41 protein-coding genes and 1 tRNA gene are annotated in these 45,563 nt (G+C 72.2%); 27 read left to right on the top strand and 15 right to left on the bottom strand.

From position 1 onward, the window contains the following. Positions 1-72: 72 nt before the first annotated feature. Positions 73-1,362, bottom strand: coding sequence for a cytochrome P450 (locus AB0D45_RS25890; protein ID WP_362463126.1), 1,290 nt, complete (start codon positions 1,360-1,362; stop codon positions 73-75). 76 nt (positions 1,363-1,438) lie between these two features. Next, the gene (locus tag AB0D45_RS25885) at positions 1,439-2,611 is read right to left on the bottom strand and encodes a low temperature requirement protein A (RefSeq protein ID WP_362463123.1); all 1,173 of its coding nucleotides are present in this window, start codon (positions 2,609-2,611) and stop codon (positions 1,439-1,441) included. Between the two features lie 329 nt (positions 2,612-2,940). Here AB0D45_RS25885 and AB0D45_RS25880 point away from each other — a divergent pair, with 329 nt between their 5' ends. The 7 genes from AB0D45_RS25880 to AB0D45_RS25850 all read left to right on the top strand — a co-directional run bounded on the left by AB0D45_RS25880 (position 2,941) and on the right by AB0D45_RS25850 (position 9,724). Beyond that, entirely contained in the window at positions 2,941-4,035 is a 1,095-nt protein-coding gene (locus AB0D45_RS25880; protein ID WP_362463120.1) for an MFS transporter, read from the top strand. Next, complete coding sequence (locus tag AB0D45_RS25875) at positions 4,032-6,362, top strand: molybdopterin oxidoreductase family protein (RefSeq protein WP_362463117.1); 2,331 nt, start codon at positions 4,032-4,034, stop codon at positions 6,360-6,362. The genes AB0D45_RS25880 and AB0D45_RS25875 overlap by 4 nt, the downstream gene beginning before the upstream one ends. 7 nt (positions 6,363-6,369) lie before the next feature. Then, entirely contained in the window at positions 6,370-6,969 is a 600-nt protein-coding gene (locus AB0D45_RS25870) for a 4Fe-4S dicluster domain-containing protein (RefSeq protein WP_362463114.1), read from the top strand. Beyond that, positions 6,966-7,625: a Rieske 2Fe-2S domain-containing protein gene (locus tag AB0D45_RS25865; RefSeq protein WP_362463111.1), complete on the top strand. Its 660-nt coding sequence runs from the start codon at positions 6,966-6,968 to the stop codon at positions 7,623-7,625. The genes AB0D45_RS25870 and AB0D45_RS25865 overlap by 4 nt, the downstream gene beginning before the upstream one ends. Then, positions 7,622-7,990 (top strand): hypothetical protein, encoded by a 369-nt coding sequence (locus tag AB0D45_RS25860; RefSeq protein WP_362463109.1) that lies wholly within the window; start codon positions 7,622-7,624, stop codon positions 7,988-7,990. The genes AB0D45_RS25865 and AB0D45_RS25860 overlap by 4 nt, the downstream gene beginning before the upstream one ends. A 2-nt stretch (positions 7,991-7,992) precedes the next feature. Continuing rightward, positions 7,993-9,426, top strand: a complete 1,434-nt coding sequence (locus AB0D45_RS25855) for a NarK family nitrate/nitrite MFS transporter (RefSeq protein ID WP_362463106.1) — start codon at positions 7,993-7,995, stop codon at positions 9,424-9,426. Positions 9,427-9,493: 67 nt separating this feature from the next. Further along, entirely contained in the window at positions 9,494-9,724 is a 231-nt protein-coding gene (locus tag AB0D45_RS25850; protein ID WP_362463103.1) for a hypothetical protein, read from the top strand. Positions 9,725-9,737: 13 nt separating this feature from the next. Here the strand turns inward: AB0D45_RS25850 and mscL are convergent, their stop codons facing one another. From mscL to AB0D45_RS25815, 7 genes are all read right to left on the bottom strand, one after another. Then, positions 9,738-10,256, bottom strand: coding sequence for a large conductance mechanosensitive channel protein MscL (mscL, locus tag AB0D45_RS25845; RefSeq protein WP_362463100.1), 519 nt, complete (start codon positions 10,254-10,256; stop codon positions 9,738-9,740). 123 nt (positions 10,257-10,379) lie between these two features. Continuing rightward, a complete protein-coding gene (locus tag AB0D45_RS25840) occupies positions 10,380-10,928 on the bottom strand; it encodes a hypothetical protein (RefSeq protein WP_362463097.1) in 549 nt (182 codons plus the stop codon). Between the two features lie 138 nt (positions 10,929-11,066). Beyond that, entirely contained in the window at positions 11,067-11,624 is a 558-nt protein-coding gene (locus AB0D45_RS25835; RefSeq protein WP_362463094.1) for a carboxymuconolactone decarboxylase family protein, read from the bottom strand. 194 nt (positions 11,625-11,818) lie between these two features. Further along, positions 11,819-12,652 (bottom strand): S-methyl-5'-thioadenosine phosphorylase, encoded by an 834-nt coding sequence (locus tag AB0D45_RS25830; RefSeq protein WP_361597443.1) that lies wholly within the window; start codon positions 12,650-12,652, stop codon positions 11,819-11,821. Positions 12,653-12,739: 87 nt separating this feature from the next. Next, the gene (locus tag AB0D45_RS25825; protein WP_361597440.1) at positions 12,740-13,039 is read right to left on the bottom strand and encodes an FmdB family zinc ribbon protein; all 300 of its coding nucleotides are present in this window, start codon (positions 13,037-13,039) and stop codon (positions 12,740-12,742) included. Between the two features lie 67 nt (positions 13,040-13,106). Continuing rightward, positions 13,107-14,417, bottom strand: coding sequence for an MFS transporter (locus tag AB0D45_RS25820; protein WP_362463091.1), 1,311 nt, complete (start codon positions 14,415-14,417; stop codon positions 13,107-13,109). Between the two features lie 417 nt (positions 14,418-14,834). Further along, the gene (locus AB0D45_RS25815; RefSeq protein ID WP_361597434.1) at positions 14,835-16,295 is read right to left on the bottom strand and encodes a potassium/proton antiporter; all 1,461 of its coding nucleotides are present in this window, start codon (positions 16,293-16,295) and stop codon (positions 14,835-14,837) included. 281 nt (positions 16,296-16,576) lie between these two features. Here AB0D45_RS25815 and AB0D45_RS25810 point away from each other — a divergent pair, with 281 nt between their 5' ends. Beyond that, positions 16,577-19,510: a penicillin acylase family protein gene (locus tag AB0D45_RS25810; RefSeq protein ID WP_362463088.1), complete on the top strand. Its 2,934-nt coding sequence runs from the start codon at positions 16,577-16,579 to the stop codon at positions 19,508-19,510. A gap of 24 nt (positions 19,511-19,534) precedes the next feature. Here the strand turns inward: AB0D45_RS25810 and AB0D45_RS25805 are convergent, their stop codons facing one another. Beyond that, positions 19,535-20,161, bottom strand: a complete 627-nt coding sequence (locus tag AB0D45_RS25805) for a 5-formyltetrahydrofolate cyclo-ligase (RefSeq protein WP_362463085.1) — start codon at positions 20,159-20,161, stop codon at positions 19,535-19,537. A 94-nt stretch (positions 20,162-20,255) separates the two neighbouring features. Here AB0D45_RS25805 and galU point away from each other — a divergent pair, with 94 nt between their 5' ends. The 7 genes from galU to AB0D45_RS25770 all read left to right on the top strand — a co-directional run bounded on the left by galU (position 20,256) and on the right by AB0D45_RS25770 (position 25,627). Continuing rightward, positions 20,256-21,158: a UTP--glucose-1-phosphate uridylyltransferase GalU gene (gene galU / locus AB0D45_RS25800; protein ID WP_361597425.1), complete on the top strand. Its 903-nt coding sequence runs from the start codon at positions 20,256-20,258 to the stop codon at positions 21,156-21,158. A 4-nt stretch (positions 21,159-21,162) separates the two neighbouring features. Beyond that, positions 21,163-22,503 (top strand): gephyrin-like molybdotransferase Glp, encoded by a 1,341-nt coding sequence (glp, locus tag AB0D45_RS25795; RefSeq protein ID WP_362463082.1) that lies wholly within the window; start codon positions 21,163-21,165, stop codon positions 22,501-22,503. 81 nt (positions 22,504-22,584) lie between these two features. Further along, positions 22,585-23,064 (top strand): cyclic pyranopterin monophosphate synthase MoaC, encoded by a 480-nt coding sequence (moaC, locus tag AB0D45_RS25790; protein ID WP_361597419.1) that lies wholly within the window; start codon positions 22,585-22,587, stop codon positions 23,062-23,064. An 86-nt stretch (positions 23,065-23,150) separates the two neighbouring features. Continuing rightward, the gene (locus tag AB0D45_RS25785) at positions 23,151-23,657 is read left to right on the top strand and encodes a MogA/MoaB family molybdenum cofactor biosynthesis protein (protein WP_362463129.1); all 507 of its coding nucleotides are present in this window, start codon (positions 23,151-23,153) and stop codon (positions 23,655-23,657) included. A 17-nt stretch (positions 23,658-23,674) separates the two neighbouring features. Further along, complete coding sequence (locus tag AB0D45_RS25780) at positions 23,675-24,292, top strand: GNAT family protein (RefSeq protein WP_362463079.1); 618 nt, start codon at positions 23,675-23,677, stop codon at positions 24,290-24,292. Positions 24,293-24,446: 154 nt separating this feature from the next. Further along, the gene (locus tag AB0D45_RS25775; protein ID WP_362463076.1) at positions 24,447-25,475 is read left to right on the top strand and encodes a hypothetical protein; all 1,029 of its coding nucleotides are present in this window, start codon (positions 24,447-24,449) and stop codon (positions 25,473-25,475) included. A 78-nt stretch (positions 25,476-25,553) separates the two neighbouring features. Next, positions 25,554-25,627 (top strand) — tRNA-Ala (locus tag AB0D45_RS25770). 218 nt (positions 25,628-25,845) lie between these two features. Here the strand turns inward: AB0D45_RS25770 and AB0D45_RS25765 are convergent. After that, entirely contained in the window at positions 25,846-26,157 is a 312-nt protein-coding gene (locus AB0D45_RS25765) for a hypothetical protein (RefSeq protein WP_362463074.1), read from the bottom strand. A 324-nt stretch (positions 26,158-26,481) separates the two neighbouring features. On the opposite strand from AB0D45_RS25765, the gene AB0D45_RS25760 reads away from it, so the two are divergent. Then, complete coding sequence (locus tag AB0D45_RS25760) at positions 26,482-27,798, top strand: CoA transferase (protein ID WP_362463071.1); 1,317 nt, start codon at positions 26,482-26,484, stop codon at positions 27,796-27,798. Positions 27,799-28,007: 209 nt separating this feature from the next. On the opposite strand, the gene AB0D45_RS25755 is transcribed toward AB0D45_RS25760, so the two are convergent. Beyond that, positions 28,008-28,511 carry a GNAT family N-acetyltransferase gene (locus tag AB0D45_RS25755; protein ID WP_362463068.1) on the bottom strand — a complete coding sequence of 168 codons (504 nt, stop codon included), beginning with the start codon at positions 28,509-28,511 and terminating at the stop codon, positions 28,008-28,010. 38 nt (positions 28,512-28,549) lie between these two features. Here AB0D45_RS25755 and AB0D45_RS25750 point away from each other — a divergent pair, with 38 nt between their 5' ends. Next, positions 28,550-29,353 carry an exodeoxyribonuclease III gene (locus AB0D45_RS25750; RefSeq protein ID WP_362463065.1) on the top strand — a complete coding sequence of 268 codons (804 nt, stop codon included), beginning with the start codon at positions 28,550-28,552 and terminating at the stop codon, positions 29,351-29,353. Here the strand turns inward: AB0D45_RS25750 and AB0D45_RS25745 are convergent. Continuing rightward, positions 29,335-30,156: a MerR family transcriptional regulator gene (locus AB0D45_RS25745; protein WP_362463062.1), complete on the bottom strand. Its 822-nt coding sequence runs from the start codon at positions 30,154-30,156 to the stop codon at positions 29,335-29,337. The two genes, AB0D45_RS25750 and AB0D45_RS25745, sit on opposite strands and share 19 nt — an antisense overlap. Before the next feature lie 188 nt (positions 30,157-30,344). On the opposite strand from AB0D45_RS25745, the gene AB0D45_RS25740 reads away from it, so the two are divergent. The 4 genes from AB0D45_RS25740 (at position 30,345) to AB0D45_RS25725 (ending at position 34,237) form a co-directional block, all read left to right on the top strand. After that, positions 30,345-32,027 carry an NAD(P)/FAD-dependent oxidoreductase gene (locus AB0D45_RS25740; protein WP_362463060.1) on the top strand — a complete coding sequence of 561 codons (1,683 nt, stop codon included), beginning with the start codon at positions 30,345-30,347 and terminating at the stop codon, positions 32,025-32,027. Further along, positions 32,024-33,103, top strand: a complete 1,080-nt coding sequence (locus tag AB0D45_RS25735) for an alpha/beta hydrolase (RefSeq protein WP_362463057.1) — start codon at positions 32,024-32,026, stop codon at positions 33,101-33,103. Before AB0D45_RS25740 ends, AB0D45_RS25735 begins: the two co-directional genes overlap by 4 nt. After that, complete coding sequence (locus AB0D45_RS25730; protein ID WP_362463054.1) at positions 33,100-33,984, top strand: SDR family oxidoreductase; 885 nt, start codon at positions 33,100-33,102, stop codon at positions 33,982-33,984. Before AB0D45_RS25735 ends, AB0D45_RS25730 begins: the two co-directional genes overlap by 4 nt. 76 nt (positions 33,985-34,060) lie before the next feature. Next, the gene (locus AB0D45_RS25725) at positions 34,061-34,237 is read left to right on the top strand and encodes a hypothetical protein (protein WP_362463051.1); all 177 of its coding nucleotides are present in this window, start codon (positions 34,061-34,063) and stop codon (positions 34,235-34,237) included. Between the two features lie 121 nt (positions 34,238-34,358). Here AB0D45_RS25725 and AB0D45_RS25720 read toward each other — a convergent pair whose 3' ends face one another. Then, on the bottom strand, positions 34,359-37,622 hold the full coding sequence (locus AB0D45_RS25720; protein WP_362463048.1) for a S41 family peptidase: 3,264 nt from the start codon (positions 37,620-37,622) through the stop codon (positions 34,359-34,361). 216 nt (positions 37,623-37,838) lie between these two features. On the opposite strand from AB0D45_RS25720, the gene AB0D45_RS25715 reads away from it, so the two are divergent. Then, positions 37,839-38,417 (top strand): TetR/AcrR family transcriptional regulator, encoded by a 579-nt coding sequence (locus AB0D45_RS25715; RefSeq protein ID WP_361597509.1) that lies wholly within the window; start codon positions 37,839-37,841, stop codon positions 38,415-38,417. Positions 38,418-38,554: 137 nt separating this feature from the next. Then, a complete protein-coding gene (locus AB0D45_RS25710; protein ID WP_362463045.1) occupies positions 38,555-40,759 on the top strand; it encodes an MMPL family transporter in 2,205 nt (734 codons plus the stop codon). 186 nt (positions 40,760-40,945) lie between these two features. Here the strand turns inward: AB0D45_RS25710 and AB0D45_RS25705 are convergent, their stop codons facing one another. Beyond that, complete coding sequence (locus AB0D45_RS25705; RefSeq protein WP_361597377.1) at positions 40,946-41,407, bottom strand: SsgA family sporulation/cell division regulator; 462 nt, start codon at positions 41,405-41,407, stop codon at positions 40,946-40,948. 179 nt (positions 41,408-41,586) lie between these two features. On the opposite strand from AB0D45_RS25705, the gene AB0D45_RS25700 reads away from it, so the two are divergent. The 4 genes from AB0D45_RS25700 (at position 41,587) to AB0D45_RS25685 (ending at position 45,421) form a co-directional block, all read left to right on the top strand. Next, positions 41,587-42,648: an energy-coupling factor ABC transporter permease gene (locus AB0D45_RS25700; protein ID WP_362463042.1), complete on the top strand. Its 1,062-nt coding sequence runs from the start codon at positions 41,587-41,589 to the stop codon at positions 42,646-42,648. Between the two features lies 1 nt (position 42,649). Next, positions 42,650-43,411 carry a cobalt ECF transporter T component CbiQ gene (gene cbiQ / locus AB0D45_RS25695; protein WP_362463039.1) on the top strand — a complete coding sequence of 254 codons (762 nt, stop codon included), beginning with the start codon at positions 42,650-42,652 and terminating at the stop codon, positions 43,409-43,411. After that, entirely contained in the window at positions 43,399-44,190 is a 792-nt protein-coding gene (locus tag AB0D45_RS25690; RefSeq protein ID WP_361597368.1) for an ABC transporter ATP-binding protein, read from the top strand. The genes cbiQ and AB0D45_RS25690 overlap by 13 nt, the downstream gene beginning before the upstream one ends. A 67-nt stretch (positions 44,191-44,257) precedes the next feature. After that, positions 44,258-45,421, top strand: coding sequence for a serine hydrolase domain-containing protein (locus AB0D45_RS25685; protein WP_362463036.1), 1,164 nt, complete (start codon positions 44,258-44,260; stop codon positions 45,419-45,421). Positions 45,422-45,563 lie beyond the last annotated feature (142 nt).

Below are 45,563 nucleotides of genomic sequence, written 5' to 3'. Positions count from 1 at the left end.
GGTGTGCGCCTCGATCAGCGGGTGGTGGCGGCGCACCTCGTTCCAGGCGATCCCCACCGCCGCGGCCGGCCGTCAGGGGCGTTCGAAGGCGAACCGCAGGGAACGGACCCGGTTGTCGAAGTTGGACCCCGCCAGATCGGGCAGGCCCACCGCGCGCAGGCCCACCGGCCGGGTGAGCAGCTCCCGGAACAGGGCCTTCATCTCCACCCGCGCCAGGTGCGCGCCCAGGCAGTAGTGCGGTCCGCCGCCGCCGAAACCCAGGTGCGGGTTGGGGGAGCGGGTGATGTCGAAGGCGTCCGGGTCGGGGAAGACCGCCTCGTCGCGGTTGGCGGAGGCGTAGTAGAGCACCACCTTGTCGCCGGGGCGGAACAGGCGCCCGCCCAGCACGTGTTCGGTGGTGACCGTCCGGCGGAACTGGATGATCGGCGTCGAGTGCCGGATCATCTCGTCCACCGCGCCGTCCGCGTACTTCTCGAAGTCCGAGAGCAGCAGGTCCCGTTGCTCGGGGAAGTCGGTCAGCAGGGTCAGCCCGTGGCTGATCGCGTTGCGGGTGGTCTCCACGCCCGCCACCATCAGCAGGCTGAAGAACGCGCCCAGCTGGCGGGCGCCGAGCGCCTGCCCGTCCACGTTCGCGCACACCAGGGCCGAGATCAGGTCGTCGGCCGGGTTCCTGCGCCGCTCCCGCCCGATGCCCGCGACCATCCGCTGCATCCGGGCCAGCGCCCGCAGCCCGCGCCCGGGCATCCGCAGCCGGGCCGCCAGGCCGCGCTCCACACCGATGTTCTCGGAGGCGTGGTTGACCCGGTCGGCGATCTCCGCGCGGTAGTGCTCCGGGATCCCCATCATGTTGCAGATGACCTCCAGGGGCAGCCGGGAGGACACCGCCGAGACGAACTCCTCGGGGTGCTCGGCGAGGACGTCGTCCACGATCCGGGCCGCGACCGCGTGGATGTCCGCCTCAGCCGCCGCCAGCAGCCGCGGCGTGAACGCCCGCTGCACGATCTTCCGCAGCTGCGCGTGGTCCGGGCCGTCCAGGTTGACCATGGAATCCCCGAACAGCGCCCGCACCCAGCGGGCCGGCTCCGGCGTCGTCACCCCGGGCGCGCTCGCGAACACCTTGGGCAGGCGGCTCGCCTCCTGCACGTCCGCGTGGCGTACGAGGGCCCAGTGGCCGCCGCCCTCGGGGACGAACACCGGGGCGTCCAGCGCCCGCAGCCGGGCGAACGCCGCGAGACGCTGGTCGGGGGGCCGCTGCCAGAAGCCCGGCTCGGCCAGCTCCGCGCCGGGGCCGGGGCCGGGGTTGCCGCCGTCGCCGTCCGTGTCGTCCGATCCGGTGCCGTGCCGTTGTGGGGGGAGTGTCATGGGGGCTGTCCCTTCCTGTCGCCGTTTCGCTGAGCTGCTGAACGGGTTCGGGGGCGCGGGAGTGACGGGCGCGGGCTCAGGCTTCGGCCCCGGCGCGGGCGGGATGCCCGCCGCGCACGGCGAGGGTCGTGCCGGCCGCCACGGTGGCCGTCGCCACCAGCCCCGCGTAGAGGACCGCGTACGAGCCCGCCCAGGTGCAGGCGAGGAGTGCCAGGGAGGCGAGCGGCAGCACCATCTGCTGTGCGGCGCCCCGCTTGAAGTGGCGGGAGTGCAGCAGCCACACCATCAGCAGGAACAGCGCCGCCGGGACCGTCACCGCGGCGTTCGCGGCGAACTGCGAGATGTGCGCCTTGCCCACCGCGTGCTCCACGGCGACCTCGATGCCCGCGCCGATCGCCGCACCCGAGGCGAAGATCAGCAGGTGGCCGTAACCCCACGGGATCGCCTCCCGGTTGGAGGTCAGCCGCTCGTGCATCGGCACCGCGAAGTAGATCCACCAGGCGGCGAAGACGATCAGCAGCCCGCCCGCGGCGATGGGCAGCAGCTCACCCAGTGCCTCGTGCTCGTCGAGGGCCGACTTCACCGCGACCGTGCTCGCCGCGATGGTCTCGCCCAGCACGATGATGGTGAACAGCCCGTACCGCTCCACGATGTGGTGCGCGTGCCAGGGCGTCTGGTGCCCGCGCTCGGCCAGCACCGGCACCGACAGCTCGGCCACGACCATCACCAGGAACAGCCACTGCTTCGACCCGTCCGGGGCGAACAGCAGCCCGACCCAGCCCGCCTGACAGATCACCAGGCCCGCCGCGTACTTCAGCGCCGCCGCACGCGCCTCACCGCTCTCCCCGGCCGCCGCGCGCAGCCACTGCGCCGTCAGCGCCACCCGCATGATCAGGTAGCCGATGACGGCCACCGTCCAGTCGCTCGCGTCGAACGCCCGGCTCACCCCGGCCGCGTAGACGAGGACGCCCGCGATCTGCACCAGCGTCGCGATCCGGTACGGCACGTCGTCGCAGTCGTAGGCGGAGGCGAACCACGTGAAGTTCATCCAGGCCCACCACACGCCGAAGAACACGAAGGCGTAGCCGATCACCCCGGTCCCCGGATGGCCCTCCGCCAGCGCGTGCACCAGCCGTGCCCCCGCCTGGGCGATCGCGACGACGAAGCAGAGGTCGAAGAACAGCTCCAGCGAGGTCGCCGTCCGGTGGCCCTCGTCACGGCTGCGGGCGGTCATCGGTACGTACGTCATACCGCCCAGCACACCAGGGCCCGGCCGACCGGCCCGCGAGGCGCGCGGCCCGCGGCGCCCGGGTAGCCCGGGCGGACTCGCCCCGCCGCCCCACCGCCCCGGCCCGACCAGGGGCGGGCGGCCGGCAGCCGGGACCTCTCCCCGCCCGCGGATGCCACCCCGGGCCTCCACGACACCCCGACGCCCACTGCCGGGCAGGCGGCCGACGCCAGGGCGGTCTTCGCGGCGCACGGGCTGCACGCCGTATGACCCGGCCAGCCCACCCGTTCGGACCAGCCGCAAGCGGTGCAAAACGGGCTGAATCGGCCTAGACCACCTAGCGTGGGGCTGTGTCCGAGCCCGCAGAAGTACTCGCCGCAGCCCCACCCCCCGGGCCGACCGAGACCCCGCCACCGGCCGGGCGGTCCGTCACCGCCCGGGCCACCGCGGCCGGCGCCGCCGTCTCCCTCCTGCTCATCGCCGCGATCGTGCTGGGCAGCCGCCTGCTGCGGGACTTCGACTCCGCCCTGCTGCCGTACGCCGTCGCCACCGTCTTCCTGGCCTTCGGCGTCGCCTACCGGTACACGACGTGGGTCTCCGCACCCGGCGCGCGCCGCCTCTTCACCAAGGGCTTCGACAGCTTCTTCTCGGCCGCCAACTTCAAGAAGGCACCCACCGCCCTGCCGAGGATGGCCGCCACCTACCTCGGCTTCCAGAAGTTCCTCGGAGCCCGCTCACGCGCCCGCTGGGCCGCGCACCAGCTCATCTTCTGGGGATGCCTGCTGGCCGCCGCCATCACCTTCCCGCTGACCTGGGGCTGGTTCACCTTCACCTCTGCCAGCGGCTCCGGCCCCGGCTACGAGATGCGGATCTGGGGCTTCAAGATCCTCGGCTTCGACTCGCTCGACGCCGTGGGCTGGCTGATGTTCCACGGCCTGGACATCGCCGCGGTCCTCGTCATCCCCGGAGCGTCGTACTTCCTGTGGCGCCGGATGAAGGACCGCGGCGCCATCACCGGCCAGCGCTTCGCCTACGACCTGCTCCCGCTGATCTGCCTCATCGTGATCTCGGTGACGGGGCTGCTGCTCACCTTCTCGTCGATCTTCCTGCACGGCGGCGGCTACGAGTTCCTGGCGATCCTGCACATGGTGTCGGTGGTCTTCACCCTCATCTACATCCCCTTCGGGAAGTTCTTCCACATCGTCCAGCGGCCGGCGGCGGTCGGCATGCAGCTGTTCAAGTACACCGCCCGCCAGGACGAGGAGATCTTCACCTGCAAGCGCTGCGGCGAACCCATCGACACCTCCCCGTACGTGGAGAACCTGCGCGGCACCATGCAGGACCTGCGACTCGACTTCGACGCCTTCGCCGAATACTGCCCCCGCTGCAAGCGGGTCCTGCGCGGCAACGCCTACCTGACCCACGTCAAGAAGGGCTTCAAGTGACCGCGACGGACCCCGCCAAGCCCGCGCCCCGGCCCCGACCCCTGCCCCTCGACCCGGCCATCGCCCCGCCCGGCACCCGCACCTTCCGCGACGCCGGCGGCATCCCCGCCGACCGGTGGCACGCCGACCAGAACGGCGAGACCCTGGTCCCCACCCACTGCTGCTTCTGCGGCGTGCAGTGCGGGATGTACCTGCGGGTCGACAGGGCAGGGAAGGTCTTCGGCGTCGAACCGCGCAACCACGACATCAACCGCATGCGGCTGTGCCCCAAGGGCATCAACGCCTACCAGCAGGTGAACCACCCCGACCGGCTCACCTCACCCTTGCTGCGCCGCTCCCGCGACGAGGAGTTCAAGGAGGCCTCCTGGGACGAGGCCCTGGACTTCACCGTCTCCGAGATCCGGCGCATCCAGAGCAGCCACGGCAATGACGCCGTCGGACTGCTCGGCGGCGCCAGCCTGTTCTCCGAGAAGACGTACCTCGTCGGCAAGTTCGGCCGGGTCGCGCTCAAGACCAGGCACGTCGACTACAACGGCCGCCTGTGCATGGTCAGCGCGGCCGGCGCCAACAAGCTCGCCTTCGGCATCGACCGCGCAGCCAGCCCCTTCGCCGACATCCTCCTCACCGACTGCCTGCTGATCGCCGGGTCGAACGTGGGGGAGTGCTTCCCGGTGATGACCCAGTACCTCTGGGGCGCCCGCGACCGGGGAGCGTCACTGATCGTCGTCGACCCGCGCGAGACGGCCGTCGCCCGCACCGCCGACGTCCACGTCGCCCTCAAGCCGGGCACCGACTCCGCCTTCTTCAACGCCGTGCTGCACGTGATCGTCGCCGAGGGCCTGACCGACGAGGCGTACCTCGCCGCCCACACCACCGGCTGGGACGAGGTCAAGCAGACCGTCCAGGCCTACCCGCCCGCCCGGTCCGCGGACATCTGTGGCATCCCCGCCGCACAGATCGTCCAGGTGGCCCGGATGTTCGGCGGCGCGGACAAGGCGATGGCCTTCCACGCGCGCGGGATCGAACACCACTCGCAGGGCGTCGAGAACTGCCTGTCCGTGATCAATCTGTGCGTCGCCACCGGAAACCTCGGCAGACCCGGAGCCGGCTACGGCACCATCACCGGTCAGGGCAACGGCCAGGGCGGACGCGAGCACGGCCAGAAGGCCGATCTCCTGCCCGGCGGCCGGTCCATCATGAACGAGGAGCACCGCCGCCAGATCTGCCGGATCTGGGGCATCGACGAGGCCGACCTCCCGCCCGCCGGCACCTCCATGATGGAGATGGTCTGGCAGATGCAGCGGCACGAGATCCGCGGCCTGATCGGCATCTGCAACAACCCGTTCGTCTCCCTCCCCAACTACGGCGAGGTCAGGCTCGGCTACGACGCCCTCGAGTTCCACGCACAGTTCGACTTCTTCCTCTCCGAGACCGCGGCCAACGCGCACGTGGTCTTCCCCGTCACCGTCTGGGCGGAGGACGAGGGAGTCATGGCCAACACCGAGGCGCGCGTCGTCAAGCACAACAAGGCCCAGGAGCCCCCCGCCGGGGTGCGCACCGACACCTGGGTGATGTGCGAACTCGCCCGGCGCCTCGGGGCGGGCGACAAGTTCGACTTCGCCGGCTCGCGCGAGGTGTTCGAGGAACTGCGCGTCGCCTCCGCCGGGACCGTCAACGACTACTACGGCATCACCTACGAGCGGCTCGAGACGACCGGCGGCATCGCCTGGCCCTGCCCCTCCACCGAACACCCCGGCACCCCGCGGCTGTTCGAGAACGGCCGGACGTACCACCCCGACGGCAAGGTCCACCTGCAGGCCGTGGAATGGCATCCGCCCATGGACGCCTACAGCGACGAGTTCCCCCTGTCCCTCACCACCGGCCGCACCGTCGCGCACTTCCTGTCCGGCAACCAGACCCGCCGCCTGGGCGCCCTCGTCGAACAGACCCCGCGCCCCTGGGTCGAGGTCCACCCCTCCCACGGCTTCCGCGACGGCGACCCCGTCCGGGTGGTCACCCGCCGCGGCAGTGAGGTCTTCCCGGCCCTGGTCACGGAGGCCATCAGGCCCGACACCGTCTTCATCCCCTACCACTGGCCCGTCCCGACGGCCGCGAACGCCCTCACCATCGACGCCCTCGACCCCCGCTCGAAGATCCCCGAGTACAAGGTCTGCGCCGCGCGGATCGAGGCGGCCGAGCGGATCGACGAGGTGCCCGCGCCGCCCACGGCCCCCGGCCGCGAGGCCTACCCGGAGACCCAGGTCTCCCGCACCGACCCCCTGCCGCCCACGGCCCCGCAGGGCCGCGGCACGGCGGAGAGGAGCTGACGCCGCCATGATGGGCCGCACCATCTTCATCGACCCCGGCCGCTGCATCGGCTGTCAGGCCTGCGTCTCCGCCTGCCGCGAATGCGACTCGCACCGCGGCAAGTCGATGATCCACCTGGACTACACCGACGCCGGCCGGTCCGTCGCCTCCCTGCCCACCGTCTGCATGCACTGCGAGGACCCCGTGGCGCCCTGCGCCGAGGTCTGCCCCGCCGACGCCATCCTGGTCACCGCCGACGGCGTGGTCCAGCAAGCCGACACCACCCGCTGCATCGGCTGCGCCAACTGCGTCAACGCCTGCCCCTTCGGCGTCCCGAAGATCGACCTCCAGGCGAAGCTCCAGATGAAGTGCAACCTCTGCTACGACCGCACCGCCTACGGCCTGGCCCCCATGTGCGCCACGGTCTGCCCGACCGGTGCCCTCTTCTACGGGACCCTCGAAGAACTCCAGGCCGAACGCCCCGGCGTCCAGGTCGCAGACTCCTTCGCCTTCGGCGACGTGGTCGTCTCCACCGGCGTCGCCATGGTCGTCCCCGCGGACAAGGTGCAGTGGCCCGTCCCCGGCGGCCTGCCCGTCGTGGAAGTGAACGGGGTGGATGTCCGATGAGCGTGACCCAGCAGCCCGCACCCGGGTCCGCACCGGGCCCGGACGCCGGCCGTGACGCCGCCGCCGAGCAGCTGCGCGACCGGATCAGCGCCGACTCCCTCACCACCCGGCGCGACTACCTGCGGATCGTGGCGACCGTCTCCGGCGGACTGGCCATCGGCGGAGCCGGCGTCGCCTCCGGCATCCTCCACCGGCACGGGGACAGCGAGACGCTGCCCGAGGCGAAGAAGGTCACCGACCAGCTCGCACCGGGTGAGTCCGTGGCCTTCCGGTTCCCCGGTGCGGAAGACCGCGCCCTCGCCGTCCGCCTCGGCGACGGCAGCCTCGTCGGCTACTCCGCCGTCTGCACCCACCTGGCCTGCGCCGTGCTGTGGCGCGAGGACCGCGGCCCCGAAGGGGAGCTGTACTGCCCCTGCCACGAAGGCGTCTTCGACGCCCGCACCGGCGAAGTGACCGCGGGCCCGCCACCCCGACCGCTCCCGAGGATCTTCCTGACCGAACAGGCCGACGGCAGCGTCTGGGCCATCGCCACCGCCCGCTCCGGCGAGCCCGCCAAGGAAGCCCTGTGCCGGCAGTTCGGCGACTCCCGCCCCGCGATGGCGCAGCGGCTCGACTGCCCCGGAGCGGCCCGCGCCGAAGAAACCGGACGCACATGAGCGACGCGCAGCTTCCTCCCCGCCCCGCCTACCACCCGGGGAGCGCCCAGCCCCGGCTGAACCGGCCGGTCCACGAGCGGTACCCGCAGATCCGCTCCACCAGCGGCTACGGCGACCCGCGCATCCGGCACACCGGCCCCGGCCCGGGAGCCGGCACCGAACAGGAACCCGAGCGCTCCTCCAAGCTCAACGCCCGGCTCGCCCTCGCCCTCACGGTCGTGATCGGGCAGCTCTGGGCGCTGACCGTGACCGTCAACGAGTGGATGAAGGGCCACACCGCCACGGCCTGGTGGGGAGCTGGATTCCTGGTCCTGTCCTTCCTCGTCGTGATCGCCCTGTGGCTCCTTGACCCGAAGGACCGGTGACCATGTCCACACCCACACCCACGCCCACCCCGTCCGCGGTGCGCTCGCACCGCGCGGAGACCTACAAGCCCGGCGCTGTCATCGGTGACTGGCGTCCCGAGGACGAGAGCTTCTGGCAGGCCACCGGCCGCCGGGTCGCGCAGCGCAACCTCTGGATCTCCATCCCGGCGCTGATGCTCGGCTTCGTGGTGTGGCAGGTCTGGTCGGTCACCGTCGTCAAGCTGAACGACGTCGGCTTCGGCTTCTCCAAGTCGCAGCTGTTCTGGCTGACCGCCATTCCCGGTATCACCGGCGGCACCTTCCGCATCCTGTACACCTTCATCGGCCCGATGTCGGGCGAGCGGAAGTTCACCGCCTTCAGCACGATCATCCTGGTCGGGCCGATGCTGTGGCTCGGCTTCGCGCTCCAGGACACGGGCACCCCGTACTGGGAGCTGGTGCTCATCGCGGCCGCCTGCGGCATCGGCGGCGCCAACTTCGCCTCCTCGATGGCCAACATCGGCTTCTTCTTCCCCAAGAGGGAGAAGGGCAGTGCCAACGGCCTCAACGGCGGCCTCGGCAACCTCGGGGTGAGCGTGGTCCAACTGGTCGCCCCGCTGGTGGTCACCGCCGCCGTGCTGGGCGCCCCGGCTGGCGGCCCGCAGCACGACGCGAAGGAGAACACGGACATCTGGCTCCAGAACGGCGCCTTCCTCTGGGTGCCGCTGCTGGTGATCATGTCGCTGCTCGCCTGGTTCCTGATGAACGACCTCAAGGTCGCCGCGGCCCCCTTCAGCCAGCAGAAGGTCATCTTCAAGCGCAAGCACAACTGGCTGATGACCTGGCTCTACGTCGGCACCTTCGGTTCCTTCATCGGGTTCGCCGCCGGCCTGCCGCTGCTGATCAAGAACAACTTCGAGACGCAGGGCTACCAGGCCACCACCTACGCCTGGATCGGCCCCTTCGTCGGCGCGCTCATGCGCTGGGCCGGAGGCTGGCTCTCCGACAGGATCGGCGGCGCGAAAGTGACCATGCTGTCCTTCGTCGGCATGGCGGTGGCCCTGGTGGGCGTGATCTTCGCGCTGCCCACCAGCGGCGACCTGGGCAGCTTCTGGGCCTTCTTCTCCGGCTTCCTGGCGGCCTTCGCCTTCTCCGGCCTGGGCAACGGATCCACCTTCCGGCAGATCCCGGTGATCTTCCGGGATCAGCACATGCGCCAGGCGGAGGGCCAAGGCCCCCAGGCGCAGGCGGCCGCGCTCAAGCAGTCGGAGATGGAGGCGGGCGCCGTCACCGGTTTCTCCTCCGCCATCGCCGCCTACGGGTTCTTCTTCATCCCGGCGATGTTCGCCGCCATGGCGGTCACCCATGCGCTGTGGATGTTCATCGGCTTCTACGCGACGTGCCTCGCCGTCTGCTGGTGGTTCTACGCCCGCAAGGGCGCGGAGGCTCCCAGCTGACCGGAGCCGCGACGGGGGGAGGGGCCGCGGCCGGGGCCGGGCCCGGGGGCGGCCGTACTCTTGAGGCATGAGCACCGCCCCCGCCTCCGACCCGCAGTCCCCGGACCCCGACGCCGGTGCGAAGACCGAGAAGCCCGAGGCGAAGCCGAAGCCCAGGCCGAAGCTCGTCTTCGACGACCCGCTGGACCAGCAGTCCTCGGACGACACCGACCGCGGCTGGGGCGAGCGGCCGCCCGCCGGAGGCGGCGCGGCCGACCTGGCCCGCTTCCTCGACGAGAAGCCCCCGCACCACATCTGAGCGTCCGCGCCCGTCAGAACGCGTCGCGTGCCCCCTGTGCCCTCGGCGCGCTCGCCGCCGGGGCGCTCTCGCCGTTCCCGCTCCGCTGGGCGATCAGGACGTCGCGGATGTCCTTGAGCACCTCCAGCTCGGTGATCACCATGGTTTCCTGCACGCCCTCCCTGGCCTTGCGGCGCGCCTCCACCCTGGCCAGGTACTTGGCCATCGGCAGGACCATCAGGAAGTACACGACCGCCGCGGTGATCAGGAAGCTGAGCGTGGCGTTGAGGACGGAGCCCCACATGATGTTCACGCCGGTCGGCTCGCCCTTCGCGTCGACCCCACAGGGTGCCTTCAGACACGAGGTGTAGACATCCAGGTTCTTGGTGCCGATGGCGCCCACGAGCGGGCTGATGATCCCCTTGACGATCGAGTTCACGATGTTCGTGAACGCCGCGCCGATGACCACGGCCACCGCCAGGTCGACGACATTCCCGCGCATCAGGAAGGCCTTGAAGCCCGCCAGGACGCTCTCCTTCTTCTTCTCGCTCACCACTGAGCCTTTCTGTGTGCCTGCTGTAGACGGAGCCAACGGTTCCGAAAGCTACGGCAGTCACGGCCCGGCGTGTCCAATTGGGAGCCACGCGCGGGCTACTTGACTGGTATTCCGTGCGAATCAGCACAGTGTCACCGCCAGACGCGCCACGGCGCCCGCCCCCACGAGGGCGCGCGCCGTATCCCGGGGAACGGACAGGACCACCAGCGCCCCGCCGTCCCCCACCCCCGCCTCCACAGTGGGGACTTGGGTCACCCGGGCCCCTGCGGCCACCACCCGGGGCGCCCCCGTGCGCTCCGCCGCGACCACGTCGACCCGGTCCCCGGGGCGCAGCAGCCGCACCGTGCCGGCGTCCGCGATGCGTACGGGGGCCGAGACCATGCGTACCGCCGCGGGCGTCGGCTTCGTCTCCGGGGCGGGCGCCGTGCCGCGGGAGGCCTGCGCCTCCGCTCCGCCCACCGCCAGGGCGGCCGCCACCACGGCCAGGCCTGCCGAGGCGACCCGCCGCCGACGGCGCACCGCGCGCCGCAGCCGGCCCCCGGCCCGGCCCACCCGCAGCGGCGGAAAGGCCGGTACGGGGCGCCCGGGAGGACACGTGGACGAGCAGACGGGCGAGGGAGAGCCGACAGGGGAGGGGGAATCGGGGGACGAGGGAGAGGTCCTGGACATGATGTGCACCGCCTGGCTGGTCGAGTTCCGGCGTCCGGGCCCACTGCCCGGACCCCCTCACGATCCGCCGCCGCGCCAGGCCCCGCTCCGGGCTGTGGACAATCCCCAGGCTGTGGACAACGCCGTCACCCCCAGGTGTCAGCGTCCCGAAGGGACCCGGCACGCCTCCGAGAAACCCTGGCTGGTCAGACCGAAGGCGCTGTTGACCCGTGAGCGCCAGTTCTCCAGCGCCACCATGGCGGTGAGCTCGACGAACGCGGCCTCACCGAGCCGGGCGATCAGCTCGGCGGCCAGCTCGTCGGTGACCGCCGGCTCGGTCTCGGTCATCGCCTCGGCGTACTCCATGACCAGCAGCTCCAGCTCGGTGAACACCTCACGGGACTCCCGCCACCGCGGCACCCGCTCGATCTTCTCGGCGGAGAGGCCCTTCTCGTGGCCCTCCCAGTAGCCGAAGTCCATGCACCACGAGCAGTTGATGCGCGCCGCCGAAGCCATCACCGCGAGGTGCTTGAGGCCGGCGTCGAGCGCGTTCCACTTCGCCGCCCGCTGCTCCATTCGGACGTACGAGAACAGCACGCGCGAGTTGTGCCCGTACGCCTGACCGGGGTCGAGGACCTTGCCGTAGGTGCGGCGGGAGTACCAGGCGCCGATGCGCATGAGCAGGGTGCGGGGCGGGCTGAGGGAGATGCGGGGCATGGCCGGCCTCTTCCGGTGCGGGGGTCCCGGTGACCCCTTCGCCATGAGGACATGACAGCCCCGCGGGATGTGACACCACCCCTACACCGCCGCGGAACACCCGCCACCGCCCGCCACCGCCCGGGGCCGGACAGGCCCCGGACGCGAGGGCCGGCGTTCCACTGCACCCGGCATCCACCGGGCCTCAGCCGGCGCTACGGCAGTTCGATTCCCAGGTCCCAGCCGTCATGGGCGTGGGTGCACAGGCAGGCGCGCGCTTCGGTCGCGGGGAGGGCCGCCACCGCGTCGAAGAGCACCTCGCGCAGCCGGCCGACGTTCTCGCCGAACACCTTGAGGACCTCCGTGTGGGAGACGCCCTCGCCCGTCTCGGCGCCCGCGTCCAGGTCCGTGACCAGGGCCATCGAGGTGTAGCAGAGGCCCAGCTCGCGCGCGAGCACCGCCTCCGGGTGCCCGGTCATGCCGACCACCGACCAGCCGGCGGCCGCGTGCCACCGCGACTCCGCCCGCGTCGAGAACCGCGGCCCCTCCACGACGACCATGGTGCCGCCGTCCACCGGCTCCCACTGGCGCCCCCGCGCCGCCGCGAGCGCCACCGACCGGCCCACCGGGCAGTACGGGTCCGCGAAGGTGGTGTGCACGACGTTGGGGACGGTCCCGTCCGGGAGCGGCTCGCCGTCGAAGAAGGTCTGCACGCGGGACTTCGTACGGTCGACCAGCTGGTCCGGCACCAGCAGCGTGCCCGGCCCGTACTCCGCCCGCAGGCCGCCGACCGCGCAGGGGCCCAGCACCTGGCGGACGCCGACCGAGCGCAGCGCCCACAGGTTGGCCCGGTAGTTGATCTTGTGGGGCGGCACGGTGTGGCTGCGCCCGTGCCGCGGCAGGAACGCCACCTGCCGTCCTGCCAGCTCGCCCACGTACAGGGAGTCGCTCGGCGGCCCGTAGGGGGTCTCCACCTGGATCTCGGAGACGTCCTCCAGGAAGGAGTAGAAGCCCGACCCGCCGATTACACCGATCTCTGCGTTCACCATGGCCTCACCCTAACGGGGGACGCACAAGGCCCCGCCGCCCAAGAGGGCGAGCGGGGCCTTGCGGCAAGCGGGAGACGTACGTACGGGTCAGGCCGCGGAGGTGGAGCTGCTGCCCGTGCTCGAGGTCGCCGAGGAGGACGAAGCGGCAGGGGCCGCGGTCGACGTCGACGTGGACGGCGGCTTCGTGGCAGGGGTGCTGCTCGACGACGCGCCACGGCTGTCGTTCCGGTAGAAACCGGAGCCCTTGAACACGATGCCGACCGCGGAGAACACCTTCTTCAGGCGTCCGTCGCAGCTCGGGCACACGGTCAGTGCTTCGTCGGTGAACTTCTGCACGGCCTCAAGGCCCTCACCGCACTCGGTGCACTGGTACTGGTAGGTCGGCACGAATTTCCTCCTGGCACTCTCACTCAATGAGTGCTAACGACGCTCCATGGTGACGTATTCCGGCGGATCAGTCCACCGTCACGGGCGTGCGGTGACCGATCCCACGCTCGTTCGCCGTCTTGCGGGCGGTCGGCGCGGACGAGTTCACGATCCGGCTCGGGGCCTTCGGCGCCAGCTTCGCGCGCAGCGCCACCAGCGTCGCCAGGGCGAGAGCCGTGGCCGCCAGGGGCACCAGGAAGCCGTACGAGGACCCGTGCGCGTCCGTCAGCCGGCCGGCCAGGGTCACCGCGGCGGCCTGCCCGAAGGCGACCGCGCCGGTCAGCCAGGTGAAGGCCTCGGTCCGCGACGCGGCCGGGATCAGCTGCTCGATCATGGTGTAGCCGGTGATCAGCGCGGGGGCGATGCACAGGCCGACGACCAGGCCGAGGGCGCCCAGCAGGATCACGGAGTGCGCGGCCCACAGCACCGAGGCGGCGGCGGTGAGGCCGATGTAGCCCAGGATCAGGCGGCGGCGCGGGCCGATCTTCCAGGCGACGGCGCCCATCGTGATGCCGGCGATCATGTTGCCGGCCGCGAAGATGCCGTACAGCAGGCCGTTGGCGCCCGGGTTGCCGATCTCGTTGGAGAAGGCGGCGAGCGAGACCTGCATGCCGCCGAAGACGGCACCGATGCCGATGAAGGCGACGATCAGGACGCGCAGGCCGGCGAAGGACAGCGCGGACTGGTGCTTGCCGCCGGCCTCCGCAGGCGCGGCGACCTTCGGCTCCGTGGCGCGCTGCGCGGCGAAGAACAGTCCGCCGAGCAGGGTCAGGGCCGCCTCGGTGGCCAGACCGGCCGCCGGGTGGACGCCGGTGCAGAGTGCGGTGGCGAGGACCGGGCCGACGACGAAGGTGAACTCGTCGGTGACGGACTCGAACGCGGCGGCCGTCGGCAGCAGCGGGGAGCCCTCCAGCTTGGCCGCCCAGCGGGACCGGACCATGGGGCCGACCTGCGGGACGGAGGCGCCGGCCGGGACGGCGGCCAGGGCGAGCGCCCACAGCGGGGCGCCGAGGAGTGCCAGCGCGGTCAGAGCGGAGACGGCGACGGCGTGCACGAGGACGGCCGGGACGAGGACGGCGCTCTGGCCGCGGCGGTCGGTGAGCTTGCCCATGACCGGGGCGAACAGGGCCATGGAGACGCCGGTGACGGCGGCCACGATCCCCGCGTCGCCGTAGGAGCCGGTGGCGTGCTGCACGAGCAGCAGGATGCTGATGGTCAGCATGCCGAACGGCAGGCGGGCGGCGAAGCCGGGGAGGACGAAGGTGAGGGCACCGGGCGTGCGCAGGAGCTGCCCGTAGCCGGGTCGGGCGGACGTGTCGGTCGTGACCGCGGATGTCACGGCCTGGCCTTTCCGCTGCCTGGTAGAGCGTCCCCGTCTGCGGACGGCGGGCCGCCTTGTGAGCGACCGCACCCGTACATGTGGGAGCCCCGAGAGCTGTCCTCTTGCGCAGAACCGAGTGATACCTGGGCGCCCCCTGCGAAAGGGTGCCACGGCCGCTTTGCGGTCGCGCCAGCTCTGCGTCAGGCAGAGTTGGTTCGATCTGGTGTGCCTTCATCGTACAGGGGAATCCACTACCACGTCCTGTGATTACGGTGACAAGGCATGTCTTCACCTGCGATTAACTGGAAGTTCGCATTCCGCACCCTGTGGAATGGGTGTAAGCCGGGCCACACGCCACCGAAACCGGCCAATTAGAATGCCGCTCTAAAAGGAAAAGATCGCTCGGGCCGCTCGCCGGGCCGCCCTTTCCGCCACTCAGAGTGACGTTCCGCCACCGGTTCCCAGCCACCCCGCCAGCTTGCCGCCGCGCGCGACCGCCCGCAGTCGCGCCTCCGCCGCGTCCCGGACCGGATCCGTGGCCACCACCAGCAGCTCGTCCCCGCGGCGCAGTACGGTCGACGGCGCCGGCACGAAGCTCTTCGCGTCCCGGACGACCAGCGTCACCGACGCTCCCGCCGGCAGCCGCAGCTCGCCGACCTCCACCCCGTGCATCCGCGAGGCGGCCGGGATCGCGAAGGAGAGCAGGTGCCCGCGCAGCTTCTCCAGCGGCGCCGACTCGATCCCCAGGTCCGAGGCGGCCTCCTCGGTGTCGCGCAGATTCAGCGTGCGCGCCAGCCAGGGCAGCGTCGGCCCCTGCACCAGCGTGTAGACGACGACGAGCACGAAGACGATGTTGAATACCCGGTCGCTGCCCTCGATCCCCGTCACCATCGGGATCGTGGCCAAGATGATGGGCACGGCGCCGCGCAGGCCGGCCCATGACATCAGTGCCTGTTCCTGCCAGGGGATCCGGAAGGGCAGCAGGCTGACGAAGACCTCCAGCGGCCGCGCCACCATCGTCAGCACCAGTCCGATGATCACAGCGGGCCAGAAGTCGTGCACCAGCTCGTGCGGAGTGACCAGCAGGCCCAGCAGCACGAACATGCCGATCTGGGCGATCCAGCCGAGCCCGTCCGCGAACCCGCGCGTGGCGGGCCAGTGCGGCAGCTTCGCGTTCCCCAGCACCATCGCCGCCAGGTACACCGCGAGGAAACCGGAGCCGTGCGCCATCGCGCCGGCCGCGTACGCGGTCACGGCTATCGCCATCACCGCGATCGGGTACAGGCCGGAGGCCGGCAGTGCCACGTGCCGCAGCCCGTACGCCCCCAGGAAGCCCACCGTCAGACCGATCGCGATGCCGATCGACAGCTCGAGCGCGATCTTGCCGAGCAGGACGTACCACTCGTCCACCGGTCCGACCGTCGCGAAGGACACCACCAGGATGACGACGGGGGCGTCGTTGAAGCCGGACTCGGCCTCCAGGACACCCGTCACCCGGGACGGAAGCGGAACCTTGCGCAGTACGGAGAAGACGGCCGCCGCGTCGGTCGAGGAGACGACCGCGCCGATCAGCAGCGCCTGGCGCCATTCCAGCCCGACCAGATAGTGCGCACCCGCCGCCGTCACGCCCACGCTGACCGCGACGCCGACCAACGACAGGGCCACCGCCGCCGGCAGCGCCGGCTTGATCTCTTTCCACTTGGTGCCCAGACCGCCCTCGGCGAGGATGACGACGAGCGCCGCGTAACCGATGACCTGCGTCAGCTCGGCGTTGTCGAATACGACGTTGCCGATGCCGTCCTGGCCTATCGCGATGCCTATGCCGAGGTAGATGAGCAGGCTGGGGAGGCCGCTGCGTGAGGAGATGCGCACCGCCGCGACGGCGACGAGCAGCACGAGCGAACAGACCAGCAGGAGCTCGTTGAGCGTGTGGACAGTCAGCGGGCGGCCCTTTCCTCAGAGCGCGCTTGGCGGATCGTTCCTCCGGCGGCGCGTACGGCAAGTACTTCGTTACCTTACCTAATCTTTGACGCACTCTTTACGCGATAACCACATTGTGAAACGGCTGTTGCCGCCTGTCCTACGGACCTCGACCCCTGGCGGATCAACGAAGGCGGTCCTGCGCCTATGGTTGCTCCCAGCACTCCCAGGACCACCCTGCCCCTCTAAGGACAGCGATGCCCGCCAATGAATCCGGACCTTCCGTCAAGAAGAAGGGACGACGCGCACGCCTGCTCGTGCTCGTCATGGTCCTGGCGCTCTTGGCGGGCCTCGGCTACGGCGCGTACTGGAGCGTGGACACCGTGCGCGCCTCCTTCCCGCAGACGACCGGCTCCCTCAAGGTCCCAGGCCTGACCGGGACCGTCGACGTGAAGCGCGACGAGCACGGCATTCCGCAGCTCTACGCCGACAACGACGAGGACCTCTTCCGCGCGCAGGGCTTCGTGCACGCGCAGGACCGGTTCTGGGAGATGGACGTACGCCGTCACATGACCTCCGGCCGCCTGTCGGAGATGTTCGGCTCCGGCCAGGTCGAGACCGACGCCTTCCTGCGCACCCTCGGCTGGCGCCAGGTCGCGCAGGAGGAGTACGACAAGAAGCTCTCGCCGGAGACGAAGAAGCACCTCCAGGCCTACGCCGACGGAGTCAACGCGTACCTGAAGGGGAAGGCCGGCAAGGACCTCTCCGTCGAGCACGCCGCCCTCGACCTGAGCGACGGCTACCAGCCGGAGCGCTGGTCGCCGGTGGACTCGGTGGCCTGGCTCAAGGCGATGGCCTGGGACCTGCGCGGCAACATGCAGGACGAGATCGACCGCTCGCTGATGACGAACAAGCTCTCGCAGGCGCAGATCGACGAGCTCTACCCGCCGTACCCCTTCGACCGGAACAAGCCGATCGTCGAGGGCGGCACCGTCGCGGGCGGCAAGTACGCGCCCCAGGGCACGCCCGGCGCCGGTACGGGTGCCGGCGCGGGCCGCGGTACGGGAACCACCACCCCCGGCACCGGCACGGGTGCGAACACCGGCACGGGCACGGCCGCCGGCTCGCCGACGACCCCCACCGCGGGCACGGGCACCGCCAGCGGCCTCGCCGACAACGCCTCCGCCCAGGGCGCGACCGTGGGCCTGCGCACGCAGCTCGGTTCCCTCGCCAAGACCCTGGACGAGATCCCGGCCATCCTCGGCCCCAACGGCAGCGGCATCGGCTCGAACTCCTGGGTCGTCTCGGGCCAGTACACGACCACCGGCAAGCCGCTCCTCGCGAACGACCCGCACCTGTCCCCGCAGCTGCCCTCGGTCTGGTACCAGATGGGCCTGCACTGCCGCGCCGCCTCGCCCCAGTGCCAGTACGACGTCGCCGGCTTCACCTTCTCCGGGATGCCCGGCGTGGTCATCGGCCACAACGCCGACATCGCCTGGGGCATGACGAACCTCGGCGCCGACGTCACCGACCTCTACCTGGAGCAGGTCCGGCCCGACGGCTACGTCTACGACAACAAGGTCGTCCCCTTCACCACCCGTGAAGAGGAGATCAAGGTCGCCGGCGGCAAGAGCAAGAAGATCACCGTCCGCACCACCAACAACGGACCGCTGATCTCCGACCGCAGCGACGAGCTCGAGAGCGTCGGCTCCCGCGCCCCCGTCCCCAGCTCGGCTCCCGACCGCGGCGACGGCTACGCCGTCGCCCTGCGCTGGACCGCCCTGGACCCGGGCAAGTCGATGGACGCCGTGTTCAAGCTCAACCGCGCCAAGGACTTCAACAGCTTCCGCGCCGCGGCGGCCGACTTCGAGGTCCCCTCGCAGAACCTGATCTACGCCGACAACAAGGGCGCCAACGGCAACATCGGCTACCAGGCCCCGGGCCGCATCCCGATCCGCAACCAGGGCGACGGCCGCCTGCCGGCGCCCGGCTGGGACCCCAAGTACGCCTGGAAGGGCGGCCGGGACGGCAACACCGGCTACATCCCGCAGAACGAGATGCCCTGGGAGCTCAACCCGGCGCGCGGGTACATCGTCACCGCCAACCAGGCCGTCACCGAGTCCGGCACCGGCACAGGTACCGGCACCGGCACAGGCACAGGCACTGGCACCGGCACCGCCACCGGCAAGTACCCGTACGTGCTGACCACGGACTGGGGTTACGGCGCCCGCAGCCAGCGGATCAACGACCTCATCGAGGCGAAGACCAAGGACAACGGCAAGATCTCCACCGACGACATGCGCACCATGCAGATGGACAACAGCAGTGAGATCGCCGCGCTGCTGACCCCGATGCTGGCCAAGATCCAGGTCTCGGACCCGGACGTGCGCTCGGCGCAGAAGCTGCTGGAGGGCTGGAACTACACGCAGGAGCCCGACTCGGCGGCCGCTGCGTACTTCAACGCCGTGTGGCGCAACATCCTCAAGCTGGCCTTCGGCGACAAGATGCCGAAGGAGCTGCGGATCGAGGGCAGCTGCATGAACGTCAGTGAGGAGAGCACCGGCCCGAACGACGACCTCACCCAGACGGTCCGCGAGTGCGGTACGCGCGGTCCCGACTCGGCGCAGCCGGACGGCGGCGACCGCTGGTTCGAGGTGGTCCGCCGGCTGGTCAAGGACGAGAAGTCGCCGTGGTGGAAGGCCACCCCGAAGACCGTCCACGACAAGCCGGTCACCACCCGCGACGAGCTCTTCGCCCGCGCCATGGAAGACGCCCGCTGGGAGCTGACGGCCAAGCTCGGCAAGGACCAGTCGACCTGGAGCTGGGGCCGGCTCCACCAGCTGACGCTGAAGAACCAGACCATCGGCAAGGAGGGCCCCGGCTTCATGCAGTGGCTCCTCAACCGCGGCCCGTGGAACCTGGGCGGCGGCGAGGCCACCGTCAACGCGACCGGCTGGAACGCCTCCAGCGGCTACAACGTCACCTGGGTGCCGTCGATGCGGATGGTCGTCAACCTCGGCGACCTGGACAAGTCCCGCTGGATCAACCTGACCGGCGCCTCGGGCCACGCGTACGACAGCACGTACACGGACCAGACGCAGCTGTGGGCCAAGGGTGAACTGCTGGACTGGTCCTTCGGAAAGAGCGCCGTCGACAAGTCGACAGTGGACACCCTGACGCTCAAGCCCTGACCACGGGGTCCGATCAGCAGCTGATCACGCGGTGAAGCGCACCACCCCCGACGGGGTGGCCACCGCGTGGACGGGGTGGTCGTGCGGTTCCTCCGGGACCCGCGCGACCACCTCTTCGTCGTAGAGGAGCACCACGAGGGCGGGATGCGCGCCGGCGCGCTCCAGCCGCGCCAGCACCCGGTCGTACGAGCCTCCGCCGCGGCCGAGCCGCATCCCGCGCGCGTCCACCGCCAGCCCGGGCAGCAGCACGGCGTCGGTGCCGGTCACGGCGTCCGGGCCGAGCGGTGCGCCGGAGGGTTCCAGCAGCCGCATCTTGCCCGGGTGCGCTGCTTCGGCGAGGCTGTCCGGGCCCTCGTACTCGGCCCAGTCCAGGTCGTTGTCGGGCAGCAGCAGGGGCAGCAGCACGCGCTTGCCGGCCGTCCGCAGGGCGTCGAGGAGTTCGCGGGTTCCCGGTTCCGCACCGACCGAGACGTACGCGGCGACCGTACGCGCGCCGGCCAGTTCCGGCAGGGTCAGCGCGGAGCGGGCGAGCGCGCGGGCCGCCGCGCTGCGGGCCCCGGGGGACAAGGCCCGGCGTGCGGCGAGGAGTTCCCGGCGCAGGGAGGCCTTTTCGGGCGCGAAGGGGTGATTCCCAGGCAGGTTCTCTACCACAGTCCTGTCACAATTCCTTTCATATAAGGAGCAAGTCGGGCATATTTACCGGAATCTCGTCGGTGCTCCGCCGTGACCCACTATCGTTCTGCCCATGACTCAGTCGCACCCTGTGATCAAGAAGGCCGTCATTCCGGCTGCGGGCCTCGGCACTCGCTTCCTCCCGGCGACCAAGGCGACGCCCAAGGAAATGCTCCCCGTCGTGGACAAGCCGGCCATCCAGTACGTGGTCGAGGAAGCCGTCTCCGCCGGCCTGGACGACGTACTCATGATCACAGGACGTAACAAGCGGCCCCTCGAGGACCACTTCGACCGGAACTACGAGCTCGAATCCGCCCTGATCGCCAAGGGTGACGACGACCGGCTGAAGAAGGTCCAGGAGTCCAGCGACCTGGCCACCATGCACTACGTCCGCCAGGGCGACCCGCGCGGCCTCGGCCACGCCGTCCTGTGCGCCGAGCCGCACGTGGGCAGCGAGCCGTTCGCCGTCCTCCTCGGCGACGACCTGATCGACCCGCGCGACCCGCTGCTGCGGCAGATGGTCGACGTCCACGCGCGCACCGGCGGCACCGTCATCGCGCTGATGGAGGTCGACCCGGCCAGCGTGCACCTCTACGGCTGCGCCGCCGTCGAGCCGACCGGCGACGACGGCGTCGTCCGCGTCACCGGACTCGTCGAGAAGCCGGAGCCGGCCGAGGCGCCCAGCAACTACGCCGTCATCGGACGCTATGTCCTGGACCCGGCGATCTTCGGCATACTGCGGGAGACCGAGCCGGGCCGCGGTGGGGAGATCCAGCTCACCGACGCCCTGCAGAAGCTGGCCGCCGACGAGAGCGTGGGCGGCCCGGTGCACGGCGTGGTCTTCCGCGGCCGCCGCTACGACACCGGGGACCGGGGGGACTACCTGCGGGCCATCGTCCGACTCGCGTGCGAACGTGAGGACCTCGGCCCGGAGTTCCGCACCTGGCTTCGCCGTTACGTCACGGAGGAGATGTAGCACCTTGAGCAGCAGCGCACCGCAGGACACCGGCCACCACCGCCTGTGGTCGGTGGACGAGCACCTCGCCGACGTCCTCGCCGCCGTCAGGCCGCTCGAACCCATCGAGCTCCAGCTGCTGGACGCCCAGGGCTGCGTCCTGGTCGAGGACGTCACCGTGCCCGTCGCCCTGCCGCCCTTCGACAACAGCTCCATGGACGGCTACGCCGTCCGGACGGCTGACGTCCAGGGTGCGAGCGAGGAGTTCCCCGCGGTGCTCGCCGTCATCGGCGACGTGGCGGCCGGCAGCGGCGAGCTGCCCACCGTCGGCCCCGGCCAGGCCGCCCGCATCATGACCGGCGCCCCGCTGCCGCCCGGCGCGGAAGCCGTCGTACCGGTCGAGTGGACCGACGGCGGCACGGGCGGCGGCGCCGCCTCCGGCATGACCCCCGCCAGCGCGGCGCCCGAGGGCGCCGGCGGCGAGGTACGCGTCCACCGCGCGGCCGAGGCCCGCGCGCACGTGCGCTCGCGCGGAAGCGACGTACAGGCCGGCGACCTGGCGCTGGCCGCCGGTACGGTCCTCGGCCCGCCGCAGATCGCGCTGCTGGCGGCGATCGGCCGCGGCACCGTGCGGGTCCGCCCGCGGCCGCGCGTGGTCGTCCTGTCCACCGGCAGCGAGCTGGTCCAGCCGGGTGAGGCGCTGGCCGCCGGGACCATCTACGACTCCAACAGCTTCGCCCTGGCCGCCGCCGCCCGCGACGCCGGCGCCATCGCCTACCGCGTCGGCGCGGTCGCCGACGACGCCGACACCCTGCGCTCCACCATCGAGGACCAGCTGATCCGCGCCGACCTGCTCGTCACCACGGGCGGCGTCAGCGTCGGCGCCTACGACGTGGTGAAGGAGGCCCTGGCCGCCGCCGGGTCCGGCGGCGAGGGCGGGGCGGCCGGCGGCGTCGACTTCCGCAAGCTCGCCATGCAGCCCGGCAAGCCGCAGGGCTTCGGGACCGTCGGCCCCGACCACACCCCGCTGCTGGCCCTGCCCGGCAACCCGGTGTCCTCCTACGTCTCCTTCGAGCTGTTCGTGCGTCCCGCGATCCGGGCGCTCATGGGCCTGCCGCAGTCCGAGGTCTCCCGGCCCAGCGTGCGCGCCGTGCTGAAGGCCGACCAGCCGCTGCGCTCCCCGGCGGCCCGCCGCCAGTTCCTGCGCGGTGCGTACGACGCCGAGGCCGGCACGGTCACCCCGGTCGGCGGATCCGGCTCGCACCTGATCGCCGCGCTCGCGCACGCCGACTCGCTGATGGTCGTACCGGAGGACGTCACCTCGGTGGAGCCCGGCGCCGAGCTGGAAGTGATCCTGCTCGGCTGAGGAACGGCCGGTGCGGGTAGCGTGTTGCACCACACAGGCCCCACGGCTCCAGGGGGCCCGGAGCGGGAGCGGCACGCAGACATGAGTACGCACAGCAGGCTGACGCACATCGACGAGGCCGGCGCGGCCCGGATGGTCGACGTCTCGGAGAAGGACGTCACCACCCGGACGGCGCGCGCCAGCGGCCGCGTCCTCGTCTCGCCCCGGGTGATCGAGCTGCTGCGCGGTGAGGGCGTGCCGAAGGGCGACGCCCTCGCCACCGCGCGGATCGCCGGGATCATGGGGGCCAAGAAGACGCCCGACCTGATCCCGCTCTGCCACCCGCTGGCGGTCTCCGGGGTGAAGGTGGACCTGAAGGTCGCCGACGACGCCGTGGAGATCCTCGCCACCGTCAAGACCACCGACCGTACGGGCGTCGAGATGGAGGCGCTGACCGCGGTCGCCGTCGCCGGACTCACCGTGATCGACATGGTGAAGGCCGTCGACAAGGGCGCGGTGATCACCGACGTCCGGGTGGAGGAGAAGACCGGCGGCAAGTCGGGCGACTGGAGCCGGCCGTGACGCCCCCGCGCGGCGGCGAGGTGCACAGCCACGTGCCGCCGGCGGCCGCCGGGGCCGAGGAGGCGCGGCGGCCCGCCGCCGAGGCCCTGCCGGGGCGGGCGCTCGTCGTCACCGCCTCCAACCGTGCCTCGCAAGGGGTGTACGCGGACAAGGGCGGCCCGCTGCTGGCCGAGGCGCTGGAGAAGCTCGGCTTCACGGTGGACGGCCCGCGCGTGGTACCCGACGGCGATCCCGTCGAGGGGGCGCTGCGCGAGGGCGTGGCCGCCGGCTACGACGTCATCCTGACCACCGGCGGGACCGGCATCTCGCCGACCGACCGGACCCCGGACGCCACCGCCCGGGTGCTGGACTACGAGATCCCCGGCATTCCGCAGGCCATCCGCGCGGAGGGTCTGGCGAAGGTTCCCACCGCCGCCCTGTCACGGGGCCTGGCGGGCGTCGCCGGCCGCACCCTGATCGTGAACCTGCCCGGGTCCACGGGCGGGGTGAAGGACGGTCTCGCGGTGCTGTCCCGGATCCTGCCGCACGCCGTCGACCAGATCCGGGGCGGCGACCACCCCAGACCGGACGCGGTGCCCGGGAGCCCGAGCTGAACGGCCCTTCCTGGCCGGTGGTGCTGGCGGACGGCGATGTCACGCTCCGGCCGATAAAGCTGCGGGACCAGCGCGCCTGGCGCGAGGTCAACCGCCGCAACCGCGACTGGCTGCGGCCGTGGGAGGCCACCATCCCGCCGCCCGCGCCGTGGGGGCCGGTGATCCACCGGCCGACGTACCGGCAGATGGTCCGCCATCTGCGGGCCGAGGCGAACGCGGGCCGGATGCTGCCCTTCGTCATCGAGTACCAGGGGCGGCTGGTCGGCCAGCTGACGGTCGCCGGGATCACCTGGGGCTCGATGTGCGCCGCCCACGTGGGCTACTGGGTGGACCGGGACGTGGCCGGGCGCGGGGTGATGCCGACGGCGGTCGCGCTCGCCGTGGACCACTGCTTCCAGAAGGTCGGCCTGCACCGGATCGAGGTGTGCATCCGCCCGGAGAACGGGCCCAGCCGGCGCGTCGTGGAGAAGCTCGGGTTCCGTGAGGAGGGGCTGCGGCCGCGTTATCTACATATCGACGGGGCGTGGCGCGACCACCTGGTCTTCGCGCTCACGGCGGAGGAGGTTCCGCAGGGGCTGCTGCGCCGCTGGCACCGGACGCGCCGACGGGAAAGTCCGCCGCCGGCACCCGCGTAAAGCAGGTAATCGCAAAAGCGTTCGAATTTCTGCGTGATTCACCCATAACCTGATCCGAAGAATCACAAAAAAAGTCGGTGATATCAGCCGGATCGTGCGACACACCGGCCCAATTGGCTGATCCCCTCGGCCGCACCCCTCTACGGTGTGAGGTGTGAGCAGCAGCGGCCTCATCTACGCAGTCATCGTCGGGGCCTGGGCCGCCTACTTGGTGCCCATGTGGCTCCGGAGGCAGGACGAGCTGAACGAAGCACGTCCGACGGAACGCTTCTCCACCGCCATCCGGCTGCTTTCCGGCCGGGCGGGAATGGAGCGCCGTTACGCCAAGGGGCTGCGTGAGCGCGGTGAGGATCAGGCGGAGGCCCAGCCCCACGCGGACCCGGACGCGGCGACCGAAACGGTGAATTCCGTGGACGCCGACGCCCGGGCCGTCGGCGTGCCCCCGACCAGAGCCGAGCCGAGGTCCGCGGAGGCCGAGCGGGTCCGCCGCCAGCAGCGCCTCCAGGTGCTCGCGCGCCGCCGGCGCACCACGGCGCTCCTCTTCCTCGCCTTCAGCGGCGGCGCCATCGTCGCGGCCGTCGGCGGCATCCGGTACCTGTGGGCCCCGGCCGTGCCGGCCCTGCTGCTGAGCGCCTACATCGTGCACCTGCGCGTCCAGGAGCGGCGGCGCTACGAGTTCACGATGGACCGGCGCCGCGCCGAGGCGGCCGCCCGCAGCCTCCGCGAGAACCGCCCCCAGCGCCACCGCGAACAGCCGGAGCCCGCCGACGCCACCGAACCGGACCCCGCACCCCCCCTCTCCCCGCAGGAGGCGGGGCGCCGTGCGCTGGTCGAGCAGACCGACCACGCCGAGTGGGTGGACCAGCAGCGCGAGCGCGAGCGCGGCCCGGCGCGCGGCGACAGCTGGGAGCCGGTGCCGGTCCCGCTGCCGACGTACGTGACGGCCCCGGTCGCGCCCCGCGCCACCGGCCCCGTCAACCCCGACGGCTGGAGCGCCACCCGCTCCAGCACCGCCGAGCCGACCGAACCCCGCCTGCGCGCCCAGCCGGGCCCGCCGACGCCCGCGAAGCCGGAGCCCAAGCCCCAGGCCGCCCCGCCCCGCCCCCGCGGCCGCGATCTGGGCCGGACGCCGCTCTTCGACCAGTACGAGAGCGAAGACCGCCCGCGCGCCGCGAACGAGTGATCGGTGACCTGCGCGGACGCTCCGGACAACCCGTTTTGGAGCACCCGCGCGGGGATGCTAATGTTTCACACGTCGCAAGGGCCTGTGGCGCAGTCTGGTAGCGCACCTCGTTCGCATCGAGGGGGTCTGGGGTTCAAATCCCCACAGGTCCACAGACGACAGTTCTTGAGTAGCTCTCAGGAATCGTCACGAGATCCCGTTCAGCCGAGAGGCTGGGCGGGATCTCGGCGTTTGTGGGGTGTATCCGAGACGGTGTCCGATTGCCCGTCCCGGTGCGGGGCTTGCCGGGGATGGGGTGAAGGGGAACGCACGCCGGCCTGCTGGCCGGACGCCCGAGGTGCTCTGCGCATCACCGGTCGGGGCGGACTCGTCAGCAGCGGTAGCCGTCGGGAACCTGGAGGAGAGCCACGAAGATCCACACCGCCACCGCCGAGCCGGCTGTGCCGCCCAGGAGGGCGACCGTGAGGTTCCCCCGTCCTGCGTACCCGATGAGCACCCCCCACCACACCGCCGACATGATCGCCAGCAGAGCTCCGTAGAAGATCAGCGCGAGCCCGTTGGCCGCGCCGTTCACCCCTACGTCGCACGCCCGCCAGGCGGGTGCCAGCAGCACCGAACCGAGTACACCGGTGGCCAGGCCGGCCACGGGGGCGACCGCGCAGCCCCACTGTCCCCGGGTCACTTCCGGTTCCTGAGCTGCGGGACGTGCCCGTTGCGCTGCGCTTGCTCCATCTGGTCCATCGTTTCGTTGATTCCTTGCCGAGGCTGTTCCTCGGTCAGGCCTCGCCGTTCCTGAGCGAGTTCAGTAATCCGCCCACGTCGGGTTGCGTACCCCCCCACCTCATTGGCCAGGTCACTCTGCCATGCGCAGTGAACAGCCGACAGGCGCCAGTTCCCGGATGGCTACCGGGATTTCGGCGTTGCCGGGGGTGTTGCCGGAGCGGGGGCGGGGCGTCAGGGGTCGGTCGGCGGGTGGGGGCGGCGGGGGCTGCGCGAGTATCGGGGGATGGACACGGTGGACAGGGCTACGGCTCAGGCTTGGGAAGCGCTCGGCGGTGCCGCCGAGTTGGCCGGACGGGTGAGCTATCGGGGGGCGAGCGGGCTGGCGGGGTCGCTGCCGGTGCGGGAGTTGGCGCGGGCCTGCGTCGGGGTGTGCGGGCTGGCGGCGGCCGAGCTGGCCGCCGTACGGGCCGGGGGCACGGCCCTGGACGCGGCGCCGGTGGTGGTGGACGAGGGTGCCGTGGCGACGGCGTTCGTCAGCGAACGGCACCTGCGGGTGCGGGGACGCGCACCGGTGAGCTTCGCGCCGCTGTCGGGGTTCTGGCCGGCGGCCGACGGCTGGGTGCGGACCCACGCCAACTACCCGCACCACGAGGCCGCCCTGGTACGGGCGCTCGGCGTGCCGGCGACCCCAGAGGCGGTGCGCGGGGCGCTCGCGGGGATGGACGCGGCGCAGGCCCAGGAGGCGGTGTACGCGGAGGGCGGGCTGGCCGTCGCCGTGGCGCCGGGCTACGGGGAGCCGCAGCCGCTGGTCGAGTGGGTACGGGGGCCCGGGCGCGGGCGGGTGCGCGGGCCGGGCGCGCTGCCGGCGGACGGGGTGCGGGTGCTGGACCTGACCCGGGTCATCGCCGGGCCCGTCGCGACGCGGACGCTGGGGCTGCTGGGCGCGGACGTGCTGCGGATCGACTCCCCGCGCCTGCCCGAGGCGGACGACGCGTACGCGGACACCGGCTTCGGGAAGCGGTCCGCGCTGCTGGACCTGGCGGACGCGGGTGACCGGGGGGTGCTGGAGGGGCTGCTCGACGGGGCCGACGTGGTGGTGACGGGGTACCGGCCGGGAGCGCTGGAGCGGTTCGGGCTGGGCGCGGAGGAGCTGCTGGAGCGGTGGCCGGGGCTGGTGGTGGCGCAGCTGTGCGCGTGGGGGTGGCGCGGGCCGTGGGCGGGGCGCCGGGGCTTCGACTCGCTGGTGCAGGCGGGGTACGGGATCGCCGCGCGGTGTGCCGGGGAGGGCGGCGTCCCGGGGGTGCTGCCGGCGCAGGCGCTGGACCACGGGACGGGGTACCTGGTGGCCGCGGGTGTGCTGCGGGCGCTGGCGGAGGGCGGCGGCCGCGCGCTGCGGTTCTCCCTGGCCGGGACGGCGTCGTGGCTGGTGCGGGAGATTCCGACGGCGGGCGCGGGGGTGCCGGGGTACTCGCCGGAGCCGTGGCTGCGGGAGGCGGAGTCCGGGTACGGGACGCTGCGGTACGCGGCGAGCCCCCTCGGGGACTGGGCGCGCGGGCCGTCCCGGTGGGGCTCGGACGAAGCGGCCTGGCTCGACCGCTGACGGCGGGTGCCCGGTCCGGCGGGTGGGGGCGGGGCGCTGCCCGCCCGGGCCGGTGCGGCACGCCGTGCGGGGTGCGTTCCCCGATCGGTCGCGCCCTGCGGGCCGGTGCGGCCGCCGGGCGGGGCCCGTTCCCCGATCGGTCGCGCCCCTGTCCGCCGCGCCCGCCGCCGTCGGGGCAGCGGCAGGCGCTGCGCGCCCGGGGCCGTCCGTCAGGAGCCGGCGGCGGGCAGCGGCTTCGTCATGCAGCGGCTGGACTCGTGGAAGCGGTAGTAACCGAACTTCTCGGACAGGGCGTAGCCGGACGACAGGTAGAGGGCGATGGCCTCCGGCTGCTGGTCGCCGGTCTCCAGGACCATGCGGCGCCGGCCCGCCGCCCGGGCGTCGGTCTCCAGTTCCGCCAGGATGCGGCGGGCCAGGCCCAGGCCGCGCGCCTGCGGGACGACGTACATCCGCTTGATCTCGGCGTCGCCGTCCGAGTAGCCCTCGCCGTTCTTCTCCTGGCCCCGCCAGCCGCCGCTGGCCACCGGGGTGCCGGTGGCGTCGTACGCGAGGAGGTAGAGGCCGTTCGGCGGGACGAACATGGCGGGGTCGAGGAAGGTGGCGTCGCCCTCGCCGTCGTAGCGCTGCTGGTATTCGACCTGGACCTGGGCGTCGAGCCGCACCGCGTCCGGGTGGTCGTACGGTACGGCGCGGATGTTTATACCGTGAGACATTCGAATATCGTACGGATCCCTCCGGCTATGGTGCAGGGATGCTCACCGTGACCTCCGTGAATGTGAATGGGATCCGCGCCGCCGCCAAGAAGGGGTTCGTGGAGTGGCTCGCCGGATCCGACGCCGATGTCGTCTGCCTGCAGGAGGTACGGGCGGAGGCGGCGCAGATTCCGGCGGAGGCCGGGGCGCCCGAGGGCTGGCACACCGTGTTCGCGCCGGCCGCCGCCAAGGGGCGGGCCGGCGTCGCCGTGTACACGCGGCGGGCACCCGAACGGGTGCAGGTGGGCTTCGGGAGTGACGAGTTCGACACGAGCGGGCGCTACGTCGAGGTCGACCTGCCCGGCGTCACCGTCGCGAGCCTGTACCTGCCGTCCGGGGAGGCCGGCACCGAGCGCCAGGACGAGAAGTACCGGTTCATGGGGGAGTTCCTCGACTACCTGCGGGCGCTGAAGGCGCGGGCCGCCGCCGACGGGCGGGAGGTGGTGGTGTGCGGTGACTGGAACATCTGCCACCAGGAGGCCGACCTCAAGAACTGGAAGACCAACCGCAAGAACGCGGGCTTCCTGCCCGAGGAGCGCGAGTGGCTGGGGAAGGTGTACGCCGAGGCCGGGTACGTCGACGTCGTGCGCGTGCTGCACCCGGAGACGGACGGGCCGTACTCCTGGTGGTCCTACCGGGGCCGGGCCTTCGACAACGACGCGGGCTGGCGCATCGACCTCCAGGTGGCGAGCCCGGGCCTGGCGGCCAGGGCCGTGAAGGCCTTCGTCGAGCGGGCGGAGACGCACCCGGAGCGGTGGTCGGACCACGCGCCGGTGACCGTCGTCTACGAACTCGGCGTCTGAGGCGGCTGAGGCGGCTGGGGCGGCTGGGGCGTCTGAGGCCTTCCCGGCTGCCGCGGCGGCTGGGACGCCTGGGGTGGTGCGGGCGCCTGGGACGCCTCGGGTGCCTGGGGTGCCTCCGGCTCCGGCGGGAGCTGCTGGTGCAGGCGGCCCATCGCCATCGTCAGCTCCGCCTCGACCACGCTCTTGGCCAGCGGGCGCAGCCGCGCGACGGCGTCCTGCCCGATGTGGGCGGATATCAGCTCGGTGAACAGCGCCGCCAGCGCGTCCGCGTGCTCGCGGACCCGGCGGCCGGTCTCCAGTACCGCCGACAGCGGTACGCCCTCGCGGACCAGGGCCGATGAGACGTCCAGCAGCCGCCGGCTGACGTGCACGATCTCCTCGCCGTCGGTGGCGAGGTAGCCGAGGTCGAGCGAGGCCGCCAGGTTCTCCGGGGTCACCTCGCCCTCGAAGTAGTCGGCCAGGTCCTCCGGCGAGAGCCGGACCGGGGTCTCCTCCCACCAGCCGATGCCGAGCAGCTCGCCCAGCTGGCTGGCGTCGCGGCCCTTCTCGAAGGCGGCGGTCAGCTCGGCGATGCCGCCGAGGGTGTGGCCGCGTTCGAGCAGGGCGGCGATCGTGCGCAGCCGGGCCAGGTGGTGCTCGCCGTACCAGGCGATGCGGCCCTCGCGGCGGGGCGGCGGGAGAAGCCTGCGCTCGCGGTAGAAGCGCAGGGTGCGCACCGGGATGCCGGCCGCCTCGGCCAGTTCCCCGGTCCGGTACTCGCGCGCCACGGCGGGTTCCGCCTCTCTCTTCACCGGTGTGTCCACACGCGCAGCCTAGGGGGTGACGTGTGGATCATGCCGGGCCTGATCACTGTGCACCCCTTGGGCGTACCCGCAGTAACTTTCCGGGCGCGACCCCTACCCATGGGTACGGAGCTGCTCTACTCTCCCGATTGTGCCAGTGATTGCTGGCAGCGTTGCGGTTTCGGATTGCGGTGCGGAAGGCGGCGGGCATGGGCGGTAGGGCCAGGAAGGCCGGTGGGGGCCGGCGCGAGCACGTACGGGTGGCGGTGATCGGGTCCGGGTTCGGCGGACTCGGTGCCGCCGTGCGGCTGCGGCGCGAGGGGATCACCGACTTCGTCGTGCTGGAGCGGGCCGACTCGGTCGGCGGCACCTGGCGCGACAACAGCTATCCGGGGTGCGCCTGCGACGTGCCCTCGCACCTCTACTCCTTCTCCTTCGCGCCGAACCCCGACTGGCCGCGGACCTTCTCCGGGCAGCCCGCCATCCGGGCCTACCTGGAGCACGTCGCCGACACCTTCGGGCTGCGCCGGCACATCCGGCTCGGCCACGACGTCCTGATGATGCGCTGGGACGCGCACGAGCTGCGCTGGCAGATCGAGACCTCGGCGGGCGACCTGACCGCCGACGTCGTGGTGTCGGCGACCGGACCGCTGTCCGACCCGAAGATGCCCGAGATCCCCGGGCTCGCCGGGTTCCCCGGCAAGGTCTTCCACTCGGCGCGCTGGGACCACGACTACGACCTGACCGGCAAGCGCGTCGCCATGATCGGTACGGGCGCCTCCGCGATCCAGATCGTGCCCGCCATCGCCCCCCGGACGGAGCGCCTGACGCTCTTCCAGCGGACGGCGCCGTGGGTCATGCCACGCACCGACCGGGCCATCAGCGCCGTCGAGCGGTGGCTGCACCGGCAGCTGCCCTTCACCCAGTCGGCCCGCCGCGGGCTGCTGTGGGGGATCCGCGAGCTCCAGGTCAGCGCCTTCACCAAGCGCCCGAACCAGCTCGGGCTGATCGAATCCCTGGCCAAGGCCAATATGGCGCGTTCCATCAAGGACCCGGCGCTGCGGGCCAAGCTCACGCCCTCGTACCGGATCGGCTGCAAGCGGATCCTGCTCTCCAGCGAGTACTACCCGGCGCTGGCCCGGCCCGACGTGGACCTGGTCGCCTCCGGGCTCAAGGAGATCAGGGGCTCGGTCCTCGTCGCCGCCGACGGGACCGAGACCGAGGTGGACGCGATCATCTTCGGCACCGGGTTCCACGTCACGGACATGCCCATCGCCGACCGGGTGGTGGGCGCCGACGGGCAGAGCCTCGCGGAGGCCTGGAAGGACGGGATGCAGGCGCTGCGCGGCGCGACCGCGGCCGGCTTCCCGAACTGGATGACGATCATCGGCCCGAACACCGGCCTCGGGAACAGTTCGATGATCCTGATGATCGAGTCCCAGCTGAACTACATGGCGGACTACCTGCGCCAGCTCTCCCTGCTCGACGGGAGCAGCCTGGGCGGGCGCACCGCGCTGGCCGCCCGGCCCTCCGCCGTGAACCAGTGGAACCGCCGCGTCCAGGCGCGGATGGAGCGGACCGTGTGGAACACCGGCGGGTGCACCAGCTGGTACCTCGACTCCCAGGGCCGCAACACCACCGTCTGGCCGGGGACGACGGGGGAGTTCCGCCGAGAGACGCGCACGGTCGACCTTTCGGAGTACGAGGTCGTACGGGTGCGCGAGCGCGGCCCGGACCGGGTCGCGGTCGCCGTCGCCCCGAACGCCGGCTCCGCGGCCGTCGCCCCGAACGCCGGCTCCGCGGCCGTCGCCCCGGCCGCCGGCTCCGCGGCCGTCGCCCCGGCCGCTCCCGCCGTCGCCCCGGCCGCTTCCGCCGGGGAGGGAGCCGCGTGAGCCGGCCGGGACACGTCACCACCGGCCGGTACGCGCCCCCGGCCGCCGCCCGCGAACTGGTCGCGGTCTCCGCCGACGGGGCCCGGCTGCACGTGGAGGTGCACGGGGCGGAAGGCGCCCCGGCCGTCGTGCTCTCCCACGGCTGGACCTGCTCCACCGCCTTCTGGGCGGCGCAGATCCGCGAACTGTCCCGCGACCACCGGGTCATCGCGTACGACCAGCGCGGCCACGGCCGCAGCCCGGCGGCCGCCGCCTACAGCACCACCGCCCTCGCCGACGACCTGGCCGCCGTGCTGGAGGCCGCCCTCGCCTCCGGCGAGCGGGCCGTGGTGGCCGGGCACTCCATGGGCGGCATGACCGTCATGGCCGCCGCCGGCCGGCCCGAGTTCGCCGAGCACGTCGCGGCCGCCCTGCTGTGCAGCACCGGCAGTTCGCGGCTGGTCGCGGAGGCGACCGTGCTGCCGTTGCGCGCCGGGCGCGCGCGGACCCGTACGACCCGCGCGGTGCTCGGCTCCCGCGCGCCGCTCGGGCCGGTCACGCCCCTCGGCCGCGCGGTGCTCAAGTACGCGACGATGGGGCCCGGCTCCGCTCCGGACCGGGTGGAGGCCTGCGCCCGCATCGTGCACGCCTGCCCTCCGGGGGTGCGCCACGCCTGGTCCGAGGTGCTGGCCGGGCTGGACCTGGACGCCGGACTGGCCGGGCTGACGGTGCCGACCGCCGTCCTCGTGGGCAGGGACGACCGGCTCACCCCGGTCGCGCACGCCCGGCGGATCGCGGTCGCGCTGCCGCACTGCGTGGGCCTGACCGAACTCACCGGCATGGGGCACATGACGCCGGTCGAGGCCCCCGAGGCCGTTACCGGCGCCGTGCGCGAGCTGACGACCCGGTACTTGGGCTCCGCGGCCGGCCCGCCCGCCCCGGCTGCCGTACCGAGCCCGTCCGCCGTACCTGCCGTACCGGCCGCGGTCGTCGTACTTGCCGTACCTTCCGACGCCGGCGCATCCGACACATCCAGCGGATCCGGCGCATCCGCCGTATCCGACGTATCCGACGCACCGAAGGAGAAGACCGCGTGAGCGCTCGCAGGAGTCTGGAAGGCCAGGTCGCTGTCGTCACCGGCGCCGCCCGCGGGGTCGGTGAACTGCTCGCCCGCAAGCTGTCCGCGCGCGGCGCGAAGGTCGCCCTGGTGGGCCTGGAGCCGGAGGCGCTCAAGGAGGTCTCCGAGCGGCTGCACACCGACAGCGGCCACTGGCACGCCGACGTCACCGACCACGAGGCGATGGCCCGCGTCGCGCAGGAGGTCAAGGAGCGCTTCGGGAAAGTCGACATAGTGATAGCCAATGCGGGCGTCGCCGCCGGCGGGCCGTTCGCGGACTCCGACCCCGTTGCCTGGCGCCGTGTCATCGAAGTCAACCTGATCGGCGGGGCCGTCACCGCCCGCGCCTTCCTGCCCGTACTCATGGAGAGCCGCGGTTACTTCCTCCAGATCGCTTCGCTCGCCGCGATCACCCCCGCGCCGATGATGACGGCGTACTGCGCCTCCAAGTCCGGCGTCGAGGCCTTCGCCCACTGCCTGCGCGCCGAGGTCGGCTACAAGGGCGTCAAGGTGGGCGTCGGCTACCTCTCCTGGACCGACACCGACATGGTGCGCGGCGCCGACCAGAACGACGTGATGCGCGAGCTGCGCCGGCGGCTGCCGTGGCCCGCGAACCGCACCTACCCGCTGGGGCCGGCCGTCGACCGGATCGTGGCCGGCGTCGAACGGCGCTCGGCGCACGTGTACGCGCAGTGGTGGCTGCGCGGGATGCAGGGCGTCCGCGGCTACCTGCCCGCGGTCATCGCGGCGGGCGGTCAGCGGGAGATGAGGCGCTTCGAACCGAGGCTCGCCGGTGTCTCCAAGGGGCTGGTCGGGGCGGGCGGGGCGGCAGACGAGCAGGAGCGCTCCCGGCGGAGCTGACCGACATGCGTACTTTGTCACTCCGTGTCAGTCTGGTCGGGCCCCCACCACCGAGTTCCGTACGGAGTGATGAAGCATGTCTCTCAAGGACCAGTTCAGGGACAAGGCGAACCAGCTGAGGGAGCGGGCCGAGAAGGCCGGGCAGGGCGCGAAGGACGGGGTGTCCGGGCGCGCCGCCGGTACCGGCGAAAAGAGGGTGTCGGGGGAGGCGTCGTCCGACGACGTGAGGGACGGACTCGACGGCCGGGCCTGACGCTCACCGCGCTCACCGCGCCTCACCGCGTTCACGCGCGAAGGGGCCCGGTCCGTACCGCGGTACGGACCGGGCCCCTTCCGCATGCCGCCTTCCGCACGGCTCGCTCCGCCGCCGGGCCCTACTCCCGCGGCGGCAGCTTCGGGCGCCGGAGGTCCGGTACGTCGGTGTAGCCGGGCGGCACCGCGGCCGGATCCTGTTCCAGCAGCTCCAGCGCCAGGTGCACGGCGTCGTCCAGCTGCGCGTGCCGCCCCTCCGCCCAGTCGAGCGGGGTGCGCAGGATCGCCAGGTCCGGCTCCACGCCGTGGTTCTCCACCGACCAGCCGTACTCCGGGAACCAGGCGGCGTTCATCGGAACGGTGATCACCGTCCCGTCGCCCAGGGTGTGCCGGCCGGTCATCCCGACGACCCCGCCCCAGGTGCGCTGGCCCACCACCGGGCCCAGGCCCAGCAGTTTGAAGGCGGCCGTGATCATGTCGCCGTCGGAGGAGGTCGCCTCGTCGGCCAGTGCCACGATCGGGCCGCGCGGCGCGTTCGACGCGTACGAGACGGGCTGCGCGCCCCGGGTCAGGTCCCAGCCGAGGATCGAACGGGTGAGTTTCTCCACCACCAGCTCGCTGATGTGCCCGCCCGCGTTGCCGCGTACGTCCACGATCAGGGCGGGCCGGGACATCTCCATGCGCAGGTCCCGGTTGAACTGCGCCCAGCCCGAGCCGCCCATGTCGGGGATGTGCAGGTAGCCGCAGCGGCCGCCGCTCAGCTCGCGGACCACGGCGCGGCGCTTGGACACCCAGTCCTGGTAGCGCAGCGGCCGCTCGTCGATCAGCGGGACGACCGCGACCCGCCGGGCCCGGCCCTCACCCTCGGCGGGTTCGAAGGTGAGCTCGACGGTGGTGCCGCCGGCCGCCGAGAGCAGCGGGTACGGGCCGGTCACCGGGTCGACCGGCCGCCCGTCGACGTGGGTGAGGACCGCGCCCTCGCGGATGCCGGTGCCCGCGAGCGGGGAGCGGGCCTTGGAGTCGGAGGACTCGCCGGGCAGGATCCGCTTGACCACCCAGCCCTCGTCGCGGTGCACGAGGTTGGCGCCGAGCAGGCCGATGGCCCGCTGGTAGTGGGGCGGCCCCTCGTTGCGGCGGGCGGGGGAGACGTACGCGTGGGAGGTGCCGAGTTCGCCGAGCACCTCGCGCATGAGGTCCGCGAACTCGTCGGGGGAGGCGATCCGTTCGACGAGGGGGCGGTACTGGCGCAGTACGCCGTCCCAGTCGATCCCGCACATCCTCGGCTCCCAGAAGTACGCGGGGATGAGCCGGCCGGCCTCCTCGAAGGCCTGGCGCCACTCGGCGGCCGGGTCCACCTCGTGCAGGATGCGCCGCAGGTCGAGGTAGACGGTGGAGTCACCGTCGCCCGGCTCGGTCGCGGGGACGGCGCGCAGGTCGCCGTCGTCGTTGACGACGAGGCGGGTGCCGTCGCCGCTGACGGCGAACCAGTCGAGCCCGGAGGCCAGCTCCGCCTTGCGGGCCTTGGTCATGTCGAAGTGCTCCAGCGTGGGCTTGCCGCTGGTGTCGGCCGGGTTGGCGAAGGTCTCGCCGAGCGCGCCCGAGATGGGCCAGCGCAGCCAGACCAGTCCGCCGCCGTGCACCGGGTAGAGGGCCGAGTACTTCGACGCGGAGACGGGGAAGGGCGTGACCCGGCTCTCCAGGCCCTCCACCTCCACCGTCACCGTGCCGTCGCCCTCGCCGGACTCGCCCTCGACGGGGTCGAGTCCGCCCGCCGCGGGACGGCCGTCGGGGGAGAAGGCGAAGGGAGAGGGGGTGGCCGAGGAAAGCGGCACGAGGTACGGGCGGCAGCCGAGCGGGAAGGACAGGTCGCCGGTGTGGACGTCGTACACCGGGTCGAACCCGCGCCAGGACAGGAACGCGAGGTAACGGCCGTCCCGGGTGAAAACCGGGTTTTCATCCTCGAAGCGGCCGTTGGTGACGTCGATGACGACGTGGGCGCCCGGGCCGGAGATCCTGGCCATCTTGATCTGGCGCAGGGACCGCCCGATGCCGGGGTGCGACCAGGTCAGCCAGCAGCCGTCGGGCGAGAAGGCCAGGTCGGTGACGGGGCCGTTGATGGACCGGATGAGCTCGGTGACCTCCCCGTTGGACTCCTCCGTCGCGTCGAGCAGCAGCAGCCGTCCGTCGTTGGAGGCGATGGCGAGCCGCTCCCCGTCGGGATCGGCCAGCAGTTCCGTCACGCGTCCCAGCTCGCCCGAGGCCAGCCGGCGCGGTTCGCGGTCGCCGGAGGCGCGGGGGAGGTAGGCGATCTCGATCGCGTCCTCGCCCTCGGCGTCGGTGACGTAGGCGACCTGCCCGCCGCTGCCGAGCATCTCGGGCAGCCGTACCCGCACGCCGGGGGTGTCGGCGATGGTGCGGGCGGGGCCGTCGCGGTGGGTGAGCCAGTACAGGCTGCCGCGTACGACGACGGCGCTGGCGCGTCCGGTGGTGTCGACGGACAGCGAGTCGACGTTGCTGGCGGCCGGCACCTGGTACGTACGCCGTCCCGCGCGCGGGCCGCCGAGGCGGACCGGCAGCTTGCGCGGGGAGGCGTCCGCGGCGAGGGAGTCGACCAGCCACAGGTCGCCGGCGCACTGGTAGACGACGCGGGAGCCGTCGCTGGAGGCGTGCCGGGCGTAGAACTCGTCGTGGTCGGTGTGGCGGCGCAGGCCGGTGCCGTCGGGCAGGCAGGAGTAGAGGTTGCCGACTCCCTCGTGGTCGGAGAGGAAGGCGATCCGGTCGCCGACGAACATCGGCGAGTCGAGGTGGCCTTCCAGGTCCTCCAGGAGCCGCTGTCCGTGCAGCCAGAGCCGGCCGGTGGCGCCGCCGCGGTAGCGCTTCCAGGCGGCGGGCTCGTGCGGGGGCTTGCCGGTCAGCAGCAGGCTGCGGTGTTCGCCGCCGGCGTCGGCCACCTGGAGGTCGGAGACCGGGCCCCAGGGCAGGCGTCCGCCCGGGCTGCCGTCGGTGGGCAGCTTGTACGCCCAGGAGTAGTAGGAGAAGGGCTGGCCGTGGGAGGAGACGGCCAGGATGTTCCCGTCGGGGTCCCAGCCGCAGACGCGGGTGTCGGTGGAGCCCCAGTAGGTGAGCCGGCGGGCGGGGCCGCCGTCCACGGGGGCGAGGTGGATCTCGGGGTCGAGGCTGCGCCAGGTGGTGAAGGCGATGTGCCGTCCGTCCGGGGAGAAGCGCGGGTGGCCGACGCGGGTGCGGTCGACGGTGATCCGCCAGGCCCGGCCGGGGGTCTGGCCGTCGGGGACGAGGGGGGCTACCCACAGGTCGTCCTCGGTGGCGAAGCACAGCAGGTCGTCGTGCAGGTGCGGATAGCGGAGGTACGCGACGTCGTGGCTCACCCCCCAATGCTTTCCGCGCCAGGGGGGCCCGGCAACTCGTACAGGTGAGCGGGGGTTTCCGAAGGTTCCCGCCGGGCGCGTGACCCACAACACGGCCGCTATCGAAACGGAACGGTTTCGTTTCGTTAGGCGGGCGGGTAGTCTCTGAGTGAGGAGTACGGAACCGTTTCGTTCGGAGGTGTCGCGATGAAGGCAGGTTGCCGGGTGAGCGACGTGATGTCGGCTCGACGCAGCCGGATCACCCCCGAGCGGGAAGCCGAACTCCACGGGGCGGTCCTCGACCTCCTGCGGGAGGTCGGCTACGAGGCGCTGACCATGGACGCGGTCGCCGCACGTACGAAGTCCAGCAAGGCCACCCTCTACCGCCAGTGGGGGAGCAAGCCGGAGCTGGTCGCCAAGGCCCTGCGGTGCACCCAGCCGGTCACCCTCCGGGAGATCGACACGGGCAGCCTGCGCGGGGACTTCGCCCGGATGGTCGAGTGCTCGGACGACGCGCAGATGGCCAAGGACACCGCGCTGATGCGGGGCCTGGCCCATGCCGTCCACGAGAGTCCGGAACTGCACCGGGCGCTGCGCGACCTGCTGGTCGACCCGGAGATCAACGGTCTCCAGGCGATGCTCCGGCGTGCGGTCGAGCGGGGCGAGATCCGGCCCGACTGCCCGGCGCTGGACTTCGTACCGCACATGCTCATCGGGGCGTTCATCGCGCTCCCGCTGATCGAGGACCGGTCCGTCGACCAGGCCTTCCTCGGCCAGTTCATCGACGCCGTGGTGTTCCCCGCCCTCGGCGTCTGACGAACGGGCACAGCTCCTCAGAAGTACACAACGTCCCTCCTGCTGCTCCTGACACGCCGCTCTCGTCGTCGGGCCGGCTTTCCACGCCCTGATCCGACCCGGATCCATCCCACGACCTGAAACGGGAGAACCACGACGTGGCCACCTTCCTCTACCGGCTCGGGCGCGGTGCCTTCAGGCGCCGCGGCCTGGTCGCCCTCGTATGGGTGGCGCTGCTCGTCGCCGCGGGCTTCGGCGCCGCGACGGCCTCCGCGCCCACCTCCGGCTCGTTCTCGATACCCGGCACGGAGGCCCAGAAGGCCTTCGACCTGCTGGACGAGAAGTTCCCGGGCATGTCCGCCGACGGCGCGACCGCCCGCATCGTCATCAAGGCCCCGGCGGGTGCCAAGGTCACCGACCCGGGCACCAAGGCCGAGGTCGAGAAGCTCATCTCCGGCCTGAAGAGCGGCCCGGGCGCCGCCCAAGTCGCTACCGTCGACGACCCGTACCAGACGAAGGCGGTGAGCCAGGACGGCTCCACCACCTACGTCAGCGTGAAGTACAAGGTCAGCGGCATGGAGCTGAAGAACGAAACCCGCGAAGCGCTCAAGGACTCGGGCCACGGCGCCCAGCAGGCCGGCCTCCAGGTGGAGATCGGCGGCGACGCGCTGATGGAGGCCCCGGAGACGGGCTCCGGCGAGGCCATCGGCATCCTGATCGCCGGCATCGTCCTGGTCATCACCTTCGGCTCGCTGGTTGCCGCCGGGCTGCCGCTGCTGACCGCGCTGATCGGCGTCGGCATCGGCGTGTCCTCGATCACCGCGCTCGCCAACGTGCTGGACCTCGGCTCCACCACCTCCACCCTCGCGATGATGATCGGCCTCGCGGTCGGCATCGACTACGCGCTCTTCATCGTCTCCCGCTACCGCGTGGAGCTCGCCGAGGGCCGGGAACGCGACGAGGCGGCCGGCCGGGCCGCCGGAACCGCCGGCTCCGCCGTCGTCTTCGCCGGTCTGACCGTGATCATCGCCCTCGTGGGCCTGGCCGTCGTCAACATCCCGATGCTGACGAAGATGGGTGTCGCCGCCGCCGGCACGGTGGTCATCGCGGTGCTCGTCGCCCTCACCCTGGTCCCGGCGATCCTGGGCTTCGCGGGCAGGAAGGTGCTGCCCGCCGGCCAGAAGAGCAAGCTGTTCGGCAAGGGCCGCCCGGCCGGCGCCGAACCCAAGGCCAACGGCGGGACCCGCTGGGCCCGCTTCGTGCTGCGCCGCCCGGTCATGGTGCTGCTGGTCGGTGTCATCGGCCTCGGCGCCATCGCGATCCCGGCGTCCAAGCTGGAGATGGGCCTGCCCGACGACGGCTCCAAGCCGGTCTCCACCAGCCAGCGCAAGGCGTACGACATGCTGTCCGAGGGCTTCGGCCCCGGCTTCAACGGTCCGCTGATGGTGGTCGTCGACGGCGACAAGGCGCTGGCCGACCGCACCGCCGACCGGATCAAGGGCCTGGACGGGGTGGCGGCCGTGATGCCCCCGCGCCAGAACGAGGCCAAGGACGCGGCGATCGTCAGCGTGATCCCGAAGGACCGGCCCTCCTCCACCGAGACCGAGGACCTGGTCCACTCGATCCGCGACGGCAACGGCAAGGACGTGTTCGTCAGCGGCCAGACCGCGATGAACATCGACTTCTCGCAGAAGATGAACGACGCGCTGCTGCCCTACCTGGCGCTGGTCGTCGGCCTCGCCTTCCTGCTGCTGATGCTTGTCTTCCGCTCGATCCTGGTCCCGCTCAAGGCGGCCCTCGGCTTCCTGCTGTCGGTCGTCGCGGCCCTCGGCGCGGTCGTCGCGGTCTTCCAGTGGGGCTGGCTCGGCTCGGTGTTCGGGGTGGAGCAGACCGGTCCGATCATGTCGATGATGCCGATCTTCATGGTGGGCGTGGTCTTCGGCCTCGCCATGGACTACGAGGTCTTCCTGGTCACCCGGATGAGGGAGGCGTACGTCCACGGCGAGCGCCCGGGCCAGGCCGTGGTGACCGGCTTCCAGTACAGCGCCCGCGTGGTCGTGGCGGCCGCGGTCATCATGATCGCCGTCTTCTCCGGCTTCCTGGGGGCCAGCGACTCGATGGTCAAGATGATCGGCTTCGGCCTGGCGGTCGCCGTCCTCTTCGACGCCTTCGTGGTCCGCATGGCCATCGTCCCGGCCGTGCTGGCGCTGCTCGGGCACAAGGCCTGGTGGCTGCCGAAGTGGCTCGACCGGATCCTGCCCAACGTGGACGTGGAGGGCGAGAGCCTGCGCAAGCACCTCGGCGAGTCCGGGCCCGGCTCCCCGGAGGACCCCGGCAAGCAGCGTGAGCTCGTCAACGCCTGAGTCAACTCCCGGCCCGGAAACCCACCCGGGCCGCGGGTCAAGCCGCGGCCCGGGAACTCACCCGCGGCGCGGGTCAACCTCCGGCCTGGGAACTCACCCGCGACGCGTCAACCTCCGGCCCGGGAACTCACCCGGCGCACACCGGCCCCGCACCTGGAACCCAGGTGCGGGGCCGGTCGCGTCCGGCTACGCCGTCCGGGTGGTGGCGTACGTACGGCGCAGGAAGCGGCGCAGCGCGGCGCTGTCGAACTGGAGGACGGCGACGCCCTCGGGCGAGTGGAACTCGACCACCGCCTGGACGCGGCCGCAGGGCCAGATGCGTACGTCCCCGCTCCCGGACGGGGCCAGCAGGCCGGCCTCCAGGAGGGCGAGGGGGAAGACCCACTCGTTGTCGGTGTCCTCGGGGGACAGCTCCGCCGGGAAGACGACGCGCACGGCCAGCGGCTCGGCGGGGGTGAAGCGCAGGGCCACCGGAATGGCCCGGTAGAGGGGGTCGTCGGTGATCACCCGCGCGCGTACCCGCTCCTCGATGGCGACGCCCCGGACGGCGTCGGCGGTGGCCGCGGTGGCGGTCACGGTGGGGGCGTCGGGGGCGGCGGTCGCGGTCGTGCCCGCGGTGGCTGGTGGATTCTCGGCGGCGGCTGACATCGACCAGACTCCTCGAAATCGGATCATTTACGTCCGTTTGTCCGTGTCCAGCCTCGCACATTCCGACGAAAGCGCAGGGATCTATTTGTGACCCGACCGCTCTTGCCAACCATTTGCAACTGGGTACTACTCTTGAACGGCTGTAGACCTGTGCGAGAAAGAGGAAGCGGAGCTTCTCCATGCATGTGCCCGACGGATTCATCAACACACCCGTCTCGGCGGCCGCAGGAGTGGCGGCCGCCGCCGCCGTCGCGGTCAGCCTGCGTGGCGCCCGCCGCGAGCTCGACGAGCGCACCGCCCCGCTGGCCGGGCTCGTCGCCGCCTTCATCTTCGCCGTGCAGATGCTGAACTTCCCGGTCGCCGCCGGCACCAGCGGGCACCTGCTGGGAGGGGCCCTCGCCGCGATACTCGTCGGCCCGTACACCGGTGTGCTGTGCGTGGCCGTCGTCCTGCTGATGCAGGGCATCCTCTTCGCCGACGGCGGCCTGACCGCGCTCGGCGTCAACGTCCTCAACATGGCCGTGGTGACCGTCGTCGTCGCCTACGCCGTCTTCCGCGGCCTCCTGCGGCTGCTGCCCGCCGGCCGCCGCTCGGTCACCGTCGCCGCCTTCACCGGCGCCCTGCTCTCGGTTCCCGCCGCGGCCGCCACCTTCACCGCCCTCTACGCCATCGGCGGCACCACCGACGTCCCGATCGGCAAGGTCGTCACGGCCATGGTCGGCGTCCACGTGCTCATCGGCATCGGCGAGGCCGCGATCACCGCCGCGACCGTCGGCGCCGTGATCGCCGTACGGCCCGACCTGGTCCACGGCGCGCGCCGGCTGACCGTCCCGCTGAAGCTGCGCGTCGGCGGCGAGCTGGTCGACGCCCCCGCACCCGCCGCCACGCCGGCGCCCGCGGCCGCCCGCTCCACCCGCACGCTGTGGCTGAGCGGCCTCGTCACCGCCCTCGTCCTGGCCGGCTTCGTCTCCTTCTACGCCTCCGCCAGCCCCGACGGACTGGAGAAGGTCGCCGCCGACAAGGGCATCGACACCAAGGTGGAGGAGCACGCCGCCGCCGGCTCCCCCCTCGCCGACTACAGCGTCAAGGACGTCACCGACGCACGCCTGTCCGGCGGCCTCGCGGGCGTCATCGGCGTCGGCTCGACCGTCGCCGTGGGCACCGGCGTCTTCTGGGTCGTGCGCCGCCGCCGCGCGCAGGACCTGACCGCGGCCTCCACGGCCGCCCCGTCGGCCGGCTGACATGGGGGCGGGCCACGCGCACAAGCTCTACCGGCACGGGCACTCGCCGGTGCACGAACTGCCGCCGCACTGCAAGATCGCCGCGACGTTCGCGTTCGTGGTCGTCGTCGTCTCCACCCCGCGCGAGGCGGTGTGGGCCTTCGCCGGGTACGCGGCCCTCATCGCCGTCGTCACCGCGGCGGCCCGCATTCCCGTGGGCTTCCTGCTGCGGCGGATGCTGATCGAGGTCCCGTTCGTCCTCTTCGCCGTCCTCATGCCCTTCGTCGCCCAGGGCGAACGGGTGGAGGTGCTCGGCATGTCGCTGAGCGTCTCGGGCCTGTGGGGCGCCTGGAACGTCCTGGCCAAGGGCACCCTCGGGGTGGCCGCCTCCGTACTGCTCGCCTCCACCACCGAACTGCGGGCGCTGCTGCTGGGACTCCAGCGGCTGAAACTGCCGCCGCTGCTGGTTCAGATCGCCTCCTTCATGATCCGGTACGGCGACGTCATCACCGACGAGCTGCGCCGCATGTCGATCGCCCGGCGCTCGCGCGGGTTCGAGGCGCGCGGGATCCGGCACTGGGGAGTGCTCGCCAAGACGGCCGGCGCGCTGTTCATCCGCTCCTACGAACGCGGCGAGCGGGTCTACCTCGCGATGGTCAGCCGCGGCTACGCCGGCTCCATGCCGGTGATCGACGACGTCACGGCCACCCGCGCCCAGTGGGCGTACTCGGCCGTGCTCCCGGTTACGGCGCTCGCCGTCTGTCTGATGGGTTGGACGCTGTGACGTCTGCTTCCGCTGCTTCCCCCGCCGCTTCCGCCGCGCCCTCCCTGGAGGTGTCCGGAGTGGCCTTCGCCTACCCGGACGGGCACCAGGCCCTCTTCGGGGTCGACCTCACCATCGGCCGCGGGGAGCGGGTGGCCCTGCTCGGCCCCAACGGCGCGGGCAAGACCACCCTGGTCCTGCACCTCAACGGCATCCTCGGGGGCGGGGTCGGGTCGGTGACCGTGGCCGGGCTGCCGGTGGAGAAGCGGAACCTCGCCGAGATCCGGCGCAGGGTCGGCATCGTCTTCCAGGACCCCGACGACCAGCTGTTCATGCCGACCGTGCGCGAGGACGTCGCCTTCGGCCCGGCGGCGGCCGGCCTGCGGGGCGCCGAACTGGAGGAGCGGGTCCGCGAGGCCCTCGAACAGGTCGGCATGGCCGGGCTCGCCGACCGGCCCCCGCACCACCTGTCCTTCGGGCAGCGCCGCCGGGTGGCCGTGGCGACCGTACTGGCGATGCGGCCGGAGATCCTCGTCCTGGACGAGCCCTCCTCCAACCTCGACCCGGCCTCGCGGCGCGAGCTGGCCGACATCCTGCGCTCGCTGGACGTCACGGTGCTGATGGTGACCCACGACCTGCCGTACGCGCTGGAGCTCTGCCCGCGCTCGGTGATCCTGAGCGAGGGTGTCATCGCCGCCGACGGACGCACCCGGGACCTGCTGTGCGACGAGGCGCTGATGGGTGCGCACCGGCTGGAGCTGCCGTTCGGCTTCGACCCGCGCTCGGTGGCCGCGGCGTAGCCACAGCCGAAATGGCGACATGGCGATATGGCGGCATAAGCAACCGTCGGCGGTTGTTTGTCTGCTCGTGAACATCCAGGGTGTGGTGACCGAGGGCTTCGAGCCCGTCAGGGACGCCTTCGCGCGCAATTTCGAGACGCTCGGGGACCGCGGCGCGGCGGTGGCCGTCTACCGGGACGGCCGCAAGGTCGTCGACCTGTGGGGCGGCACGAAGGACGCGGACGGCGACGGCGGCGGGCCCTGGACCGAGGACACCGCGACAATCGTGCGCTCCGCCACCAAGGGCGTGGCCGCGGCCGTGCCGCTGCTGCTGCACCAGCGCGGACTGCTGGACCTGGACGCGCCGGTGGGCTCGTACTGGCCCGAGTTCAAGGCGGGCGGCAAGGAGAAGACGCTGGTCCGCCACCTCCTCGCCCACCAGGCCGGCGTTCCCGCACTGGAGCGCGGCCTCACCACGGCGCAGGCCGCCGACGGGGTCAGCGGGGCGCGCGCGGTCGCCGCGCAGCAGGCCTTCTGGGAGCCGGGCACCGCGCACGGCTACCACGCCCAGACCTTCAGCTGGCTGCTGTCCGAGCTGGTGCTCCGGGCGACGGGCCGCACCGTCGGCGGGATCCTGGCCGAGGAGATCGCCGAGCCGCTCGGGCTGGACTTCTGGATCGGCCTGCCGGAAGGCGAGGCGCACCGGGTGGGCCGGGTGGCGCCGGTCGAGCCGCCTGCGGGTGCGGGGCTGCTGAAGACCCGGCCGAGGAGAAACGTTTCGGAGGCGTACGCCGACCCGGGCTCCCTCACTCGCCGCGCCTTCGCGGCCATCGACCCCCTGCCGGACGAGAACGACCCCGTCTACCAGGCGGCCGAACTGCCCGGTTCCGCCGGCATCGGCACGGCGCGCGCCCTGGCCCGCTTCTACGCGGCGACCATCGGTGTGGTGGAGGAGGGGGCGCGGATCTTCACCCCCGCCACCTCGGCGCTGGCCGGCACGGAGTTCGCGTCCGGGGCCGACCGGGTGCTGGTCGTGAACACCCGCTTCGGCCCGGGATACATGCTGCACGGGCCGGCGTCCCCGCTGCTGTCCCCGGCCTCCTTCGGCCACCCGGGGCGGGGCGGGTCCCTGGCCTTCGCGGACCCGGAGTCGGGCATCGGCTTCGGCTACGTCACCAACTCCCACGCCAAGTCGGTCACCGCCGACCCGCGTGCGCAGGCGCTGGTCCGGGCACTGCGGTCCTGCCTCTGACGGGTGCCGGCCGGGTGCCGGGCACGGTCCCGGCCGGCCCCCGCGGCGGGGGGGGGGGGGGGCGGGAGGGGGGCGGGAAGGGGGTTTCGCCTAACTAGGCCCCCGCGGCCCCGGGGGGCCGGGCCAGCAACCCCGGGGCCAG

It is taken from the genome of Streptomyces sp. NPDC048352, assembly GCF_040651895.1.
Classification (GTDB): Bacteria; Actinomycetota; Actinomycetes; order Streptomycetales; family Streptomycetaceae; genus Streptomyces.
This window is presented reverse-complemented; position numbering and strand designations above follow the sequence as displayed.

What these genes read in the sequence shown, in the direction of transcription:
- AB0D45_RS25860 (WP_362463109.1), top strand. Translation starts at nt 7,622, where the DNA reads ATGAGCGACGCGCAGCTTCCTCCCCGCCCCGCCTACCACCCGGGGAGC.
- AB0D45_RS25855 (WP_362463106.1), top strand. Translation starts at nt 7,993, where the DNA reads ATGTCCACACCCACACCCACGCCCACCCCGTCCGCGGTGCGCTCGCAC.
- AB0D45_RS25850 (WP_362463103.1), top strand. Translation starts at nt 9,494, where the DNA reads ATGAGCACCGCCCCCGCCTCCGACCCGCAGTCCCCGGACCCCGACGCC.
- AB0D45_RS25740 (WP_362463060.1), top strand. Translation starts at nt 30,345, where the DNA reads ATGGGCGGTAGGGCCAGGAAGGCCGGTGGGGGCCGGCGCGAGCACGTA.
- AB0D45_RS25700 (WP_362463042.1), top strand. Translation starts at nt 41,587, where the DNA reads ATGCATGTGCCCGACGGATTCATCAACACACCCGTCTCGGCGGCCGCA.
- galU (WP_361597425.1), top strand. Translation starts at nt 20,256, where the DNA reads ATGACTCAGTCGCACCCTGTGATCAAGAAGGCCGTCATTCCGGCTGCG.
- AB0D45_RS25715 (WP_361597509.1), top strand. Translation starts at nt 37,839, where the DNA reads ATGTCGGCTCGACGCAGCCGGATCACCCCCGAGCGGGAAGCCGAACTC.
- AB0D45_RS25840 (WP_362463097.1), bottom strand. Translation starts at nt 10,928, where the DNA reads ATGTCCAGGACCTCTCCCTCGTCCCCCGATTCCCCCTCCCCTGTCGGC.
- AB0D45_RS25705 (WP_361597377.1), bottom strand. Translation starts at nt 41,407, where the DNA reads ATGTCAGCCGCCGCCGAGAATCCACCAGCCACCGCGGGCACGACCGCG.
- AB0D45_RS25810 (WP_362463088.1), top strand. Translation starts at nt 16,577, where the DNA reads ATGCCCGCCAATGAATCCGGACCTTCCGTCAAGAAGAAGGGACGACGC.
- AB0D45_RS25750 (WP_362463065.1), top strand. Translation starts at nt 28,550, where the DNA reads ATGCTCACCGTGACCTCCGTGAATGTGAATGGGATCCGCGCCGCCGCC.
- AB0D45_RS25830 (WP_361597443.1), bottom strand. Translation starts at nt 12,652, where the DNA reads ATGGTGAACGCAGAGATCGGTGTAATCGGCGGGTCGGGCTTCTACTCC.
- AB0D45_RS25890 (WP_362463126.1), bottom strand. Translation starts at nt 1,362, where the DNA reads ATGACACTCCCCCCACAACGGCACGGCACCGGATCGGACGACACGGAC.
- AB0D45_RS25870 (WP_362463114.1), top strand. Translation starts at nt 6,370, where the DNA reads ATGATGGGCCGCACCATCTTCATCGACCCCGGCCGCTGCATCGGCTGT.
- AB0D45_RS25725 (WP_362463051.1), top strand. Translation starts at nt 34,061, where the DNA reads ATGTCTCTCAAGGACCAGTTCAGGGACAAGGCGAACCAGCTGAGGGAG.
- AB0D45_RS25865 (WP_362463111.1), top strand. Translation starts at nt 6,966, where the DNA reads ATGAGCGTGACCCAGCAGCCCGCACCCGGGTCCGCACCGGGCCCGGAC.
- AB0D45_RS25835 (WP_362463094.1), bottom strand. Translation starts at nt 11,624, where the DNA reads ATGCCCCGCATCTCCCTCAGCCCGCCCCGCACCCTGCTCATGCGCATC.
- AB0D45_RS25885 (WP_362463123.1), bottom strand. Translation starts at nt 2,611, where the DNA reads ATGACGTACGTACCGATGACCGCCCGCAGCCGTGACGAGGGCCACCGG.
- AB0D45_RS25755 (WP_362463068.1), bottom strand. Translation starts at nt 28,511, where the DNA reads ATGTCTCACGGTATAAACATCCGCGCCGTACCGTACGACCACCCGGAC.
- cbiQ (WP_362463039.1), top strand. Translation starts at nt 42,650, where the DNA reads ATGGGGGCGGGCCACGCGCACAAGCTCTACCGGCACGGGCACTCGCCG.
- AB0D45_RS25760 (WP_362463071.1), top strand. Translation starts at nt 26,482, where the DNA reads ATGGACACGGTGGACAGGGCTACGGCTCAGGCTTGGGAAGCGCTCGGC.
- moaC (WP_361597419.1), top strand. Translation starts at nt 22,585, where the DNA reads ATGAGTACGCACAGCAGGCTGACGCACATCGACGAGGCCGGCGCGGCC.